Source organism: Clostridium estertheticum (assembly GCF_011065935.2).
Lineage (GTDB): Bacteria > Bacillota > Clostridia > Clostridiales > Clostridiaceae > Clostridium_AD > Clostridium_AD estertheticum_A.
In genome coordinates, this window is record NZ_JAAMNH020000001.1 from 2682541 (window position 1) to 2740211 (window position 57671).

The 57671-nt window shown below is 31.6% G+C and carries 52 protein-coding genes, 1 rRNA gene, 2 riboswitches and 2 other annotated features (1 of these 57 running past the window's edge); of the genes, 43 read left to right on the forward strand and 10 right to left on the reverse strand.

Annotated features, from left to right (window positions below):
- Nucleotides 1-102: the 3' end of a mechanosensitive ion channel domain-containing protein gene (locus tag G9F72_RS12600; RefSeq protein ID WP_224676110.1), read on the forward strand. 759 nt of this gene lie to the left of the window's left edge; the window shows 102 of its 861 coding nt (coding positions 760-861); its start codon lies off the left edge, out of view; its stop codon occupies nucleotides 100-102.
- Nucleotides 103-215: 113 nt separating this feature from the next.
- On the opposite strand, the gene G9F72_RS12605 is transcribed toward G9F72_RS12600, so the two are convergent.
- From G9F72_RS12605 to G9F72_RS12615, 3 genes are read right to left on the reverse strand one after another with little or no spacing between them, the layout of a single operon-like run.
- Nucleotides 216-2018: an extracellular solute-binding protein gene (locus G9F72_RS12605; RefSeq protein ID WP_164957571.1), complete on the reverse strand. Its 1803-nt coding sequence runs from the start codon at nucleotides 2016-2018 to the stop codon at nucleotides 216-218.
- 35 nt (nucleotides 2019-2053) lie between these two features.
- Entirely contained in the window at nucleotides 2054-2944 is an 891-nt protein-coding gene (locus tag G9F72_RS12610) for an ABC transporter permease (RefSeq protein WP_164957363.1), read from the reverse strand.
- Nucleotides 2945-2958: 14 nt separating this feature from the next.
- Nucleotides 2959-4044, reverse strand: a complete 1086-nt coding sequence (locus G9F72_RS12615; RefSeq protein WP_164957362.1) for an ABC transporter ATP-binding protein — start codon at nucleotides 4042-4044, stop codon at nucleotides 2959-2961.
- Nucleotides 4045-4255: 211 nt separating this feature from the next.
- A riboswitch (cobalamin riboswitch) is annotated at nucleotides 4256-4436 on the forward strand.
- A gap of 161 nt (nucleotides 4437-4597) precedes the next feature.
- Between G9F72_RS12615 and cobU the strand changes: the two genes are divergently transcribed.
- The 20 genes from cobU (at nucleotide 4598) to abc-f (ending at nucleotide 24240) form a co-directional block, all read left to right on the forward strand.
- Nucleotides 4598-5158, forward strand: a complete 561-nt coding sequence (gene cobU / locus G9F72_RS12620; RefSeq protein WP_164957361.1) for a bifunctional adenosylcobinamide kinase/adenosylcobinamide-phosphate guanylyltransferase — start codon at nucleotides 4598-4600, stop codon at nucleotides 5156-5158.
- 34 nt (nucleotides 5159-5192) lie between these two features.
- Nucleotides 5193-6140 (forward strand): ABC transporter substrate-binding protein, encoded by a 948-nt coding sequence (locus G9F72_RS12625; RefSeq protein WP_164957360.1) that lies wholly within the window; start codon nucleotides 5193-5195, stop codon nucleotides 6138-6140.
- A gap of 16 nt (nucleotides 6141-6156) precedes the next feature.
- The gene (locus G9F72_RS12630) at nucleotides 6157-7209 is read left to right on the forward strand and encodes a FecCD family ABC transporter permease (RefSeq protein ID WP_164957359.1); all 1053 of its coding nucleotides are present in this window, start codon (nucleotides 6157-6159) and stop codon (nucleotides 7207-7209) included.
- On the forward strand, nucleotides 7210-7974 hold the full coding sequence (locus G9F72_RS12635) for a heme ABC transporter ATP-binding protein (RefSeq protein ID WP_164957358.1): 765 nt from the start codon (nucleotides 7210-7212) through the stop codon (nucleotides 7972-7974).
- 268 nt (nucleotides 7975-8242) lie between these two features.
- On the forward strand, nucleotides 8243-8635 hold the full coding sequence (locus tag G9F72_RS12640) for a bacteriohemerythrin (RefSeq protein WP_164957357.1): 393 nt from the start codon (nucleotides 8243-8245) through the stop codon (nucleotides 8633-8635).
- A gap of 193 nt (nucleotides 8636-8828) precedes the next feature.
- The gene (locus tag G9F72_RS12645; RefSeq protein ID WP_164957356.1) at nucleotides 8829-9377 is read left to right on the forward strand and encodes a phosphatase PAP2 family protein; all 549 of its coding nucleotides are present in this window, start codon (nucleotides 8829-8831) and stop codon (nucleotides 9375-9377) included.
- A gap of 219 nt (nucleotides 9378-9596) precedes the next feature.
- Entirely contained in the window at nucleotides 9597-10865 is a 1269-nt protein-coding gene (locus tag G9F72_RS12650) for an ATP phosphoribosyltransferase regulatory subunit (RefSeq protein ID WP_164957355.1), read from the forward strand.
- Between the two features lie 2 nt (nucleotides 10866-10867).
- A complete protein-coding gene (gene hisG / locus G9F72_RS12655; RefSeq protein ID WP_164957354.1) occupies nucleotides 10868-11518 on the forward strand; it encodes an ATP phosphoribosyltransferase in 651 nt (216 codons plus the stop codon).
- Nucleotides 11515-12810 carry a histidinol dehydrogenase gene (gene hisD / locus G9F72_RS12660; RefSeq protein ID WP_164957353.1) on the forward strand — a complete coding sequence of 432 codons (1296 nt, stop codon included), beginning with the start codon at nucleotides 11515-11517 and terminating at the stop codon, nucleotides 12808-12810. Before hisG ends, hisD begins: the two co-directional genes overlap by 4 nt.
- Complete coding sequence (gene hisC, locus G9F72_RS12665; protein WP_164957352.1) at nucleotides 12807-13868, forward strand: histidinol-phosphate transaminase; 1062 nt, start codon at nucleotides 12807-12809, stop codon at nucleotides 13866-13868. The genes hisD and hisC overlap by 4 nt, the downstream gene beginning before the upstream one ends.
- Before the next feature lie 47 nt (nucleotides 13869-13915).
- On the forward strand, nucleotides 13916-14503 hold the full coding sequence (hisB, locus tag G9F72_RS12670) for an imidazoleglycerol-phosphate dehydratase HisB (RefSeq protein ID WP_164957570.1): 588 nt from the start codon (nucleotides 13916-13918) through the stop codon (nucleotides 14501-14503).
- 12 nt (nucleotides 14504-14515) lie between these two features.
- Nucleotides 14516-15118 carry an imidazole glycerol phosphate synthase subunit HisH gene (gene hisH, locus G9F72_RS12675; protein ID WP_164957351.1) on the forward strand — a complete coding sequence of 201 codons (603 nt, stop codon included), beginning with the start codon at nucleotides 14516-14518 and terminating at the stop codon, nucleotides 15116-15118.
- Nucleotides 15118-15849, forward strand: coding sequence for a 1-(5-phosphoribosyl)-5-[(5-phosphoribosylamino)methylideneamino]imidazole-4-carboxamide isomerase (hisA, locus tag G9F72_RS12680; protein WP_164957350.1), 732 nt, complete (start codon nucleotides 15118-15120; stop codon nucleotides 15847-15849). The genes hisH and hisA overlap by 1 nt, the downstream gene beginning before the upstream one ends.
- Entirely contained in the window at nucleotides 15839-16600 is a 762-nt protein-coding gene (gene hisF / locus G9F72_RS12685) for an imidazole glycerol phosphate synthase subunit HisF (RefSeq protein ID WP_164957349.1), read from the forward strand. The genes hisA and hisF overlap by 11 nt, the downstream gene beginning before the upstream one ends.
- Before the next feature lie 27 nt (nucleotides 16601-16627).
- Nucleotides 16628-16957, forward strand: coding sequence for a phosphoribosyl-AMP cyclohydrolase (gene hisI, locus G9F72_RS12690; protein WP_164957348.1), 330 nt, complete (start codon nucleotides 16628-16630; stop codon nucleotides 16955-16957).
- A 59-nt stretch (nucleotides 16958-17016) separates the two neighbouring features.
- Nucleotides 17017-17352 carry a phosphoribosyl-ATP diphosphatase gene (gene hisE, locus G9F72_RS12695; RefSeq protein ID WP_164957347.1) on the forward strand — a complete coding sequence of 112 codons (336 nt, stop codon included), beginning with the start codon at nucleotides 17017-17019 and terminating at the stop codon, nucleotides 17350-17352.
- A 462-nt stretch (nucleotides 17353-17814) separates the two neighbouring features.
- A complete protein-coding gene (gene htpG / locus G9F72_RS12700; RefSeq protein WP_164957346.1) occupies nucleotides 17815-19695 on the forward strand; it encodes a molecular chaperone HtpG in 1881 nt (626 codons plus the stop codon).
- Nucleotides 19696-19898: 203 nt separating this feature from the next.
- Nucleotides 19899-20657 (forward strand): GGDEF domain-containing protein, encoded by a 759-nt coding sequence (locus G9F72_RS12705; RefSeq protein ID WP_164957345.1) that lies wholly within the window; start codon nucleotides 19899-19901, stop codon nucleotides 20655-20657.
- Nucleotides 20658-20820: 163 nt separating this feature from the next.
- Nucleotides 20821-21618, forward strand: coding sequence for an HAD family hydrolase (locus tag G9F72_RS12710; RefSeq protein WP_164957344.1), 798 nt, complete (start codon nucleotides 20821-20823; stop codon nucleotides 21616-21618).
- Between the two features lie 729 nt (nucleotides 21619-22347).
- Nucleotides 22348-24240 carry a ribosomal protection-like ABC-F family protein gene (gene abc-f, locus G9F72_RS12715; protein ID WP_164957343.1) on the forward strand — a complete coding sequence of 631 codons (1893 nt, stop codon included), beginning with the start codon at nucleotides 22348-22350 and terminating at the stop codon, nucleotides 24238-24240.
- 35 nt (nucleotides 24241-24275) lie between these two features.
- Here abc-f and G9F72_RS12720 read toward each other — a convergent pair whose 3' ends face one another.
- Nucleotides 24276-24620, reverse strand: coding sequence for a winged helix-turn-helix transcriptional regulator (locus tag G9F72_RS12720; RefSeq protein WP_164957342.1), 345 nt, complete (start codon nucleotides 24618-24620; stop codon nucleotides 24276-24278).
- A 248-nt stretch (nucleotides 24621-24868) separates the two neighbouring features.
- On the opposite strand from G9F72_RS12720, the gene G9F72_RS12725 reads away from it, so the two are divergent.
- Nucleotides 24869-25153, forward strand: coding sequence for a putative quinol monooxygenase (locus G9F72_RS12725; RefSeq protein ID WP_164957341.1), 285 nt, complete (start codon nucleotides 24869-24871; stop codon nucleotides 25151-25153).
- A gap of 67 nt (nucleotides 25154-25220) precedes the next feature.
- On the forward strand, nucleotides 25221-25856 hold the full coding sequence (locus G9F72_RS12730; RefSeq protein ID WP_164957340.1) for a flavodoxin family protein: 636 nt from the start codon (nucleotides 25221-25223) through the stop codon (nucleotides 25854-25856).
- A gap of 111 nt (nucleotides 25857-25967) precedes the next feature.
- On the opposite strand, the gene G9F72_RS12735 is transcribed toward G9F72_RS12730, so the two are convergent.
- Entirely contained in the window at nucleotides 25968-27116 is a 1149-nt protein-coding gene (locus G9F72_RS12735; RefSeq protein WP_164957339.1) for a double-cubane-cluster-containing anaerobic reductase, read from the reverse strand.
- 261 nt (nucleotides 27117-27377) lie between these two features.
- On the opposite strand from G9F72_RS12735, the gene G9F72_RS12740 reads away from it, so the two are divergent.
- The 3 genes from G9F72_RS12740 (at nucleotide 27378) to G9F72_RS27095 (ending at nucleotide 30012) form a co-directional block, all read left to right on the forward strand.
- The gene (locus tag G9F72_RS12740; RefSeq protein ID WP_164957338.1) at nucleotides 27378-27716 is read left to right on the forward strand and encodes a chemotaxis protein CheX; all 339 of its coding nucleotides are present in this window, start codon (nucleotides 27378-27380) and stop codon (nucleotides 27714-27716) included.
- Between the two features lie 304 nt (nucleotides 27717-28020).
- On the forward strand, nucleotides 28021-29796 hold the full coding sequence (locus G9F72_RS12745) for a methyl-accepting chemotaxis protein (RefSeq protein WP_164957337.1): 1776 nt from the start codon (nucleotides 28021-28023) through the stop codon (nucleotides 29794-29796).
- A gap of 81 nt (nucleotides 29797-29877) precedes the next feature.
- Nucleotides 29878-30012 (forward strand): hypothetical protein, encoded by a 135-nt coding sequence (locus tag G9F72_RS27095; protein WP_263486896.1) that lies wholly within the window; start codon nucleotides 29878-29880, stop codon nucleotides 30010-30012.
- Nucleotides 30013-30047: 35 nt separating this feature from the next.
- On the opposite strand, the gene hydE is transcribed toward G9F72_RS27095, so the two are convergent.
- Nucleotides 30048-31103, reverse strand: coding sequence for a [FeFe] hydrogenase H-cluster radical SAM maturase HydE (gene hydE / locus G9F72_RS12750; protein ID WP_164957336.1), 1056 nt, complete (start codon nucleotides 31101-31103; stop codon nucleotides 30048-30050).
- Nucleotides 31104-31424: 321 nt separating this feature from the next.
- Between hydE and G9F72_RS12755 the strand changes: the two genes are divergently transcribed.
- The 5 genes from G9F72_RS12755 (at nucleotide 31425) to G9F72_RS12775 (ending at nucleotide 35450) form a co-directional block, all read left to right on the forward strand.
- Nucleotides 31425-31655: a glutaredoxin family protein gene (locus G9F72_RS12755; RefSeq protein WP_164957335.1), complete on the forward strand. Its 231-nt coding sequence runs from the start codon at nucleotides 31425-31427 to the stop codon at nucleotides 31653-31655.
- Between the two features lie 462 nt (nucleotides 31656-32117).
- A 16S ribosomal RNA gene (locus G9F72_RS12760) occupies nucleotides 32118-33633 on the forward strand.
- A gap of 305 nt (nucleotides 33634-33938) precedes the next feature.
- Nucleotides 33939-34066, reverse strand: a riboswitch (cyclic di-AMP (ydaO/yuaA leader).
- Nucleotides 34067-34240: 174 nt separating this feature from the next.
- Nucleotides 34241-34690 (forward strand): MarR family winged helix-turn-helix transcriptional regulator, encoded by a 450-nt coding sequence (locus G9F72_RS12765; protein WP_164958756.1) that lies wholly within the window; start codon nucleotides 34241-34243, stop codon nucleotides 34688-34690.
- Nucleotides 34691-34748: 58 nt separating this feature from the next.
- Nucleotides 34749-35195 carry a DUF1499 domain-containing protein gene (locus G9F72_RS12770; RefSeq protein ID WP_164958755.1) on the forward strand — a complete coding sequence of 149 codons (447 nt, stop codon included), beginning with the start codon at nucleotides 34749-34751 and terminating at the stop codon, nucleotides 35193-35195.
- Between the two features lie 114 nt (nucleotides 35196-35309).
- Entirely contained in the window at nucleotides 35310-35450 is a 141-nt protein-coding gene (locus G9F72_RS12775) for a hypothetical protein (protein ID WP_164958754.1), read from the forward strand.
- Between the two features lie 156 nt (nucleotides 35451-35606).
- Here the strand turns inward: G9F72_RS12775 and G9F72_RS12780 are convergent, their stop codons facing one another.
- Entirely contained in the window at nucleotides 35607-36119 is a 513-nt protein-coding gene (locus tag G9F72_RS12780) for a tryptophan transporter (protein WP_164958753.1), read from the reverse strand.
- A 134-nt stretch (nucleotides 36120-36253) separates the two neighbouring features.
- Nucleotides 36254-36503, reverse strand: a binding site (T-box leader).
- Between the two features lie 50 nt (nucleotides 36504-36553).
- Nucleotides 36554-37324: a hypothetical protein gene (locus G9F72_RS12785; protein WP_164958752.1), complete on the reverse strand. Its 771-nt coding sequence runs from the start codon at nucleotides 37322-37324 to the stop codon at nucleotides 36554-36556.
- A 315-nt stretch (nucleotides 37325-37639) separates the two neighbouring features.
- Between G9F72_RS12785 and G9F72_RS12790 the strand changes: the two genes are divergently transcribed.
- Both G9F72_RS12790 and G9F72_RS12795 read left to right on the forward strand, forming a co-directional pair.
- A complete protein-coding gene (locus tag G9F72_RS12790; RefSeq protein WP_224676287.1) occupies nucleotides 37640-38782 on the forward strand; it encodes an alanine dehydrogenase in 1143 nt (380 codons plus the stop codon).
- A gap of 132 nt (nucleotides 38783-38914) precedes the next feature.
- Complete coding sequence (locus G9F72_RS12795; RefSeq protein ID WP_164958750.1) at nucleotides 38915-39601, forward strand: DUF554 domain-containing protein; 687 nt, start codon at nucleotides 38915-38917, stop codon at nucleotides 39599-39601.
- 184 nt (nucleotides 39602-39785) lie between these two features.
- On the opposite strand, the gene G9F72_RS12800 is transcribed toward G9F72_RS12795, so the two are convergent.
- The gene (locus tag G9F72_RS12800) at nucleotides 39786-41042 is read right to left on the reverse strand and encodes an ammonium transporter (RefSeq protein WP_164958749.1); all 1257 of its coding nucleotides are present in this window, start codon (nucleotides 41040-41042) and stop codon (nucleotides 39786-39788) included.
- Nucleotides 41043-41385: 343 nt separating this feature from the next.
- Nucleotides 41386-41664 (forward strand) — a binding site (T-box leader).
- Between the two features lie 60 nt (nucleotides 41665-41724).
- Here G9F72_RS12800 and tyrS point away from each other — a divergent pair.
- From tyrS to G9F72_RS12845, 9 genes are all read left to right on the forward strand, one after another.
- Complete coding sequence (gene tyrS / locus G9F72_RS12805) at nucleotides 41725-42948, forward strand: tyrosine--tRNA ligase (RefSeq protein ID WP_164958748.1); 1224 nt, start codon at nucleotides 41725-41727, stop codon at nucleotides 42946-42948.
- 184 nt (nucleotides 42949-43132) lie between these two features.
- Nucleotides 43133-45754, forward strand: coding sequence for a DUF5050 domain-containing protein (locus G9F72_RS12810; RefSeq protein WP_164958747.1), 2622 nt, complete (start codon nucleotides 43133-43135; stop codon nucleotides 45752-45754).
- A 213-nt stretch (nucleotides 45755-45967) separates the two neighbouring features.
- Nucleotides 45968-47770: a histidine kinase gene (locus tag G9F72_RS12815; protein WP_164958746.1), complete on the forward strand. Its 1803-nt coding sequence runs from the start codon at nucleotides 45968-45970 to the stop codon at nucleotides 47768-47770.
- Complete coding sequence (locus G9F72_RS12820) at nucleotides 47757-48557, forward strand: response regulator (protein WP_164958745.1); 801 nt, start codon at nucleotides 47757-47759, stop codon at nucleotides 48555-48557. Before G9F72_RS12815 ends, G9F72_RS12820 begins: the two co-directional genes overlap by 14 nt.
- A gap of 146 nt (nucleotides 48558-48703) precedes the next feature.
- Nucleotides 48704-50011, forward strand: coding sequence for an extracellular solute-binding protein (locus G9F72_RS12825; protein ID WP_164958744.1), 1308 nt, complete (start codon nucleotides 48704-48706; stop codon nucleotides 50009-50011).
- Between the two features lie 116 nt (nucleotides 50012-50127).
- A complete protein-coding gene (locus G9F72_RS12830; protein WP_224676111.1) occupies nucleotides 50128-51009 on the forward strand; it encodes a carbohydrate ABC transporter permease in 882 nt (293 codons plus the stop codon).
- A gap of 16 nt (nucleotides 51010-51025) precedes the next feature.
- Nucleotides 51026-51865: a carbohydrate ABC transporter permease gene (locus tag G9F72_RS12835; RefSeq protein ID WP_164958742.1), complete on the forward strand. Its 840-nt coding sequence runs from the start codon at nucleotides 51026-51028 to the stop codon at nucleotides 51863-51865.
- Nucleotides 51866-51910: 45 nt separating this feature from the next.
- Complete coding sequence (locus tag G9F72_RS12840; RefSeq protein ID WP_164958741.1) at nucleotides 51911-54649, forward strand: GH36-type glycosyl hydrolase domain-containing protein; 2739 nt, start codon at nucleotides 51911-51913, stop codon at nucleotides 54647-54649.
- Between the two features lie 120 nt (nucleotides 54650-54769).
- Nucleotides 54770-55195 carry a hypothetical protein gene (locus tag G9F72_RS12845; protein ID WP_224676112.1) on the forward strand — a complete coding sequence of 142 codons (426 nt, stop codon included), beginning with the start codon at nucleotides 54770-54772 and terminating at the stop codon, nucleotides 55193-55195.
- Between the two features lie 145 nt (nucleotides 55196-55340).
- Here the strand turns inward: G9F72_RS12845 and uvsE are convergent, their stop codons facing one another.
- Entirely contained in the window at nucleotides 55341-56303 is a 963-nt protein-coding gene (gene uvsE, locus G9F72_RS12850) for a UV DNA damage repair endonuclease UvsE (RefSeq protein WP_164958740.1), read from the reverse strand.
- Nucleotides 56304-57012: 709 nt separating this feature from the next.
- Here uvsE and G9F72_RS12855 point away from each other — a divergent pair.
- Nucleotides 57013-57234: a YdbC family protein gene (locus G9F72_RS12855; RefSeq protein WP_164958739.1), complete on the forward strand. Its 222-nt coding sequence runs from the start codon at nucleotides 57013-57015 to the stop codon at nucleotides 57232-57234.
- The last annotated feature ends 437 nt before the right edge of the window (nucleotides 57235-57671 follow it).

Below are 57671 nucleotides of genomic sequence, written 5' to 3' on the forward strand. Positions count from 1 at the left end.
AGGTTTATATGCAAGGCACGAAATTTTAGAAATTTAGAACATGTTCTAGTGGAGGATATTTTAGAAGAGTTTTCTAAACAAGAGGATATAGAATTATTATAATTAAAGGTCAGTGGCACTATTTTGCTACAGACCTTTCTACTGTTTTGGGGTTTATCATAAAATCCTTATACAAAAATAAATTGGCTAGGATTTTAAAATCCTAACCACTTTATTTATTTAACTTCAGTCCATATCTTATCTAGATCTGTTACGGAGTTTCCTATATCCTTTAGGTACTCGCCTTTTTTTACAGCTTTTTCTGGTGGATAAACTGCCTTATCATCTAGTATTGCTTTATCTATATATTGATAGGCGGAGGTATTAGGATTTCCATAAGGGAAATTTCGAGAAATTTCTGCACTTATTTCTGGTTCCATTATAAAATTAATAAAAAGTTCTGCTGCTTTAATATTCTTCGCAGCTTTCGGAATTACAAGGTTGTCTTGCTGAAGGAATAGACCTTCCTGCGGTATTACATACTTTATGTTTGGATTTTCACGACTAGCCAAGTTTCCTTCTGCTCCCCAAGCAAATATTGCTTTTGATTCTCCGTTTATAAGACTTGTTTTCGGACTATCGCTATCATAAGACTTAATATTAGCCTGAAGCTTTTTTAGCTCGATTTTTGCTTTTTGAAGAGCTTCTGGACTAGTTTCATTTAGAGAATATCCTAGCTTCTTTAGGGTTATTCCAATTATAACTCTTTCATCATCAAGTACGGTTAAAGAGTTTTTAAACTCTGGCTTCCAAAGGTCTTTGTATCCCTTTATGCTACCTTCAGGAATTTTTGAACTATCGTAGGCTATTATTCCTGCAAGCCACATGTAGGGAACACTATATTTATTACCTTTATCAAAGGGTAGATTCAAAAACTGTGCTCCAATATTGTTTAGGTTTGGTAGGCTATCTTTATGAATTTGCTGAATGAGGCCTTGTTTACTTAATATTTCAACCATAAAATCACTAGCAACTGTTACATCATAATTTCCACCACCGGCCATGAGTTTCGCTAGCATCTCTTCGTTGGAAGAAAAGGTACTATAATTTACTTTAATATTGTAGGTTTGTTCAAATTTATCAATAACCGATTGTGGTAAATATTCAGACCAGTTAAAAACATTTAGTACCTCCTTAGGTCCTGCATTGTTTTTGGAATAAGCAAATATTCCCCCTCCAATACTTGAGAAAACAAGGAAAATTGCTGTTAGTATAACTGCAACCTTTTTCATATTAATATTTACATTTCTAATCAAAAGCGCAAATCCAAGTACAATAACCGTTAAAAATATTAATAAAGTTGAAAGAGCATTAATTTCAGGTGTAACACCGAATTTTACCATAGAGAAAACTTTAAGTGGTAAAGTTACACTTCCAGGTCCAGCTACAAAAAAACTAATTATTACATCATCAAGGGATAAGGTAAAGGCTAGTAGCCCACCTGCAATAACCCCTGGCATGATAATCGGCAGCGTCACATAAAAAAAGGTTTTTAAAGGGGTAGCTCCAAGATCCATTGCTACTTCCTCAACTGATTTATCAAAGCCGTCAAGTCTTGTCTTAACCACTGCAATTACATAAGCTATGCTGAAGGTTACGTGAGCAATAATTAAAGATATCTTTCCGAGTGGAACCTTTACAATGGAAAAGAAGGCAAGGAGTGATATCCCCATAACTATTTCAGGTATGACTAATGGCACATATAGTATAGAGTCAACTATTCTTTTTCCTTTAAATTTATACCTATACATCCCAATAGCTGCTAATGTACCTATAATTACCGAAAGTACTGTACTTATTATAGCTATAACAAAAGAGTTTTTAACAGCCTCTAAGATTCCTGCATTATGGAGAAGGCTTTGATACCATTTAAAGGTGAAACCAGTCCAAACTACATTTAGCTTTGATTGGTTAAAAGAAAATGCTATAAGTACCATAATGGGTATATATAAAAACATAAATATCAAAAGTAAATACATAAATTTTATTAAACTTATTTTTCTGTTTTTCACCCTTATAAAACCTCCTTAGTGCTTTTAGTTCCAGATACCCTTGTGTTGTAGATAATAACTGAAAGCATAACAATTATTAAAATAACTGATATAGCAGAACCAAAGGGCCAATCTCTTGCAGTAAGGAACTGATTTTTAATAAGATTACTTATAAGGATTACTTTACTTCCTCCCATAAGGTCAGTTACGAAGAAAAGCCCCAGGGTAGGAATAAATACTAAAATAGAACCTGATACAATTCCACCCTTTGTAAGTGGAAGTGTAACCTTTAAGAATTTATAAATTGGTGTTGCACCAAGGTCTGAAGCGGCATCTAGTACTCTCTTATCAAGTTTTTCTATTGAACTATAAAGAGGAAGTACCATAAAGGGAAACATCATATATAGCATACCAAGCATAACCGCTGCATTATTATACATTAAATTAAGCGGTATATTTATTATATGCAAGTGCAGAAGTACAGTGTTTATTATTCCTTCTGTTCGGAGTAATATAATCATTGCATAGGTTCTAACTAAAGAGTTAGTCCAAAATGGAAGTATTATAAGTAAAAGTAATAGAGGTTTAAACCTTTTGTGCATATTTGCTATTATAAATGCAAATGGATACCCAAGCAGCAGACATAACACCGTGGTATAAATAGCAATTAAAATAGATTTGAAAAAGATATTAATATAAAGTGGATTTAAAAGTTTTGTATAGTTGGATAATGTAAACTTATATACTATATTTCCAACTTCTCCTCTAGTAGAAAAACTTACTACAACTATAAATAAAAGAGGTATAACGAAAAAAACAATCATCCATAGCAGAGCGGGTAAAATTGTTGGCAAATATTTTAAAACTGAAGATAAGTATTTTGTAATGGGATTTTTACATCTATTAGTTTTCATTTATGACCTCCTCTTTATGCTTTGATAACTATAGTATGCTTTGGCTTCCAGGTTATGAAATAATCTTTGGCTTCATCTGAAAATATAAAATTTTGTCCTATGGGCTCATTAACTATAATTTCTTTGTCGTTTTTAACAATCATAATAACTTTAATGTTCGAACCTACATAAACTTTCTCTTTAAATTTACATTGAAGCCATACATCACCATCTTCAACTATTTCTTTTACTGTAATCCTCTCAGGCCTAACAGAAACTATAAATTTTTCTCCGAGCTTATAATTTTGGTTAGGTATTCTAATTATATCTTCTTCTTGTTCAAGCTTAAGTAGAACTTCATCTTCTTTCAACTTAAAGACTTCTCCTTCTAAGATGTTTGTCTCTCCTAAAAAGTCAGCTACAAATTTAGTTTTAGGGTGCTCATAAAGCTCTTCCGGTGTACCAATTTGCTCAATAATTCCATTGTTCATAACCACAATTCTATCAGACATGGTTAGTGCTTCTTCTTGATCATGGGTTACGAAAACAAATGTTATACCAAGGATTTTCTGGAGATGTTTAAGCTCTAATTGCATTTGTTTACGAAGCTTTAAATCAAGAGCGCCTAGTGGTTCATCCAAAAGAAGAACCTTTGGGCTGTTTACTACCGCTCTTGCAATAGCAACACGCTGCATTTGACCACCACTTAGCTGAGAGGGCATTCTATTTTCATAACCTTCAAGTTGAACCATTTTTAACATCTCATTTATCTTATCCTTGATTTTAGCTTTTGGAAATTTTCTCATTTTAAGTCCAAAGGCTATATTATCGTAGATATTCATATGAGGAAATAAGGCATAGTTTTGAAATACTGTGTTAACACACCGCTTATAAGGTGGCTTGTCTGTAATGTTTTCTCCATCAATTATGATTTCACCACTTGTAGGTAATTCAAAACCTGCGATCATTCTTAAGGTAGTGGTTTTTCCACAACCACTTGGTCCAAGTAGAGTTAAAAACTCCCCTTGTCTGATATCAAGATCTAGGTTTTTAATGACGGCCTTATCTTGATCAAAACTTTTACAAATATTTAACAATTGAACGAAAACATTTTTTGTCACACCGTAACAGCTCCTTTTTTATTATATATTTATAGTATACAATCCATATTAGAATTGTTAAAAGTTATAATTATACATTAGATTGAATAATTATAACTTAAAAATAATAGCACAATATTTTTTAAATATCAATAAAGTTTATATATATATTATTACTTATATTGCTTTAATATTTTTTTGATGTTACAATAATTATTGTGAATTTAATAAAAATTGAATATTAGCACTAGGTGCCCTGAAGCAAGGGTTAAAAGGGAAAGTGGTTAAAGACCACTGCAGCCCGCCGCTACTGTATTAGAGGATGAAATCCGAAAAACCATTGGGAAACTGAGAAGGTTGGAGAGTAAGATGATGCTAAAGCCAGTAAACCTGCCTAAATGCAAATGATTTTAGTCTTCGGAGGGAGGATGAAAAATGCATAATTTAGAAATAATATTGGGTAATCCAATAAGTGAAAAAATTAACTGCATAACCACATCCATGAGGTGTGTTTTTTTTATTTCATGCATTTTTTTACTTAGGGATTTATCACTAAATTAATAAGGAGTATACTATGAAAAACATTGTACTTATAACAGGTGGTGCAAGGAGTGGAAAGAGTACTTATGCTGAGAAGTTAGCTAAAGAAGAAAAGGGTGAGGTACTTTATATTGCGACTTCCATTCCATTTGATGATGAAATGAAGGATAGGGTTAAAAAGCATAAACAAAGAAGACCAGCTAATTGGCGTACTTTTGAAGGCTATAAGAATTTAAAACAAGTATTTTATAATGAAGATATGCACTTTGATACGATTTTATTAGATTGCATAACAATAATGGTTACAAATCTTATGTTTGATAGCGCAGGGGATAACTTTGATGATCTTAATAATGAGGAGATAGATACTATGGAAAGTGAAATTTTACTAGAGGTATCTGACTTTATCTCCGAAGTTGAAAAAAGCGCAAAAACAACAATTATTGTAACTAACGAAATTGGCTCTGGAATTGTACCAGAATACAAGATGGCAAGGGTTTTTAGAGATATTGCAGGTAGAGTTAATCAGTATATTGCATCCAGGGCACAGGAAGTTCACTTGGTGGTTTGTGGCATACCAATTAAAATTAAATAATTAATGATAAAATCAAAATTTATGGAGGTAATTTATGTTTAAGAAAAAGAGTATAATAAGTATAGTGCTTGCAATTTTTGTATGTATTGTGTTTACTGCATGTGGTAATAAAGCCACAAGCAACAAGGATCTTAATACTACTAAAAAGGAAACACCGGCTGTAGTTTATCCTTTAAAAGTGGTGGATTCATATAATAGAACCGTTACAATTGAAAGTGAACCTAAAAGGATTATTACAATTGCACCAAATATAACAGAGGGAATATATGCCCTTGGTAAAGGTGGAAGTTTAGTTGGTAGAAGTGATTATGATGACTATCCAACAGAGGCCCTTAAGGTAGCATCAGTTGGTAGTTTATTACAACCAAATATAGAAAAAATTGTTGAGTTAAAACCTGATGTAGTTATTGCATCAACTCATTTTGATAAGGCTGTTATTAAAAAATTAGAAGCTCTTAATATAAAAGTTATAGTACTTTATGGCGAAGAAAATTTTGCCGGTGTATATGATACAATGGCAAAGCTTGGCCAAATTGTAAATGCGAGTGAAAAATCACAGTCAATAATATCAGACATGAAAAAGAAGGTCGCAGATATAACTAAGAAGGTAGCAAATGCTAAAAAGCCAACAGTATATTACGTAGCAGGTTTCGGTAAAAGCGGCGATTTCACTGCAGGAAAAGATACATTTATAGGAAATATGATAGAAATGGCTGGTGGGAAAAATGCCGCTGATGATGCAATTGGTTGGAAATATAGTATAGAAAAGCTTGTAGAAAAGGATCCAGATGTGCTAATATGCTCTAAGTTCTTTGATACGAAAAAAGGTATAGAAGCTACCACAGGTTACAAAGACTTGAAAGCAGTTAAAAACGGAAAATTATTAGAAGTTGATGATAATACTATTGTTAGGCAGGGACCAAGACTTGCAGATGGGCTAGAAGCAATGGCTAAACTAATTCATCCTGAACTTTTCAAATAAAAGGGGATTTACTACCATGACATTTATAGAAAATAAGAGTTATTATAAAAAAGTTTTTGCAATAGGGGTATTTCTACTTATAATTGTGATAATTGCTGCGGCAAATTTTGGGGTGGCAGATATATCATTCAAACAGACAGCTTTAATTGTAATAAGTAAAATTCCAATAATAAATAACCTTGTATCCACTGGTGGAATTAAGTCTACATCAATAATCATATTATTAAATTTAAGACTGCCTAGAATACTTTTAGCCTGTTTAGTAGGGGCAGCACTTTCAGTGGTTGGCACTTCTTTTCAGGGCATTTTTAAGAATCCAATGGCAGACCCTTTTGTTCTAGGAGTTTCATCTGGGGCAGCACTTGGAGCAACTATAACCATGGTGTTTCTAAAGGAAATTCATTTTTTTGGAATGAGTATGGTAGCGTTCACTGCTTTTATAGGGGCTATAATAACTACTTTTTTAGTTTATAATATTGCTAGAGTTGGTACAAAAGTTCCAGTTGCCACACTTCTGCTTGCAGGAATCGCTATAAATTATTTGCTGTCTTCTATTATTTCACTAATGATGACCTTTAATAGAGATAATATTGAAAAAATAGTTATGTGGACTATGGGTAGTTTTTCAACAGCTGGTTGGGATGAGGTTATTCTACTGTTTATAATAGTAGTTCCCTCAATTATATTCATATCTACCTTTTCAAGAGAGTTGAATATAATGCTGCTTGGGGAAGATAGTGCAAGAAGTCTTGGTATAGATGTAAATGGATTTAAGAAGCATATATTTGTAATAAGTACACTAATGGTGGCAGCAGTTGTATCTGTAAGTGGAATAATTGGATTTGTAGGCCTTATAATACCTCATGCCATTAGAATGATTTTTGGGTCTGATAATAGAGTGGTTATACCATTTTCAGCACTCGGAGGAGCTATATTTTTAGTGATTTGTGATACACTTGCAAGAGTAGTGGTGCCTCCATCAGAAATACCAGTTGGAATTATAACTTCGATTTTTGGAGTTCCATTTTTTATATATTTATTATACAGAACAAAAAAGAAGGCGATATAATTGATAGAAATAAGTAATGTGAGTTTTTCTTTTGAACAGGAAGTATTAAAGAACATTAATATAAATATAGAAAGAGGAAAGTTCTATACCATTTTAGGACCAAATGGATCAGGCAAAACCACTCTTTTAAGGATACTGTCAAAATCTCTGAATATGGAAAAAGGAGAGATTTCTATTGATGGAGTGGATTTAACCCAAATAAAAGCAAACACCCTTGCAAAGGAAATGGCTGTGGTTCCACAAAGCACAGAGATTGAATTTGATTTTTCAGTACAAGATATAGTTCTTATGGGGAGGACCCCACATATCTCTAGATTTTGCTCAGAAAGTGAAAAAGACATAGAAATAGCTATGAATGCTATGAAATGCACAAACACTTGGGAACTTAGGAATAAAAGCATAAATGCATTAAGTGGTGGAGAAAAACAACGAGTGGTAGTAGCAAGAGCAATTGCCCAGGAGACAGGAATAATTCTTTTAGATGAGCCTATTTCTCACCTGGATATTCATCACCAAATTGAAATAATGAATCAACTAAAAGAACTAAATCAAAATAAAAACATAACAATTATTGCGGTACTTCATGACTTGAACTTAGCAGCTGCATATGGTGATCGTATGATACTAATGCATGATTGCGTAGTCTACAAAAATGGAATTCCTGAGGAAGTATTAACAGAAGATATAATTAAAAAGGTTTATGGATTAGAGGTCTATATAACTAAAAACCCAAAAACTGGAAAGACTTTTATTATGCCTTTTTAGTATAAAAAGATAGCACAAAGAATTCTTATATAATTGAGAATTCTTTTTTTATAGCCAAATTTGAATTTATATTTGCAAAGTATATAATTATCGATTTAATTGGGGGTACCACCCTTTGTGGATCAGTATCATGGATAACTTATACTATATTAACAAAGATAAAGTGGATTATATAAATAATATAAGATAATATGGAAATTTTTGTTGTAAAACAGAATAAAACAAAGTAATATAAAAGAATAAGAGTAAATTTAAGGGGGATTAAAAAATGTTTGAGATGAAAGAAAAATTTAAAACAGGTATTCTACTTATTGATAGGGAGCATGAAAAACTTTTTGAAATAGGTGAAAGAGCTTATCAATTATTAAAAAGTCCATATGATACGGATAAATATGATAAAATAGTTGAGGTAATTGAAGAACTAAAAGAGTATACGATTTATCACTTTAAAGACGAAGAAAACTATATGGAGAGTATAAATTATAAAAGGTTATTCACACAAAAGATGGATCATGCAGCCTTTATTGAAAAACTTGAAGGAATTAATTTAAATAAAGTTGATGAAAATCAGGATGAGGCTATAATGGAAATACTAATTTTTTTAAATGATTGGTTGATTAATCATATATTAGAGAAAGATTTACTTATACCTAGAAAATAAATTTTATTAAGAAAATCAATAAAAAAAATGTATTAAGATAACAATAATAAAGCTTAGGATTGGGAAAAACAATCTTAGGCTTTATTAATTCTTAAGCCAAAAATAAGAACTTTTTAATCTGATCTTAATCTTATAAATATATAATATTGTAAAGAGAATTTAACGATAGGAAGAAAATGGGGGGAATAATATAATGATATCATTTATACAGAAATTTGATAGTTCCATATTATTGTTTATAAAAGATAATATGCATGGACCTATTATGGATAAAGTCATGATTATATCAACGTATTTAGGTAATGGGGGGATCATTTGGATTATAATAGCTTTGGCATTAATAATTAGCAAAAAATATAGAAAAATAGGTTTTATGGCAATAGCAGCTTTAATATTAAGCACAATTTTAGGTGAAGGAATATTAAAGCATATGGTTAAGCGTATGCGGCCAATTTCGAATATACCAGCATTTGATCTTTTAATACAAAGACCTTTATCCTATTCATTCCCATCAGGCCACACAACTTCTTCCTTTGCAGTGGCAGGAGTGTTAGCAAAATATTTAAAAAATTATGCATTAGGATTTTTCGGGTTAGCTTTTTTAATAGCTTTTTCAAGATTATATTTATATATACATTATCCTACAGATGTTTTAGCAGGTATGGTCTTAGGGCTTTTATGTAGCGAAATAATAATTTATGTATTTAATAGGGGAGATAGCAATAGCAAGGCTCAAATATAATATAAAAATATATATTAATCACTATAGTAGCTTAAATATAAGTTACTATAGTGATTTTTTTTGATTTCCCATTTAAGTTCATCCGTTTTGGGTTACAAATCAAGATTAAAATCAAAGAGAAAAACAAGGGTTGACTTCCAAATAGAAAGATGGTATTATTTTATTAATTTAGCAAGGTAACGTAATGCAGTAGTAAAGCGGAGTGAAAGGAGCAAGATTTTGAATAATTGGAAAAGACATATACCAGAAGGTTCAAGAGATATACTTTTTGAGGATTGTAATAATAAAATTAAAATTATAAATGTACTTAGAAAATTATATGTAAACTCTGGTTTCTTAGAAGTGATATCTCCTACATTAGAATTTTACGATGTATTTCAGGGAGATAATATATCTATTGAACAAGAAAAAATGTATAAGCTTTTTGATAATGTAGGAAGGATATTAGTGTTAAGACCAGATATGACAATGCCAATAGCAAGAATTGTTGCAACAAAGCTTAAAGATTCATTATATCCACTGCGAATATGTTACAGCGGAAATATATTTAGAATCAATGAAAATTGGGAGGGAAAGGTAAGTGAAACCACTCAATCTGGAATCGAAATAATAGGAAGTGAAAGCTCAAAGGCAGACGCGGAAGTAATTATAACGGCCATTAACGCGCTTATTGCTATAGGAGTAAAAAAATTTGAACTTGAAATAGGACAAGCTGAGTTTTTCAAAGGTCTCATTGAGGACATCGATCTTGGGTCAGTTGAAATGGAAAGATTAAGAAGATTTGTTGAAAATAAAAATTTTGGAGCACTGCGAGAGTTTATAGAAGAAAAGGAAGCAACACTTGGTACAAAAAATGTGGCAGCACTAAAAAAATTGCCAGAACTATTTGGTGGCATTGAAATACTTGCAAAGGCAAGAATCCTAACCCAAAATAAAAGAGCACACGCTGCATTAGATACTATAGAAAAAATATATGAACGACTAGAAAATGTAGGCCTGGGGGGTTATATTTCTATAGATTTAGGAATGGTACAGCATATCGATTATTACACAGGCATTACTTTCAGAGGATATAGTAGTGAGGTTGGAACTACAATTATAAGTGGAGGCAGATATGATAATCTAATCGCAAAGTTTGGAGAAGCTATGCCAGCAGTTGGGTTTGCAATAGATGTGGATAATATTTTGTCTGTTCTTGATAAACAAGGGAATAATAATGAAAAAAGCAGAACAAAATTTCTTATTCATTATGAAAATTCACTAATAGGAGATGCATGGAGATTGGCAACGCAAATTAGAGAAAAAGGATTTGATTGTGAACTAAGCTTATTTGAAGAAAAAGAAAAAACTTTAAGTTATGGTGAGCAAAAAAAACTAGATAAAATGATTTTCATATTTAAAGATGATAGATTTGAAATAACAGATATTAAAAGTGAAAAGAGTTGGAATGTAGATTTACAGGAACTTATTGAGAGTTTGGAGGAGTAATTATGAAAGCAATAAGAATAGCATTAACAAAAGGAAGACTAGAAAAGTGTGCTATTAAAATGTTTGAAGACCTGGGAATAGATTGTACACAACTTAAAAATAAAGGAAGAAAATTAATCCTTAAGGATGAGAAAAACAATATAGAATTTGTCCTTGTAAAATCTACAGATGTTTTAACCTATGTAGAACATGGCGCGGCGGATATTGGAATTGTTGGTAAGGATACTTTAATGGAACAGAATAAAGAATTTTATGAAGTAGTGGATTTGAAGGTTGGCAAATGTATGTTTGCTGTAGCATCCTTACCAAACTTTCTAAGTTATGATGGATATAATCGTAAAAAAATAGCTACCAAATATCCCACAGTAGCAAAAGAATATTTTAAAAGAAATAACGAAGATGTTGAAATTATTAAACTTGATGGGTCAGTGGAACTTGCTCCTATATTAGGGTTATCAGATGCAATTGTAGATTTAGTTGAAACCGGGGACACTTTAAAAGAAAACGGACTAATTATTATAGAAAAAATTTGTGATATTAGTGCAAGAATGATAGTAAACAAAGCCAGTATGAAGATGAAAAAGGAAAAAATCGGTAATTTAATAGACAAGGTTCAACAATACGTAGATCGGAATGAGGTGACGGTATCATGATGAAAATTACAGAGGCAAATAGCAATGAGGGAAAAAAATACATAGAGTTTCTAAAAAAAAGAGCAGAAGACGTTCAAAAGGACGTAAATATTGTAGTTGATAAAATTTTAGAAGATGTAAAAACTAGAGGCGATGATGCCATAATAGAGTACACACAAAAATTTGATAGTAAATTTGTTACGTTAGCGAATGTTATTGTAACTGCCGAAGAAATTAAAAATGCATATAAAATGGTAGACGGAGATTTTTTAGATGCAATAACCCTAGCAAAGCAAAATGTTAGGGAATTCCATGAAAAACAAGTGAAAAACCCTTGGATGATGACAAAAGAAAAGGGCGTTATTTTAGGTCAAACAGTAAGAGGTCTTGAAAGCGTAGGGATATATGTACCTGGCGGTACAGCATCTTATCCGTCGTCAGTTATTATGAATGCAATTCCAGCAAAGGTGGCAGGTGTTAAAAATCTAGTGATGGTAACACCACCTCTGGCAGATGGAAGTGTGAATCCTCATATTTTAGTGGCTGCAGACATAGCGGGAGTAGACAAAATTTATAAAGTAGGCGGTGCTCAGGCAATCGCCGGACTTGCATTTGGGACGAAATGTATTTCTAAAGTGGATAAAATAGTAGGTCCAGGAAACATTTACGTGGCTATGGCGAAAAAAAACGTGTTTGGATATGTAGATATAGATATGATTGCAGGGCCTAGTGAAATATTAATTATTGCAGATGAAAATGCGGATGAAAAGTTTATTGCAGCAGATTTAATGTCTCAAGCTGAGCATGATGTGCTTGCTTCTGCAATGCTCATAACCACTTCAAGAGAACTAGCAGAAAAGGTGGTGCGCGAGCTAGCAGTTCAGATAAAAGCAATGAGTAGGAAAGACATTATAAGTGAATCCTTGGAAAAATACGGAGTTATCTTAATTGTCCAAAATGTAAAAGAGGCCATAGATTTGGCCAATAAAATTGCACCAGAACATATTGAAGTGCTTCTAAACAATCCATTTGGTTTTTTAGGGGATATAAAAAATGCAGGTTCTATATTCTTGGGACAATATTCGCCAGAACCTCTAGGTGACTATATTGCAGGTCCCAACCATGTTCTTCCAACCAGTGGCAGCGCAAGATTCTTTTCCCCATTATCTGTAGATGATTTTATAAAGAAATCAAGTTATATATACTATACAAAGGATGCATTGTGTGAGGTGGCTGATAAGGTAATAAAACTTACAGAGGTTGAAGGCTTAACCGCACATGGAAATTCTATAAAAGTGAGGTTTGAATCATGATACAGGATTATTTTAGAAGGGATTTAAGTGATTTTAAGGCATATAAGCCTTCCAAAACTGATTATAAAGTGAGGCTGGATGCAAATGAGTGCTTTAGTAACCTTCCTCAAGAGATAAGGACGAAAATAAGCTGGGCAATTGAGGATTCTATTTTTAATAGATATCCTGATGCAGGCGCGTCTATGGTATGTGACCTCTATGCACAATATGCAAAGGTGAAAAGTACAAATGTAATGGCGGGAAATGGTTCAGATGAATGTATACAAATCATTGCAAATACATTTCTAAATACAGGGGATAAGGTAGCAGTTCAAAGCCCTGATTTTTCAATGTATGGATTATATACTAAAGTTGCAGGAGGAATTCCCATTGAATTTCCACTAGATGAAGATTTTAAATTGGATGTAGATGGTTTTATTTCAATGGTTAAGGGCGAAAATGTTAAAATTGTATTTTTATCAAATCCCAATAATCCTACAGGTGGAATTATTAAAAGAACGGACATTATAAAAATAATAGAAGGATGCAGCTGCATTGTAGTTATAGATGAGGCTTACTTTGAATTTTATGGTGAAACCATAGTAGATAAAATCTACGCATATGAAAACTTAATTGTACTAAGAACTTGTTCTAAGATTGGACTTGCTGCAATCAGACTGGGATTTTTGATTACGAGTCCTATTCTAATGACAGAACTTAAAAAAGTAAAACCACCCTATAATGTTAATGCAATTACTCAGAGTATTGCTTGTGTTATTTTAAAAGATTCGGAAATAATACATAATAATGTGGAGGGTATACTCAAAGAAAGAGTGTACTTATGGGAAAAATTGAAAAAAATTAATGGGATAAAACTCTATAATGCACAAGCTAATTTTATATTAATTGGAGTTGAAAATGCACAAATAATGAAACAACAACTTTTAGATAATGGCATAAATGTACGAAGTTTTACGTCCTATACATTACAAAATTGTTTAAGAATAACCATAGGAAGTAGAGAAGAAAATGAATACCTGTTAAACAATATTTCCCAGGAAAATAAAGTCATTTTATAAGCTTTGAATATATTGAACTTTCAAGAATTTAAGGGGTGAGGTATGTGATTTCAAGACAAGCAAAAATTGTTAGAGAAAGTAGTGAAACAAAAATTGATATCAGTATAAACTTAGATGGGTCTGGAAAATATGAAGGCGATACAGGCATAGGTTTCTTTGATCATATGTTATGTCTTTTTGCAAAACATGGACTTCTGGATTTATATGTAGCGGTAGAAGGGGATTTAAATGTGGATTCCCATCATACAATTGAAGATGTAGGTATAGTAATTGGTAGTGTCATAAAAGAAGCAATGATGGGTAAAGAGGGAATAAAAAGATATGGAACCAGTTTTGTACCTATGGATGAGACTTTGGCTACAGTGTCGCTAGATTTGAGTGGCAGACCATACCTTGTATTTGAAGGTAATTTTACAGTAGATAGACTTGGAAGTTTTGATACAGAGATGGTGGAGGAGTTTTTTAGGGCAGTTGCAGTTAATGGTGGAATTACACTTCATGCAAAAGTGCTTTATGGTAAAAATAATCATCATATGGTGGAAGCACTATTTAAAGCCTTTGGAAGTGCACTAAGTGAAGCATTAACCTATGACCAGCGAATAAAAGGCGTACTTTCTACAAAAGGATGTCTATAAGGAGGCTATAATGTGATAGTAATAGTGGATTATGGTGTGGGAAATTTGAAAAGTGTTCAAAATGCGCTTAATGCTTTGAATATTAAGTCTATAATATCTTCAGACAAGGAAGAAATCACAAATAGTAGAAGTATTATTGTTCCAGGGGTAGGTGCCTTTCCTGATGCAATGAAAAATCTAAGGGATATGGGACTAGATGTGGTAATAAAAAAGGCAGCGAAGGAAGGCAAACCAATACTTGGTATATGTCTTGGTATGCAACTTTTCTTTGAACAAGGTGAAGAAATTGAAAAATGCGAAGGCTTGGGACTTTTAAAAGGAACCATTGTGAAACTAGAAGGTTCTATAAAAATACCTCATATGGGTTGGAATGATTTGTTTTTTGAAACTAATTCACCGCTTCTAGAGGGTGTAGTGGAAAATAATTATGTATATTTTGTTCATTCTTATTATGCTCAAGTTGGCGAGAAACACATTGTAAATGCCTATAGTATGTATGAAAAAAAGATACCTGCAATTGTAAGCAAGGGTAATATATTTGGTTTGCAGTTCCATCCAGAGAAAAGTGGAGAGGCTGGAATGAAATTACTTGAAAACTTTGGAGGGATAGTATAATGAAGATATTTCCAGCTATAGATGTGAAGAATGGAAAATGTGTTAGGCTTTATCAAGGCGAGTTTTCCTCATCGGAGGTGGTAGGGGAAGATCCAATGGAAACAGCCCTAAGCTTTGAAGCCCAGGGATCAGAATATATACATATGGTAGATTTGGATGGAGCGCTAAGTGGAACTATTGGAAATGCAAATATTATAAATAAAGTTATAGTGAATATAAATATCCCTATACAGTTAGGTGGCGGTATAAGAAGTATAGAAGTCATTGAAATGTTACTAAAAAAGGGTTTAAATAGGGTAATATTGGGTACCGCAGCTTTGAACAATCCTTCACTAGTAAAAGAAGCCATAAAAAAATTTGGAGATAAAATTGCCATTGGCATCGATGCAAGGAATGGCTATGTAGCAGTGGATGGATGGAAAACCAGTAGTAAAATAGAATATATAGAATTTGCAAAACAAATGGAAGATATAGGAGCGAAAACTATTATTTTTACTGATATAAGTAGGGATGGTACTTTGGCTGGACCTAATTTTGAAGCAACACGGAAGATAAATGACCAGGTTTCCTGTGATATTATTGCATCTGGTGGTATGAAAAATATTGAAGATATAAAAAAGCTTGTGAAGATGAATATGTATGGAGCCATTATAGGGAAAGCACTTTACAGTGGGAATATATCTCTTGTAGAAGCAATTACAGCAGGAAGAGGTGTTGTCGATGCTTACTAAGAGAATCATTCCCTGTTTAGATGTAACTATGGGTAGGGTAATGAAAGGAATTAATTTTATAAATTTAACAGATGTAGGAGATCCTGTAGAAATTGCTGAATTTTATAATAGTGAAGGCGCAGATGAAATTGTTTTTTTGGATATAACAGCTACTCATGAGGGAAGAAAAAACATGCTGGATGTAGTGAGACGAACTGCTGAAAAGGTATTTATTCCCCTGACAGTAGGTGGAGGAATTAAGAGTATAGAGGATTTTAAAGAAACCCTTAGAGCGGGAGCAGATAAAATATCTATAAACTCTGCTGCAATTCGAGATCCGGAGCTTATAGAAGAGGCAGCAGCGAAATTTGGAAGTCAATGTGTTGTGGTTGCTATTGATGGGAAAAAGAATGAGGACAGTTTAGGTTGGCATGTAGTTATAAATGGTGGAAGAATAAATACGGGCCTTGATGCAGTAACGTGGGCAAAAAAGGTAGAAGAGCTAGGAGCAGGAGAAATACTCTTAACAAGTATGGATGCAGACGGAACAAAAGGAGGATATGATATAGAGTTCATAAATGCAATTACCAGCAGTGTAAATATTCCTGTGATTGCATCTGGCGGATGTGGAAAAATAGAGGACTTTTGTGAGGTTTTTGAGAAAAGTGGTGCGGATGCGGCCCTTGCAGCTTCACTGTTTCATTACAAAGAACTATCTATAAAAGAAGTAAAAGTGTATCTTAAAAATAGTGGTGTAGAAATTAGAATCTAATAAAAAATAAAGAAATGTGGTGAGGCTGTGGATGACATAGTGGAGATTCAATATAATAATGGGTTAGTCCCTGCAATAGTTCAGGAACATAGTAGTGGAAAAGTTTTGATGCTGGCATACATGAATGAAGAATCATTAAAAAAAACTAGGGAAACTGGAACAACTTGGTTTTGGAGCAGATCTAGAAATAAGTTGTGGAATAAAGGAGAAACCTCAGGACATTTTCAATATGTAAAAAACATTAGCATTGATTGCGATGGAGATACAATTCTTATAATGGTAGATCAAGTGGGAGTAGCTTGCCATACTGGAAGTAAAAGCTGTTTTTATAGGGAAATTTGGAAGGTTGAACCATAGATAAAAATAATATTGTAGGAAAAAAGTTGTTAAAATAAATAGAGAAGGGGAATAAAAAAATGAGTGATAATAACGTAATACAGGAACTTTATAAAATAATCGAAGAAAGAAAAGAAAGTCCAATCGAAGGCTCATACACTAGCTATCTATTTGAAGAAGGCTTGGACAAAATTTTAAAAAAAATTGGAGAAGAAAGTGCAGAAGTTATAATTAGTAGCAAGAACAATGACTCAAAAGACGTAGTTTCAGAAATATCAGATTTAGCATATCACATCCTAGTACTTATGGTAGCGCAAGGTGTAAAAGTAGAAGATATTGTTACTGAACTTGAAACTAGACGAAAAAAGATATGCAATAAAAAACAAAAGAGAGAAGATATTGTAGGCATACACTAAGATTGGCAAGGAGATTAGCTCGAATTATGCCCTGGACTTGTAAATGATATCCCAAAAAATAAAGGCCCCATGGGGTCTTTATTTATTTGGACGCCTAAACTCTAAATTTAGATAATATACTTAAAAGTTTATCTGAATTTTCTTTAGCAATTTTTGTTTCGTCTATTAGTTGATTTGATTTTTGAACAACATCTGTAAGTTTTTCTGTAATATTTACAGTGCCCTGAGCACCCTCATTTGTTGCACCGGTTATTCCATCTATTGTTCTAACGATAACATCAATTGAATCTGCTAATTACTATTCTTGTGTTTTTGTAGTTTGAAAAACAGATGCAAATGGTAAATAGTATATTGACAAATCATATGAAATGGTGTAATTTATAAGTATATTTAGCACTCAATCATACAGAGTGCTAACAAATAAAAAAACAATAGGATTTGTTACGAAAGGGGATTTTTTAATTGGAAAAGAAACAGTTTAAAACAGAGTCTAAAAGAATTCTGGATATGATGGTAAATTCAATATATACTCATAGAGATATTTTTTTAAGAGAACTTATTTCTAATGCTAGTGATGCTATTGATAAAATTTATTATAAGACATTAACAGATGAAACGCTAACTTTTGATAAAGAGAACTACTACATTACAATAGCAAGTGATAAGGAAAACAGGATATTAAAAATTTCTGATACAGGTATTGGAATGTCAGAAGAGGAACTTAGTGATAACCTTGGAGTAATAGCTAAGAGTGGATCTTTGGCATTTAAAAAAGAAAATGAAATAAAAGATGGGTATGACATAATTGGACAGTTTGGAGTAGGATTCTATTCTGCGTTTATGGTAGCGGATAATATTACTGTTATAAGTAAAGTTTTAGGTAGTGATGAGGCACACAAGTGGGAATCTAATGGTGCAGAGGGTTATACTATAGAGCCTTGCGTAAAAGATTCTATTGGTACAGAGATTATACTTAAGATAAAAGAAAATACAGAAGACGAAAACTTTGATGAATACCTTGAGGAATATGGAATAAAATCCATTATAAAGAAATATTCTGATTTTATTAGATATCCAATTAAAATGGAAGTAAGTGAATCAAGATTAAAAGAAGGTAGTGAAACAGAACATGAGGACTTTACGGTAGAAAAGACTGTAAATAGCATGGTTCCTATATGGAGAAAAAATAAAAGTGAACTTACAGATGAAGATTACAATAACTTCTATGCTGAGAAGCATTATGGATTTGACAAACCAACAAAGCATATTCATATCAGTGTTGACGGAGCTATAAGTTATAATGCAATTTTGTATATACCAGAAAAAATGCCTTATGATTTCTATACAAAAGAATATGAAAAGGGCCTAGAATTATATTCAAGCGGCGTCCTAATTATGAATAAGTGTGCAGATTTATTGCCTGACTATTTTAGTTTTGTAAAAGGAATAGTGGATTCAGAAGACTTGTCACTTAATATATCAAGAGAGGTATTACAACATGATAGACAGTTAAAACTTATAGCTAAAAACATCAAAACCAAGATTAAGAATGAGTTAGACGGTTTATTGAAAAATGAAAGAGAAAAATATGATGAATTCTACAAATCCTTTGGAAGACAATTAAAATATGGTATTTATAGCGATTTTGGAAGTAATAAAGAAGTATTACAAGACTTATTACTATTTTATTCATCAAAAGAGAAGAAAATGGTCACTTTAGATGAATATGTTTCTAGAATGCCAGAAGATCAAAAATATATCTATTATGCAGCAGGAGAGTCCAACGAGCGAATAGAAAAATTACCACAAATTGAAATGGTATCAGATAAAGGATTTGAAATTCTATACTTCACGGATGATGTAGATGAATTTGCAATAAGAATGATAATGGCATATAAAGAAAAAGAGTTTAAATCTGTATCAAGTGGTGACTTAGGTATAGAAGTAGAAGAAAAAGAAGACGCTACTAAAACGGATGATAAAGAAAGTAAAGAATTATTTGAAAACATGAAAAAACTTTTATCAGATAAGGTTAAAGATGTTAGGGCATCAAAGAGACTTAAGAACTATCCAGTTTGTTTATCAAATGATGGTGACCTTACAATAGAAATGGAGAAAGTATTAAATGCTATGCCTAATAGCGAAAATATAAAAGCAGACAAGGTTTTAGAAATAAATATAAACCATGATATGTTTAAAGCCCTTAAAGAGTCTTTTGAAAATGATAAAGATAAGTTTAATTTATATACTAATATATTATATAATCAAGCATTGCTTATCGAGGGGCTTCCAATTAATGACCCAGTAGAATTTACAAACAATATATGTAAAATAATGATATAACCTAGATACACTTTTAATGAAGATTAAAACATATTATGAGCTATAAATGGACATTCATTTATAGCTCATTTTTGTTATTTGGCAAATGTCCACTAATAAAGAATGAATTGAACATTTCATATATTTGTAATAGAATAAAACTATTGAAGATAAGATTAACTTTGAGTGATTTTTTTTACAAATGAAGGTGATGGAGGCAATTTATGATACAATTTCGTAAAATAATTGTTTTTTTATTTGTTTTAGTACTTCTTTTTTATATGATAAAATTATTGATTCTCACAAAACGAAGTTGGAAATTTGGAACATATACATTTGCTGTATTAATTGGAGGTCTTAGCTTACTTACTATTGGAACTTTTTTAGATATGATTGTTTATATCAAAAATTATGAATTTATTTACATATTAATAAAAATTTTCTTTACTCTAGGAGCGATTATTTACGTATTAGGTGTAATATTATGGAGTAATTACACTCAGAAAATGATTAATCAATTCGAAAAAACTGCATTAACTGACTCTATGACAGGGCTATTAAATAGAAATGGTATAGAGAAAATTTTCAATATGCGAGTTAAAGCAAGGATTTCTTTTTATGTTATTGTTTGTGATCTTGATGGAACAAAGAAAATTAACGATAGCTTGGGTCATTTAGTTGGGGACAAGTATATTAAGAGCACTACTAAAATAATGACTGATATAATAGGGTCAAAAGGTAACATTGCTAGAATTGGTGGGGATGAGTTTGTTATATTTCTAGAATATATAGATATTCAAGAGTTACAACTAATCATTTTAAATATGAAACAAGCAATTTATGGAATATTACCTGAAAAAAATACTGGAATAAGCGTTGGTTATTCGTTATTTCTTAAAGATGGAGTTACTTTCGAAGAATTAATAAAAATTGCAGACGAAAAAATGTATAAGGATAAACAAAGTAGAAAGCAATGTGGTTAGCTATAGCTTTATAAATTTTGTTTATGCGTAGTTCAGATGATATAATAAAATAAAACAAGCTACACTAATTTCAAAACTAAATCTAAAATAATTACATTTTAGATGGATATTAGGGCGAAAATGCTATCTTTAACCGCCCTATTACACAAAGGAGGAAACACTTATGATAAAACTCATTGCAACTGATATGGATGGCACCTTATTAAATGATAATGGAAATATAAGCGAAAAAATATTTGATTTAATACATGCTCTTAATGAGAAGGACATAAAATTTGCAGCAGCCAGTGGTAGGTTTTATTCTCAACTTAAAAAAAACTTTGAAAAGGTCAATACGGATATAATATTCATTGCTCATAATGGAGCTCTAGTTAAAAACAACAAGGGGAAGACGCTATATGAAAACAGTATTGATAAAGAACAAATAGATTATGTAATAAATTTAAACCCACAACTAGGGGAGGAACTATTCTTAGCTGGAGAAAATGAGGCATATATAGTAAATCCATCAGAAGATATGTTGAATACATTTGCACTTTTTGAAGTGCCTGCAGTAATAGTAAAATCTTTTAGTGAGATAAAAACTCCCATATACAAGATTACTTATTATATGGCTCATGGTGTAAATCCATCTATAGTCGATTATCTAAAGGGAAATTTGAATGATAAGCTTGAATTTGTTGTATCTGGAGGCAAGTGGGTAGATATAATGAATAAAGGTATATGTAAGGGGAATGCTATAAAAATACTTCAAGAAAAATTTAAGATAAATCAAAAGAACACAATGGTTTTTGGAGATTATTATAATGATTTGACTATGTTTAAAGCAGCACACTATAGTTATGCCATGGAGAATGCTCCAGAAGATGTTAAAAAACGTGCTAACTTTATTACAGAAAGCAATAATGAAGATGGAGTCTATAATGTAATAGCTTCATCACTGAAGTTAGAGTGTAGTTAACTTAAATAAATTTTAGTATGTAAATTATGCAATACTATTTACAAAATGTAAAAAATAATATAAAATAATATTATAATAAAAAAATTGTATAAAATAGCCAGTGCAGGAGGTACTATTATGAATATATGTTTACCTATCGTGCCGGCATTAGTTAGTGGTACTTGCTCCGTACAAGGATAGCTTAAGTAATAAAAATCTTAAGTGAATATCGGTTATACTTTGTCCGGAGCTGATTACCAGAAATAGCCGATGCCGGAATATAATAAATTAAAGTGAATTTTAAAATTAGTATATATTTTCACTGGATAGTTACGTCCATTTTAGAGTCTATTATTCTGGATGTATATCTTTATTTTGTTATGTTTAATTTAAGGCATCTTATCTGGTAATTAAGTGCGCTTTTGTGTTTGATGTTTTTTGTCATACTCAATTTTATTAGCGTGTGATTTTAGCTGCGGATGGCATAGCCATACCGCGGCTTTTTAATTTTATTTTATACAATTTTATGTTGTTAAAATTTAATTAATATTGAGTTATAGTTTTGTATTTCTTATTGAGAATTACAAAGTTATAAAGGGGAATGAGTTTTCTTGAATTTGTTCCTTTTCAATAGATATGCAAGTTGAATTTTCATTTTCAGCTTGTATACCTATAAAAGACCGCAGGTGTTTTTACTTTGCGGTCTTTTTGTTTTACAAAAAAATATTATAAAAAATGGAGGAGAAAAATATGAGCTTATTAGTATTTGAAAACATTATGAAAGAGTATAAGAATCAAGTTGTGTTAAAGGAGGTTAATTTAAGAATTGAAAGAGGAGAAAGAGTAGCACTTATAGGAGCAAATGGATCAGGAAAAACAACGCTACTTCGGATAGCAACTGGGCAAGAAAACTGTGATAGTGGAAAGGTATTTGTAGCGAAAAATATAAGAATGGCATATTTGTCACAAGACATGTTTGAAATAAGAGATGAAGAGCAAGGAAACACAGCATTACATTATGAAAAAGTTATACAACTTGAAAATAAAATGCGGATAATTGAAAAAGATATGGAGTCAGTAATTTATAACAGCGAAAAATATAACCGGCTAATGAATAGTTATTCTAATGTTTTATCAGAATATGATGCCATAGATGGATATATCATTGAGAAGAAGATTACCAAGATTTTAATGGGACTTGGATTAAGAAAAGAGGTTTTATCAATTCCTATAATTAATTTAAGCGGAGGAGAAAAGATGAGAGTGCTTATTGCAAGAATGCTATTAAAGGAACCAGATTTAATTATATTAGATGAACCAACTAATCATCTTGATATTAATGCATTAGAGTGGTTAGAAGAGTTTCTTGAAAAATTTGAAGGAGGAGTACTTTTTGTGTCCCATGACAGATATTTTTTAGAGGGTGTTTCAACAAGAATTGCTGAACTTCAAGAAGGAACTATAATAGAAAAAAGTTGCAGTTACTCGAATTTTATTGAGCAAAAAAATATTCTTAGAGCATATGCGTTGAAGGAACAAAAAGCTTTAAATTGGAAAATGAAAAATATAAATAGAGTAAATGATGAACTCAAAAAGAAGGGGAAAATCAGAGCTGCCAAAAGTAGGAACAAGACAGTTGTTCGTATCAATGAAGAACTTAAGAAAGATATACAAATTTTAAAAGAACGGGAACATCTTAAGAGAGATGATGGAATAAAACTAAAGTTTAAGGAATTAAAGAAGGTTAGTAAAGATATAGTGTGGGCAGAAGGATTAGTAAAATCATTTGGAGATGTTTCTTTATTTAATGGAGCTAACTTTCATATAAGAGGTGGAGAACGTATAGGAATAATTGGTGCCAATGGATGTGGTAAAACTACCTTGATTAGAATTATTTTAGGCGAAGATAATGATTATAAGGGTATTGTGAAAATTGGAGAATGGGTTAAATATTCATATTTAAGTCAGGATATTAATTTTCAGGATGAAGAGAGAACTATAGTGGAAGAAATATTGTTTAGGAAAGAAATGAATATGAATTTAATAAGAGAGCATCTAAGCCCTTTTAAATTTTATGGAGAGGACCTATATAAGAAAATAAAAGTTTTAAGTGGCGGAGAAAAGCTAAGGCTATATTTGTCTTGCATAATATTAGAAAATTCTGACTGTCTGATATTAGATGAACCAACTAATCATTTAGATATTCAGGCAAGAGAAGCTGTAGAAAATGCTATTTTGGAATTTAAAGGGACAGTTATTGCTATATCTCATGATAGGTATTATCTAAATAACTGTGTCAACAGAATATTAGAAGTTACATCAGAAGGTAAGATTATTTCTTATGACGGAAATTATGAATTTTATAAAAATAGTAAAAAGTTAAAGTTAGAAATTGAATTAAGGGATACTAAATCAGTGGGATCAAATAGTAAAAAACAAGGAAACATCAAAGCCCCCCCAAATTGTGTGGTAAAAAATAAGGATAATGCTACTAATACAGGGAATGTAGAAAATAAAATAATACAACTAGAAGAAAAAATCATTGAATTTGAGGAATCCTTTGATAAATCTACTCCTAGTGAAAAGTATAGTGAATATTCTATAATGCTTGAAGAGGTTAGTAAGTTATATAGTAATTTATAAAATAGATAGGAACTGCTTAAACTGAGCAGTTCTTTTTAATTTTGGGATGAGGTGAGATTATTAGGGAAATGTTTAATTGACCAATTTTGTATCATTTCTAATGCTGGGAAAAGGTCTTTGCCAATTTCTGTTAGTAGGAACTCTACTTTAGGTGGAACTTCTGGGTAAACTATTTTTAAAATTAAACCATCTCTTTGAAGTTCTTGTAATTTCTCATTAAGAACTTTCTGACTAACACCACAGGTTATTCTTTGAAGTTCTAAAAATCTCTTTGGACCATCACTTAGGTGGCATAAGATAACTGCTTTCCATTTGCCACGAATTAATTCCATTCCAAGATCTATATTACAAACGTATTTTTTACCATTATGTATGATCATTTATACACCTACCTATGAAAAATTTATGAAATAAAAGCATCATAAATAAGTATTATTATATACCATTGAATCTATAGTATCAATTTACTTAGAAATAAATTTGACGGAAATCATTGGAAATACAACAATTCATACCTTTAGGTAAGTTACCTTACCTAAAAGTGCATACTTGTTCTATATTTTTTTAGAGCGTATACTTTAAAATAGAAATGTGGTTAATTCAACAAAATAAGAAGGAGTGAATTTAAATGATAACTATAGTTGCAAAAAATTTAATAAAACAAGGTAAAGCAGAGGAATTTAAAGTTTTAGCGGAAAGACTTATAAATGAAAGCAGAAAAGAAAGTGGATGTATATCTTACAACTTATATGAGGATTCTAATAATTGTAATATATTGACTTTTATAGAAGAATGGGAAAATAAAGAAGCAATTAATCTTCATAATAACTCAGAACATTTTACTAGTATTGTTCCGAAATTTGGAGTGTTCAAGGAAAGCCAGTCAGAGGTTAACTTATATAAAAGGGTATAACATAATATTTGTGAACTTGTTCATAGATATGATTGCTTTAAATATAATTAGAAGGTAGGTAAAACTAATGAAAGTTGTAGCATTTAACGGAAGTCCAAATAAAGAAGGAAACACTTATCATGCAATAAAAATGGTTTTAAGTGAACTTGAAAAAGAAGGAATAGAAACGGAAATCATTCATGTAGGTAATAAGTCAATTAGAGGATGTATTGCTTGTAATCAATGTGCAAAAAATAAAAATGAGAAATGTGTGCTTCCTGGTGATGAGGTTAATGAGTGGATTCAAAAGTTGAAGAGCGCAGATGGGATAATTTTAGGCTCTCCTGTTCATTATTCATCCATGGGAGGAACAATGAAATCATTTTTAGATAGAGCTTTTTATGTGGCAGGTAATAATAATGGAATGTTAAGACATAAGGTTGGTGCATCCGTTGTTGCTGTAAGGCGAGCAGGTGGGATTCCAACTTTTAATCAGCTGAATAATTTTATTAATTATTCGGAAATGCTAATGCCAACTTCAAATTATTGGAATGTCGTTAATGGCACAAGCCCAGGAGAGGTATTGCAAGATGAAGAGGGTGTACAAATCATGAGAGTGCTCGGGAAGAATATGGCATGGCTTATGAAATTAGTTGAAAATGGAAAAGAAAATGTTAAAGCACCAGAAAGAGAAGATAAAATATTCATGAACTTTATTCGTTAATATTCTCTATAATTATTGAATATATTAACCAGTTATATAGTATTTTAAAAATGGAAAAGAACTGCCGAGGCTCAGCAGTTCTTTTCCATTTTGTTTAAGTAAGTTTCTAAATTATAGCATCTCGATAAAGGCAGCAATTCTTGTTTTAAGTTGACCTACATCATTTTGAGAATAATCTGTCTCTAAACTCATATATGGAGTATGCTTTTCTTCTTTCATAAATTTATTGATTGAGTAACTTTCCACACTATAAGTATGACAGGCCTGTAAAATTACATCTATTACACCATCTACTTTGTACTCATCTACTAAAGTCGAAAGAGAAGTTATTCTTCCATCATTAGGGCTCATACATGAACAAGGTATATTTAAATACTTTTTAGTAAGAGCGTCTATTGGATCTATATTTTCATCTACTAATTCTTGAGTTGCTTTTATTCCTGTGCAGTTTTCATAACAAACAACTACACCCTCATTTTCTTCTATGATTTTAATGATTTTATCTGTAGCTCCACCTAAAGGACACCCAGTAATTAATATCCTTTTTCTACTTTCACTTACTTTTTTATTGCCTTTTTCATAGTCTTCTTTTATATCTTGAGTAAACTTTGTAAGGGTTTTTATGTGGGCTTCTTTATCTGTTTTAAAGGTAGCACCATATAATACTTGAAGCATTTCAGTTCCAGTAATAGGGGGAGGGCACATTTTCCCTAGTTCATAAAAATCTATTAGTGCTTTTCTTTCTCTGTTTCTAAGATTAATGGCTTCCTTAAGTTTTTCCTGTGTGATTTCTACGTCAAATTCACTTTCTAATCTCTCTTTAAATAAAATCATTTCATTTTTCCAAGCATTAAAGGCAGCCTCACCCTTGTTAGTTTGGGGCAATTGCATTACGTGCATTGGTTTAATTTGTCCAAGATATTCATACATTTTTTTCTTTCCATCACAAGTAGTTTCTCCAACTATCATATCTGAGAAATAAAAATATGGACATTTATCTGTTAAACCAAAACCGTAGCTTGATTTAATAAGTGGACATAAATTTTTGGGAAGATGTTTTTCAGCTTCAGAAATAGGTTCATCACTCATACTACAAAGTGAAATAGGAATAGCACCTGCAGCCATAATAAGCTCCCAGGGACTGTATGTACAATAAGTTCCTACTATTTTTTTTCCGTCATCTTTTAAATTTTTTACATCAACAAACCCCTTTTGTCTTGCTTCATTGAATTCATTAAATATTTTAGGTAAATCATTCATAGTATGTAGACCTCCTTAAAACTCTAAAAATTATTCCATAACACTCTAATTATAGAATTTCCATATTATGAAGTCTAATAGGTTTTTCATATTGATTAGCTGTTGTCTATTTAAAATATCAATAAGTGGAATCTTATTGGCTTATATATGCGAATCGTACATTAATTTATAACATTAGAGATATCTATGGTGCACATTTTCAACAATTAATGTATAATGTAATTAAAATAATGATTAACAATACATAAAAGCTTGGGTGTAATGATGATTTTAGGAATAGTAGGTGATATTAAAGGAAATATTATATATTCACTTAAGGTTGAAAGTGCAAAACAAATTGCCTCAGTGATGATGATGGGAGATCCTGTTACGGAACTAGATGATATGGCACAAAGCGCTTTATCGGAGCTTTCAAATATGCTCACTGCAAATGCAAGCACTAATTTTGCGGAAAATGGAACAAATATCAATATTTCAACCCCAACATTAATGCATGGAAATGATTTTGAAGCAAAGATGAACACTGATCAAGTTTTATGTATTAGCATTGTTGTTGACAATATTCCAATTGAAATTAATATTGCATTTAATAAGTTTTAATAATAGATAAACCCTTCTTGAAATGGAAACGAATATATATATGTACTTAATATTATGTCCGATTATTAATAAAACCACCCTTTAGATAAAGATAGGCTAACCCTATCTTTTTTTTGCTTATAAGAAGATTTATGCTTATGATTACTAGCTATAGCAAATGATTTAAATAAATTACCATATATTATGCAGAAAAGAAATATATATCAAGTTTTTTTAAAATATTACGATAATTAAATAGTGGAAATAGTTAAAAAATATGAATATAAATGAGAAAAAAGACACTAAAGAGAAGGAGTGGTTTTAGGTGAAAAAAATAAGCACTAAAATAATAGCTTTAAATATTTTAGTTGTACTCCTAACCGCAATATTAATTGGGGGAGTGGCAGCCTATAGAATGTCAGTTCTAAGTAATAATACTATTACAACAATTGATACTACTGTTAGAAATGATTATGATGAAAAAATCAAAAGTGGAGTAGAAAATGTTATAACCATGCTAGAGGGTATTAATAAAAAATATAAAGCTGGAGAAATGACTTTAGAACAGGCTAAGAAACTTGGAGCAGATTTAACACGTGAAATGAAATATGGTGAAGGTGGGTATTTTTGGATAGATACCGTTGAAGGAGTAAATGTAGTTCTTCTTGGGGGTGTGTCCGAAGGAACAAACAGACTTGAGTTAAAGGATGTAAAAGGGAAATATCTAGTCAAAGAAATTATAGAAAATGGTTTAAAAGAAAAAGGCGGATATACAGATTATTGGTTTCCTAAAAAAGGGGAACAAACACCATTACCCAAAAGAGGATACAGTAAAGCCTTTAAAGACTTTAATTGGGTTATTGGTACAGGTAATTATGTGGACGATATAGATAAATTTATTTTAAGTGAAAAGACTGTTTTGAGCAAATCATTTGTTGAAAGTGTAATTTATTTTTCCATTTTAGTAATATTAGTTATAGGATTATCCGTAATCATTGCATTTTATTTTAGTAAAAAAATATCTAATCCTATTTTAATTATAAGTAAGCTAGTGGATAAGACCGCAAAACTGGATTTAGTTTATGATAAAAGTTATGAAAAGGTTTTAGACTATAAAGATGAAACAGGCATAATTGGAAAAGCGGTTGTTAATTTAAGAAGTGCACTTAGAGACATCACCATTAATTTACAAAACAATTCTCAAGAGGTTCTTCAATATTCAAAAGATATGACAATTGCTACAGATGAAACAGTACAATCTATAGAGGCGGTATCTGTAGCAATCGAGGAGCTAGCCAAGGGGGCGACAAATCAAGTGCAAGATGCTCAAAGTGGTGCAAGGGAACTTGCAGATCTTGCGGAAGAAATTAATACTGCTGTAAATAGTTCAGAGCTATTAAAAGATTATTCTAATGAGACCAAATTAGTAAATGCAGAGGGACTACAATCTATGAAGCTTCTTACTGAAAGATTTAAGGAAAGTAACAAATATAATGAAGAAGTAGTAGAAAATATATCTATGCTTGCAAATAAATCAAATTCTATCGGAGAGGTTATAAGCACTATACAGGCTGTAGCAGAGCAAACCAATCTTTTAGCTTTAAATGCTGCTATAGAAGCCGCTAGAGCTGGAGAAGCTGGAAGGGGATTTGCAGTAGTAGCTGAAGAAGTAAGGAAGCTTGCTGAAAAAACTGCAGAAGCCACTAATGAAATTACAGATATGATTGTGGAAATTCAAGGAGAGATTAGCAAAGTTACATTGAATATAAATAAGGGAGCAACTATAAATAAAGAAGCAAACCTATCTATGGAGCTATCACAAAAATCTTTTAATGTTATAGAAAAAGCTATTGCTAACATGATTTCTCAAATAGATACCTTGGGTTCTAATATCAATAATGTAGATAAAAATAAAGAGAGGGTATTACAAGCTATAGAAGGAATGTCAGCAATATCAGAACAATCTGCGGCTTCAACCCAGGAAATATCTGCATCTATGGAAGAACAGACTAGTACTATGGAAGAAATATCAAATACTTCAGAAAATCTTGAGAAGATTGTAGCTAAATTGGATGAGATAGTACAGAAGTTCAAACTTTAATATATAAAATTTCAAATATAAAAAGTTTAGAATAAAAATTGTCCTTGGTGGTTAATATAATCCTAGAAAGGGGAGTTTTTAATGCCAAATAAAGCTACAAAAATGAATATACAACATGATTTAAATAAGAGACATAATAAACCCGGAATTGTGGATGCTGAAGATGAACCAGTTAATAATAAGCCAATAAAAGATGCTAAAAAAACATTCCGTTAAAAAAAAGAGCCTAGGGCTCTTTTTTTATTGTAAAATCATTTATTTTCATATTCGTTAGTAATCTTATTTCCTCTAAAACCATAATTAGTAGAGACTCTTCGTCCAATGCTAGTGATTTTACCTGTTATGCAACCCCTACAATGGGCAGGAGTATCACCGGTACATATTTTCCCAGGATATAGTGCATACTGTTTTCTATATTCACCTTCTGTAACATTGGGCATAACAACATTGGCACCACTTTGCAAGGCCATAAGTCTTCCGTTTTTATTTAAGGACTCCATAGCCGTTGTTGCAGGTATATTAATGTCTGGTAGGAGCAAACGGGTTATAGCCATAACCTTAAGTGCCATAGTCAACTCCTTACCCTTAGCATTTGAAAGAGGTGTGTCTTCATTTGGAATAAAAGGTCCTATGCCTAACATGTCAGCATCAATTTCTTTGAAAAATAATATGTCATCCGCATAGGATTCTATAGTTTGGTTTGGAAGTCCAACCATAACACCTGTTCCAACTTCAAAACCTAATTCTCTTAACATTTTCAAGCAATTCAGTCTGGTTTGGTGGCTCATGCCTGGATCTAGTTCTTCATATAGGTCTTTGTCTGTTGTTTCAATTCTAAGAAGATATCTATCAGCACCAGCATCCCTAAAAGCTTTATATTCATCATAAGTTTTTTCGCCTATACTTAAAGTTAGGGCTAAATCTAAATCTTTTATTCCTTTTATTATTCTAACAATTCTATCACTTGTGTAATAATCATCTTCTCCACCTTGAAGCACTATGGTTTTATAACCAAAGGACTTAGCCTTAGTAGCAAAGTCTAAAATTTGTTCTTCTGTTAATCTGTACCTAATTATCTTTTTATTATCACGGCGAAGTCCACAGTAAAGACAATTCCTTTTGCATATATTAGTAAATTCAATAAGACCTCTAAGATGGACTTCATCACCTAAATATTTGTTTCTAACTTCATCCGCCGCGTTAAATAGTTCTTGGTCGACATCATTGCTTATTAAAAGAGAGATGATTTCTTCTTTGTTTAATATATGTTCTGTTTTTGCCTTATTTATGATTTCTAATAATTTCATTATTATGGTACCCCCTAGTATTTCTCTGAGGGAAATAAAAGTTATGAACTCTTATTTCCTTTCTGTTATCCGGAGTAAAAAACAATTAACAATTGTTTTTCCTCTAAGGTATAGTGTTAAGACTATCATAATATTATTAAAAATATATGTAAAGATAAATAAAAAAAATTTATAATATATTAGTGAATTTAAGTATATACTAATAAAGTACATTAGTGAATAATTATTATTGACTTATGTGAGGAAAAATGTTATTATCAAGGTATAGATTAATTGCATACGATTCAAGTTATAGGAATAAGAATAAAGGAGAGATCATTTATGAATAAAGTTGAAATTTATACAAGTAATAGTTGTGGATATTGTCATATGGCTAAGGAGTTTTTTAACGAAAACAATATTGATTTTATAGAGCATAATATTTCTGAAGATCCTGAAGCAAAAAAAGCACTTATAAAAAAGGGATACAGAGGAGTGCCAGTAATAGATATAAACGGAGAAGAAATGGTTGGCTTTGATAAGGAAAAAGTGGTTGCGCTATTAAAATTATAAAAAAAATAAAAATAGATTTTTTAAAAAGAAAGCAATGGATAGTTTTAACTATTAGCTTTCTTTTTATTTTATAGTAAATTATATAACGATTATAGATAGATTTCATGAATAAAATTAGTGGGGTGTTGTTGTGAAATGTCATCAAACATTAATAAACCAATAAAAAAAACATTAATAAACCAATAAAAAACATTAATAAACCAATAAAAACGTTGACATGTACAATGTTAACTGATAGAATACAAAGAGTAGTCACTTGGTGACGAATAAACATTTTAAATTGGTCTTTGAAAATTAAACAGAGAAATAGGTAAAATAGCGAAATAATATTTCGTTAGACCAGTTAATTACTTTAGATAAAAAAGTAATTTTAGTCGTAAGACTAAAAAGTATGTAATGAGCTTGCTAACCAGCTTAACAGTTGGCGCAGATTATTCATTTCAAATAAAAAGTGTAAACTTTTAAATTGAGAGTTTGATCCTGGCTCAGGACGAACGCTGGCGGCGTGCCTAACACATGCAAGTCGAGCGATGAAACCCTTCGGGGTGGATTAGCGGCGGACGGGTGAGTAACACGTGGGTAACCTGCCTCAAAGAGGGGAATAGCCTCCCGAAAGGGAGATTAATACCGCATAATATGTTTTGGTCGCATGATTGAGACATCAAAGGATTCTCTTTAGAGTTTCCACTTTGAGATGGACCCGCGGCGCATTAGCTAGTTGGTGAGGTAACGGCCCACCAAGGCAACGATGCGTAGCCGACCTGAGAGGGTGATCGGCCACATTGGAACTGAGACACGGTCCAGACTCCTACGGGAGGCAGCAGTGGGGAATATTGCGCAATGGGGGAAACCCTGACGCAGCAACGCCGCGTGAATGATGAAGGCCTTCGGGTTGTAAAGTTCTGTCTTCTGGGACGATAATGACGGTACCAGAGGAGGAAGCCACGGCTAACTACGTGCCAGCAGCCGCGGTAATACGTAGGTGGCAAGCGTTGTCCGGATTTACTGGGCGTAAAGGATGCGTAGGCGGACATTTAAGTCAGATGTGAAATACCCGAGCTTAACTTGGGTGCTGCATTTGAAACTGGGTGTCTAGAGTGCAGGAGAGGTAAGTGGAATTCCTAGTGTAGCGGTGAAATGCGTAGAGATTAGGAAGAACACCAGTGGCGAAGGCGACTTACTGGACTGTAACTGACGCTGAGGCATGAAAGCGTGGGGAGCAAACAGGATTAGATACCCTGGTAGTCCACGCCGTAAACGATGAATACTAGGTGTCGGGGGTCGAACCTCGGTGCCGCAGTTAACACAATAAGTATTCCGCCTGGGGAGTACGATCGCAAGATTAAAACTCAAAGGAATTGACGGGGGCCCGCACAAGCAGCGGAGCATGTGGTTTAATTCGAAGCAACGCGAAGAACCTTACCTAGACTTGACATCCCCTGCATAACCCAGAGATGGGCGAAGTCCTTCGGGACAGGGTGACAGGTGGTGCATGGTTGTCGTCAGCTCGTGTCGTGAGATGTTGGGTTAAGTCCCGCAACGAGCGCAACCCTTATCATTAGTTGCTACCATTAAGTTGAGCACTCTAGTGAGACTGCCCGGGTTAACCGGGAGGAAGGTGGGGATGACGTCAAATCATCATGCCCCTTATGTCTAGGGCTACACACGTGCTACAATGGTGAGTACAAAGAGATGCAAGACCGCAAGGTGGAGCCAAACTCAAAAACTCATCCCAGTTCGGATTGTAGGCTGCAACTCGCCTACATGAAGCCGGAGTTGCTAGTAATCGCGAATCAGCATGTCGCGGTGAATACGTTCCCGGGCCTTGTACACACCGCCCGTCACACCATGAGAGTTGGTAACACCCGAAGTCCGTGAGGTAACCGTAAGGAGCCAGCGGCCGAAGGTGGGATTGATGATTGGGGTGAAGTCGTAACAAGGTAGCCGTAGGAGAACCTGCGGCTGGATCACCTCCTTTCTAGGGAGTAGATGCAAAGACCTCGGTCAATGCAAAACATCTACTGTAATTACTCGTAACCTATTCTCTGTTTAATTTTGAGAGACTAATAGTCTGAAAAATAAAATGACCAATTAATAACACTGAGCAGTGTTATTAATTGGTCATTTTATTTTTTTTGATTATCTTATTAATATTTTGTTATAATTTTTATAGAATGTGTCACCTGATTTAACTTTATATGAAGCAGCATATAAAGAGCTGCTACTAACTAAAGCTAAGGATAAAGCTAACAGAGTAGTTTTAAAATTTAATTTAATAAGAACGAGTCCTCATTCATAAGCCTGCGAGGTGAGTTGACGGATTCGGGTTAAAGGCACCCTGCTATAAATAAGAGATTCACCCCATAAGAAATCCCCCGTTCTCTATTTAGGAGATTCGGCAATGTAATATCTAAATTATAACATAAAACGACAAATTAATCTATGCTAAGAAATGGTTATATTGGGAACATATGAATAATTGGTTTTTATGTAAAATATGTGCTATAATATGTTATTTTATAAGATTAATCGAATACGATTTTGATTTCAAATATATAAATTTAAATTTGGTAAGGATGGTGTTTATGCAGTACGATGATTTAAAATTAAGTAATCATCTTTGTTTTAAAATTTACTCAGTATCTAAGGCTATGACTAGATTATATAAACCAATACTCCATAGTTTAAATTTAACTTATCCACAATATCTGGTTATGTTAATTCTATGGGAACATGAAAAGATATCATTTAAGAGTATGAGTAATAATTTAAAGATGAAAACAGGAACTTTAACTCCAATACTGAACAAATTAGAAAGTCAGGGACAGTTATGCAGAATAAAGGATGAAAAGGATGATAGAAAGGTTTATATTCACATTACTACAAAAGGTAAAGAACTTAAGGAGGAAGCTTCTAATGTTCCAAATGAAATAACTCGCACTACACAAGTTACAATGGAGGAGTATTTGGAGTATATGAAGGAATTTGATGCCTTATTGAAAAAAATAGATAAAATTGAGAACTATAGGTACTAATAAAGAAGTCAAAGGGTTACAAATAATTAAATTTAAATATGATAAAGGAGATGTAAACATGAAAATTCTAACTGGAGTAATAGGTGTAATGGGAGCTATTGTGATTTATATGGTGGTAAAAAACAATTTAACTCCAAATAATTTAGGGGTAACTAACGGAAAGTTAGCCCAAATGCCCAATAAACCAAATGCAGTCTCATCACAAACAGAAGAAAAAGATAAGAAAGTTGAACCACTTGAGTTTAAAGGAAATTTAAATGATTCAAAGCAGCAGATGATTAAAGTTATTGAAAACTATGGAAATGCTAAGATAGTTAAAAATGATACAAATTATATATATGTAGTTTTTACAACTGGAATAATGAAATATCATGACGATGTAGAATTTTACTTTGATGAAAGCAAAAAACTTATCCAAATTAGATCAGCTTCAAGGATTGGATATTCTGATATGGGGCTAAATAGAGAGAGGTATAACAAGTTAAGAGAATTATATTATAAATAAAATTTCAAGGAAGGATATATATATTTTTTCTAATGTTGGTAATACTATAAGAGTAACAAGTTAAAGCATATAATAGTTCCTTTCTGCCAAGAGTAATTAAGTGGAGGCGTTATTTTGGATAATGAAAATAATAGAGAAGTAAGAAAAGAAAAGCAAAAGGTTAGCAAAAAAACTTTTATAAGTGAGGTTCAGGAATTTAAAAAACCAGAAGATTATGAAGATGCTTTTAAAAAATATTATCCTAAGCAAAAATAAAATCCTTAAAAAATATATATAAGATTTTATGAAATATTGCCCTCACATAAAAAGTGAGGGTTTTATTATTTTAAAAAATAAATTAATTAAATTAAACTAAGTGAACAAATTTGAAAAATACGAAAGAGTTATTTGACATTAGCTGTAATTTTTTTATTAATAATTAATAAATTTACTCTTAAGAGCTGGGTTAGTTAGGATAAGTTTATGCAGGAAGAATCCCAAAAATGAATTAAGTGCTGAAGTAGGAAGAACTATAGATACAAATAGTATTAAAAATGGCGCTGGCAAACCAAATAGAATAAGGGCTGAACCTAGAAAAATGCTTCCACTTATTATAGTTCCAAGAAAATAAATACCTGTTAACTTAAGAGGAGAATCTGCTTTTGAGTTTTTATATATGACATATACAACCATTGAGGTTATTATCTTATCTATAATATTAGGTAATTGCCCACCAGGAAATGAGGTTGATAAGGCACATAAAACACCTGCTACGATTCCTGTAATAAAGGCGATTTTAAAATCTTTGGTTAAAATTATGGATAAGATCATAAATACTAATAAAAAATCTGGTTTTATTCCGAGGAATATACCTGGTGTAATTTGATGCAATATAAGACCTATTGCAAGGAATAGAGAAGTCATTACTATTTTATTTGTTTTCATAAAAATTAGCTCCTTTTCAAAATAATTTAGATGTATTGGTTTTGTTATTTTTCTAAGTGCAAGTATCTTTCAGTACATCAAATTAACCACCACCTTTCAGTTTATTTTTTAAAATAAAAAAAACCCCCGCCCTGTATTAGGGCGAAGGATATTCGCTGTACCACCTAAATTATGCTACAAAAAAAACGTGCATATTTAATCTTCAAGCACTAAAATGCTCTAGCCCTTTTAACAGTGGGCGTCCGGTAACTACTACTCTCAAAATCTGATTTCGGGTTACTTCTAGCAGGTCCATTCACTAAAGTTATCAATACTGAGATCACACTGTCCTCAGCTCTCTGAAATTGCATGGCTTTAACTACTCTTCCTGTTCAACGAATTTATAATATAAGAATGATTGTAGCATTAAAATAATTAAATGTAAATAGTATTTTTTATCTATTATTATTAATAATGTCAATTAAAATATTCATTCGCTCATGAATGTCTAGCTTTATGTTATCACGCTTATAATGAAAATCATTTGAATCTAATAAATAACTATGAGTTATACCAAAAAGTTTTTTGTTTTCCAAGATTCCTTTTGTAAGCATTTCTGACAGCTTTTCAATACTAAAGTACTCCAATCTTAACTCCTCATTTTCATTTTCTGCGTAAACTGGTAAAGAGGTTAAAACATTTTCGGTTACTTTGTACTCAGGTCTGTAAATATTATGAGATTCATACTTTATGGGGGATATTTCAAATAATATTTTTTCAGTATTATCATCTATTGAAAAATATCCTCCTCTGAAAGCTTCAATTGGCTCAATTCCTAATTTCAAAATATATTCGTAGCATTGTTTTATTATTAGCTTTTGTTCATCATAAGAGTACTTAGCTATTAAATCTTCATCCTTTTTTATGAAGGGGAAAAGCTTTTCTATAGAGTCCGGTAAATTATTCGGATGAATATGAAGGCCAAATATAACTTTGTAATTTTTCTTTATCTTTTCTATTAAATCTAACTCATTCATCATTTTAGCAAAAAATGGAGTTATAAATAAAAGGGTATATATGTTGTTGTCAGAATTCAATTTTAATAGTTTTTCTAAGTTTAGTACATTATTTTTTAAATTCTTATCAAAATTATATCCTTCACAATCAATAGTTAAAATAAAATCAAAATTAGTTTTTTTAATATAATTATCTAAAAAATATTTCATAAATCGAACAACTCCTAATATAACATTGCTAATTTACAATTTGCATTGTATAATCAAACTGTAGCAAGTAACAACTTAATTATACAATGCAAATTGTTACTTGTCAAAAGTTAGCAATAATCAGGGTTACACTATTCCTAATAGAATTTAAAGAAAAACAATCTCAAGTTCTATTCACTTCAAAAAAATCTTTTATTTTTACATCTAATTTTCAAAGATAGAAAAAGTTTAAAATTAAATAACTTATTGAAGCTATCAATTGATAGCTATTTTATTCACGAAACAAATAGGGGGAGGATGATATTATTGAAAACTATGGGTTTTCCAAGAATGCATAAAGAAATAAACGAGAAAAGAGATTTTTTGCCATCTTTTTTTGATACACTTAAAACTGAAAGAGTACAAATATTTCTTGAACAAGGATATGGTTCTGCTTTAGGTTATACACAAGAAGATTATTCAAATAATAACAAAAAAATACAATTTGTAACTAAAAAAGAATGTTATGAAAAAGATATAGTTGTTGTTTTAAGGTCACCAGAGTTTGAAGAAATTGAGTATATGAAAGAAGGAAGTACACTACTTAGTATGCTTCATTATGCAACTAGAGCAACTAGAGTTGAAAAGCTTAAAGAAAAGAGCATATTTGCAGTTTCTATGGATTCTATTAGAAATGATTTTCTTGAAAGAATGGTTGTAAATTATGAAGGAACTTCTGAAAATGGAATTAATTTGGCATTTACTGAGCTGGTCAAAAATTATGAAAATATCTGTATTGAAGAAAGAAAACCTATAATTGTTAGTATCATGGGAATGGGCAGAGTTGGTTTAACCGCTGCAAGAATGGCAGGAAAATATGGGAATAACAAACTTAATGAAGCTATACTTCAAGAGAAAACTAGAGGAGTAATTGTTAAGATGCTACCTAGAAATATAACCCATGATAAAAAACAGATGATAAAAATCCTGAAAAAGACAGACATTTTAGTAGATGCAACTACCAGAGGTGATGCAACAAAATATGTTGTCAGTAATGAATTATTAGGATATTTAAAAGAGCATTCTATAATCTTAGATTTAACAGCAGATCCATATTTAATTACGGCTAGTTATGTTCAGATAAAGGCAGTAGAAGGTATACCCCATGGAACATTAGATAAAAATGTTATTTACCCTAGTGATGAGGAGTATAGCACGGTGCCAAAGTGTTTACAAACACAAAATCGTAGAACAGTAGTAAGCTGTAATGCTTGGCCGGGGGTTACACCAGAGGCTTGCATGGATTTATATGGAAAACAGCTTATATATATTGTACAAAATCTTATAGGGTATTCTGTTGAAGATTTTGATTTAAGTAATAGTGATTATTTTAATAGGGCAATATACCGAGGGACAATTGAATGTTTTGAAAAAATCACAGATGACTATGGCAATGAAATGGTAAATATAGTAATATAAGATATTAGAAAATGTAAAATTCTATGCATCAGGCTATTAGAAAAAATTCTAATAAACTGGTGTTTTTTAGTGGAAAAGAATAATTTTTACGTTTATAATTAATTTAAAGTTATGGAATTAGGGGGGATGTTTATGTTGGGTACAATTGTAAACTCGTTATCAATATTAGTTGGGGGACTAGTAGGGTCACTATTTAAGAATAAAATTTCCAATGCATACAATGAGACGATTATGAAAGCGTTAGGACTATCTGTAATTCTTATTGGTTTAAAGAGTGCACTTCAGGTGAATAACATACTTCTATTAATTATTTGCCTTACATTAGGAACATTAATTGGTGAAATAATGAAAATTGAAAAGGGTATAGAAAATATCGGAGCCTTTCTAGAGCGAAGATTCTCAAAGCAAAAGGGCTTATCCAATGGATTTGTAACAGCTAGTCTGGTATATTGTGTAGGCGCAATGGCCATAATGGGCTCTTTAGAAAGTGGTCTTACTAATAATCATAGTATACTTTACGCTAAATCACTACTAGATGGTATATCTGCAATTATTTTTTCATCTTCTTTAGGAATAGGAGTATGTTTTTCGGCTATTTCAGTTTTTATATATCAAGGTATCATAACTTTAACCGCTTCACTTATGAAACAATTTTTGATAGCTTCTGTAGTAAATGAAATGTCTGCTATTGGGGGACTACTTATTGTAGCAATTGGCGCAAACATGCTGGATATTAAAAGAATAAAAGTTGGCAACATGCTTCCGGCTATTTTTATGCCTCTTTTATATTACATAATAAAAACCATTATTGGGTTTTAAATCAAGGAGTTTTTGATTCTTATGTGTATTTAAATGATAGATTAGAAGATGTTCTAGGGTAAGTTTGGACAAATCAGTTAAAAAATCTTATTATATGTATAAATGAAGTAGGAGCTAAATAATTAATTATTTAGCTCCTACTTCATTTATAGTAGATACATACGAAAAACACCATCAGAATATACTATCCCTCTACGAAAAACTCATCTTCATCACTATAGGGCATCTCTTTTTTACCAAGCAAACTGATAACCGCACCAGTAAGTTGTCCACATATGAAAGCTACACCTACAGTAACAAATATTCCGAGTAGCTGAATTTCAGCATTTCCAGTTATAAATATTGCCACTACGCCGCCAAGGATTCCAGGCATTCCATGTAAATTGTTAATTCCACAGGTATCAGTTCCCTTTATAAGCTTTTGAAGTTTAGGGGCAATGATACTGTAGCCAACTACACTAAGCGCTCCTGCAGCGATGCCTATAAGCATAGCATATCCAGGTGTTGTCATATCACAAGTAGAACCAATTGCCACTCCACCAGCAAGGGCAGCATTTGCTATATCTTCTATTTCTAGTTTTCCTCTGATTATCTTTGAGAATATGTATGTTGCGAGTGTTGCACCACATAGTGCAAAAATAGTGTTTATTGCAGTTAATACAACTCTTTCTGGAGCTACTATTGCACTTGTAAAGGATGGCCAGAAAAGCCATAATATCATACTTCCAAGTAGACAAAGCTGATTAGAACTTTTATTATTTTCACAAATAACATCATCTTTAAATTTAGAAAAGGTATTTGCTACAACCCCAAGTCCAAAGTAGGCACCAAAAGCATGTATAACAATTGAACCACCAGTATCAAGAAAGCCTTTAAATATACCGCTTTCAAGTACAAGCCATTCATTAAATATGTAAGCTGGTACAAATAATAATCCCATTATAATATATTGATCCATTTTTAAACGTCCAAGAGGAGCACCAATTGCTATAAGCAAACTTGCAGCAGCAAATTCTGCAAAAATAAGAGTATCAATGCTTATAGTTGACATAGAAAAACCTTCTCCACCAAAACTCTTTATGATCATATACATTGGGATAGCTATACTTACTACAAGAAATGTTGCAGTAATTGAAGTATAGCCGTGATTTCTTATGAAAACCATAAGGAAACCAAAACCAACAAGTAGCATTGCTAAAATATGAATAGAACGCTCATATTTTAACGTATCAAAAATGGTACTATTTTGCAGGGTTGTTTGATGAACTGTGCTACTTTCAGCATTAATTGCTGACATACTAGTTGACACGTTGTGATTTATGCTGGGTATTAAAATGAGTGCAGCACCTATAAAAAACAACAATAAAAATATTAATAAACCTTTGTTTACATTGGTTTTAGGAGCGATCTTAACCCCTTCTTTTGTAGATAATTGAGCCATTATTTTCCCCCTATTAATATGTTTTTATGAAGTTATAAATGTTTTTATTTTAAAGAATAATTTATATGCATATAAATTAGAAAAATTGAGACAAAAATGTCACTACTGTGACACGTTTGTCTCACCGAGGTATAATAACATTTTTCTTCTTATAAGAAAAGTATGATTTAAGCCCTTAAGGCGATGAAAACGTTTAAATATTGTCGAATTAGGAGATAAGCATTTGTTTTCTTAGAATTGTTAAATTTACATATTTTCCAGTTGTTTTTTCTTGAAATTAGGATTATAATATTTATTAACATTAAAATAATGGTTTCATATTCTAAACTAAACAATTAAAATAATAAAAGCTGTGATGAGAACCAGTAGTAAAACAGTTTCTTTTACAGAGAGCTCCCCTAGCTGAGAAGGAGCAAAGAATAGTATTATGAATACATCTCTGAGCTGCACACCAAATCCACTGAAGATTTATCTTTATGTGGTAGTAGGCTGTTGCCGGAATCCTTGCATCCGTTAAAGTGCTATAGTATAAGCGCATATTTGTGCCGTACTTTAAGAGGTTAATGTGGTAACATATTAATAAATTGGGGTGGTAACACGGGATTTTACTCTCGTCCTCTAGATTTTCTAGAGGATGGGAGTTTTTTGTTTTTTGAAATTATAAAAAATAGGAGGAATTAAAATGATTAATATTAATGAACAAATCAAAATTATATCCAAAGGCACAACTGAGATAATAGACCAAGAGGAGTTAAGGCAAAAACTTATTAAAGCAGGCGAGAGTAATAAGCAGCTTATAGTGAAGCTTGGACTAGACCCCACCGCACCAGATATTCATTTAGGACATACGGTAGTATTAAGAAAGGCGAGGCAAATACAGGATTTAGGCCATAAGGTTATTATAATTATTGGAGATTTCACTGGGATGATAGGGGATCCCTCAGGAAGATCAAAAACTCGAAAGGAGCTAACTCAAGATGAAGTATTGTTAAATGCTGAAACTTATAAAAAACAAATGTTTAAAATACTAGATCCAGATAAAACAGAGGTTAAATTTAATAGTGAGTGGTTATCAAAATTGAATTTTAAAGATGTTATTACATTAGCTTCAAAATACACAGTAACCAGGATGCTGGAAAGAGAGGACTTTAAAAATAGGTACAAAGCACAGCAATCAATTGCAATTCATGAATTTATGTACCCTTTAATGCAGGGATATGATTCCATAGCAATAAAAGCGGATATTGAACTTGGTGGAACAGACCAACGGTTTAATATTTTAATGGGAAGAACCCTTCAAAAGGAATATGGCGAAGATAAACAAATTTCAATATTCATGCCTCTTTTAGAGGGAACAGATGGAGCCTTAAAGATGAGCAAAAGTCTTGGAAACTATATTGGAATAGATGAGAACTGTAATGATATGTATAGTAAAGTTATGTCCATTCCAGATGAATTAATTATAAAATACTACGATTTGGCTACTGATATTCATCCAGATGAAATACAAGAAATTGCAAGACAATTAGAAAGTGGTAAAATTAATCCAAGGGATATAAAGATGAAACTTTCTAAGGAAATTGTTAAATTATATCATGGGAGGGTAGCGTCTGAGGGGGCCCAGGAGTACTTTAAAACAGTATTTCAAAATAAAGATATCCCAGATGATATTAAAGAAATAGTGATTATAAAGAACTCTACCATAAATGAACAAAGTACTATTTTAAAAATAATTACTGACATGGGGTTCGCTAAAAGCAATAGGGAAGCAAGACGTCTTGTTGAGCAAGGAGCAGTGAAAATAAATGGAGAAAAAATCTCCATAGATAACGTACTTGATTTAAGTGACGGAGATGTAATACAATGTGGTAAAAGAAATTTTGTGAAAATTATTATGGTTAATTAAGGACCGCCATTGAGGGTGGTCCTTACCTTTTTAAAAGCTAAATCATTTAAAAAAGTGGGTACGCAGGAAATATATACCTCTAGACTAAATAATAGGACATATGCTACAATACATGTACAATACGTGTACAAAGTATGTACAAAATATGTTTACAAAAGCTAAAAAAATTATCAGGGGGTAACTAATGAGGAAAAAAATTAATATTAAAAAACTTCTATTAACGTTTATAGGGTTTTTGATTGTAGGTGGAATTACAATTGAAAATCCTATTTTTTTGGTGGCTTCAGCTGCAGAGCTAATACCACAGGTTTCAATTGTTTCGCTAGACCATGTTCCATTTGTTGAGGGAGACAATAATGAGTTTTATATAGCTTCCAAGGATTATACTGGTAAGGTTCAGTATCAACTATTCTATACTTGTGAAACAACTATGGGGAGCAAATGGCAATTAATCAATAACATTGATATGTCAAATGGGTGGACAAGACCTGTAGATGCTTTTCAACCTCAAAAGGTAGATATTAGTAATTTAAAGTTGAGTGCAGATTATTATAGATTTGCCATAAGAGTTAAAAGAGTTGGAGTAAAAGGTGCATATAGTAATTCCTATGGAGATTACGATAGCGCTTATCCATTCACCATGGATGTTCTAAAAACTTCGGAAATTAATTTAAATGGGAACATGATAATTAATAAAAATAACTTGACCAACAGTGATAGCTTAGTGATTCAAGGGACAAGTACAGATACATCAAATATACAATATAAGCTCCATTTATATGATGTTAAAAATAATAAATGGATGACTAATCTAACAGAGTATAGTGATACTATAAAATACAATCTAAGTAAGATTCCAGCTGGAACATACATAGTGGATGTCTGGGGAAAAAATGTTGGTTCAACTAATAAATATGATGGTTGGAAACTAAGTGTTATCAATGTTATAAATGAGACTATACCTAAAGTTGACATAGTGTCTTTAGAGCATTATCCCTTTGTAGAAAAAGATAATAATGAATTTTTTATAAGTTCTAAGGAGTACAGCGGACTGGTTCAGTATCAATTATTTTATACTTGCGACGCAACTATGAACGGTAAGTGGGAATTAATTAACAATGAGGACATGGTAAGTGGCTGGACAAAAGCTACAAATGCCAAGGAGCCTGTTAAAGTAGATATTAGCAATCTGAATTTGAAACCCCAGTCTTATCGCTTTGCAATTAGGGTAAGAAGATCCGGAGTACCGGGTAAATATAAGAATCAATATGGTGATTATGATGATGCGTATCCTTTCAATGTAACAGTAGCTGCTAATTCTGCTTTAAATCTTGCAGGTAATTTATTGCCGGTTAAATCTGATTATGCTAAAAATGATCAGCTTAAAATAGATAGTGTAGAGGGAACTACTGAAAGTACACAATATAAGCTTCACCTATATGATACAGTAAATAACAAATGGCTTACAAATCTAACAGAATATAGTGACAAAATAGATTATGACTTAAGTAATATTCCAGAAGGAACATATATCTTAGATGTATGGGGAAAAAATCAAAATTCAATTAATAAGTATGACGGGTGGAAATTAAAAGTTATACATATTACATCTGATTTAATGAAAATTACTCAGGTAGAAGATATACAAGCCTCAGTCAAGAGAAGTACTAGATATTATTTGCCAAGGATTGTAACTGCTACCTTAGAGGATGGAAGCAAGGTACTCAAAGCTGTAGTATGGAATGCAGAAGCAGATACTAGAAAAGCAGGCTTATGTGAGCTTTATGGCACAGTATTAGGTTATGATAAGCAAGTAAAGCTTACACTAAACATTGAAGAAACTAGAGGAAATACCTCTGGAAATATTATAAATCTAGGAATGGTAGCACAAAAGGATGGATGGGTTTATTATAATGAAAATAAGGATGCAGACAAACTTTATAAGGTAACTGTAGGTAATGATAAGGCAACAAAGATATGCGATGATACTGCTATATATATAAATATATTAGGTGATTGGATTTATTATAGTAATTTTTCAGATGAAGGTAAGCTTTATAAGATAAAGTTTGATGGAACAGAGCGGACAAAATTAAGTGATGACCTTGTAGATCAGATTACAGTTGAAAATGAGTGGATTTATTATATTAATAATGAGGATGGATTTATATATAAAATAAAAACTGATGGTAGTTCTAAAACTAAGTTAAATAATGATACATCTTATGATATTAATATAGAAGAGGACTTTATTTATTATACAAATTTTGATGATGATTCTAAAATTTATAAAATCACAAAAGACGGGAAAGGAAGAGCTAAAATAAATGATGATAGTTCTGAATATATAAATGTTGAGGATGGATGGATATATTATGCAAATGTAGCTGAAGAATATAAGATTTATAAAATTAAAACTAATGGTACTTCTAGAGAAAAAGTAGGGGATAAAGCGGGGGTATTTCTTAATGTATCAGGTGGATATATTTATTACTCAGATTATGACAATGGAGATTTAAGTAATCTTAAAATAGATGGGGAATCTAATACAATTTTAAGAAGTGGAGTGACTTATTTTCCTAATATTATAGGGGATAACAAATATTATGTGGTGGATGAGACGGAGTTTTTATATAGACTTATAGACAATGGTTACGGTGAAAAGGTTGGTATTGCAGTATCAGACGTAAAACAAGCCAGTTTAAAGTCAATTATGGGACAAAATATTGAATCACCTAAGCAAGCAGAAGCAAAGGTGATAGACGGCTACTACAGACATTTGCCTGTAAAATGGGATGTAAGATAAATTGCACATTTCAAACACAATAAATTAGAGAAAGCCAGCAGAAATGCTGGTTTTTTTTTTGAGAATAAAGTCTCAAAAGAGTAATTTAATTTTAAAAAAAGAATAGATTTTAAATATTATTTACTCTATTAATAAATATAAATTTGACGGAATGTTATTTTATTATATACTAAAACTAGGAGATTATTTCACTAATGAAAGGCGGTATTCATTTTGAATATAATTAAAAAACTAGTATCTAGATTATATAAACGTTTTCTCAAGTTTAAAATAAGAACAAAAATAAATACGATATATCTAGTAATTCTGCTGTTTTCTCTTTCAATAAGCTATGTGGTGTACAATGCAATAAATAATAGAATTGTAGAAAATAATATTAGCAGGACTTCACTTCAGACCTTGAATGCACTAGTTAAGAATCTAGAATATATTTTGGGAAATGTTTCTGAATTTTCTAATCTAATATTTTTTGATAAAGGTGTTCAAGATGCATTAAGGCGTTCAAAATCTGAGGGCATCGAGTATAATATCCAAAGCGTTTTAAATAAATATCTTGCAAATATGCTGCTGTCTGGAGAGTATATATCATCTGTATATGTTTTTGATAATTACGACAATAAGTATTCCATGGGAAAATATGTGCTAAAGCCTATGGTTGTTGACAAAATTGAACATGCACCTTGGTACAATGAGATCATAAATTTACAAGGAGATATGAGGTGGATTGTAAATGCTGGGGGAGCAATAGCAAGGGACCCTAATCATAATTATATATCTTTAGTTAGGGTGATAAATGACATTAACACTATGAAAAAAGTAGCTACTTTGATAGTTAATGTAGATGAGGATACTATTCAAAAGGGTTTTGAGGACATAGGCAATAAATATAAGTCTCAATTTTTTATAATGGATGAAAAGGGACAGTATATTACTAACCCACTTATTAAGGATAAATCTTTTGAGAAAGAGCTAATTCCGAAGCTTGTGGAAAAACAAGGATATACTGTTAAAAACATAGGAAATACTAAAAATATAATATGCTTTACTACTTCAAAAAATTCTAATTGGAAAATTGTTGGTATTATGCCTATAAGCGAATTATCTAAGGATATTAGTACTATGAGAATTATTTCTATAATTATACTTATTATTAATAGTTTGTTTATTTCACTAGGCGCTGTATATGTTACAAAGCTTGTTACAAAGCCACTTATAAAAATGCAACATTATATGGGGAAGGCTGAGAGAGGTGATTTTACAACTATGGCAATAGATATAGATAGAGAGGATGAAATAGTTCAATTAAAAAGGGGCTATAATTCCATGATTATTGAGATAGAGGAATTAATAAATAAAGTTAAAGTGGAACAGATGGTTATAAGAAGAAATGAATTGAATTTAATTAGAGCTCAAGTTAATCCTCACTTTCTATATAATACCCTAGATGCAATTAGTGCTCTATCCTTATTAAAAGATAACGAGAGTGCTTTCAAAATAACCCAATCCTTAGGCGAATTCTACAGGATTAGTTTAAGTAGTGGTAAAGAGATTATAAGGGTGGAAGAAGAAATAAATTGTATTAAAAATTACCTTACAATACTTGATATAAGGTATAAAGGGGAATTTTCTGTCACCTATGAAATAGAAGAAGAAATTTACAATATTGAAATACTAAAGCTTATTTTACAACCCTTTGTAGAGAATGCAATACACCATGGATTAAGAAATAAACATGGAAAGGGAAACCTAGAAATTAAAGCGTACATAAAAGAGGAAATGCTAGTTTTTATAGTGAAAGATGATGGTATTGGTATGAGTTCTGATAAGATAGTGGAAATATTAAGTAGAAAATCTCAAGTGAATAAAAACGGATTTGGTATTTACAGTTCTGTTCAGAGAATTTCGATTTTTTATAATATAGAAAACCCTTTAAGTATAACTAGCGTAATAAATGAAGGTACAGAGATAACCATAAAAGTTCCTATGGTAAAGGGGGAAGCAAATGGAGACAACTAAAGTGTTAATAGTAGATGATGAATATTTAGAGAGAGCTTTAATAAAACTTAGTGTAGATTGGGTAACACATGGCTTTGAAATAATTGGAGAAGCTGAATCAGGCGAATTAGCCTTAAGACTTATGGAAAAGAATCCACCGGATATTTTAATTACAGATATATGTATGCCCTTTATGGATGGTCTTGCGCTATGTAAAAAAGTACGTGAAAAATATGAGCATATAAAAATTATCATTATTACAGGGCATAGGGAATTTGAATATGCAAAAACAGCTATAAAGCTAGGTGTAACGGAGTTCCTTTTAAAACCAATTAATAGTGAGGAAGTTATTAAAATCGCATTGAAACTAAAAGGTGAAATTAAAGATAAGCGAAAATATTTCAATGAATATAATGCAATGAAAAAGCAATTAAGTGGAGGTTTACCTTTTATTAAACTAAATAATAACAAAAAAGTTAGTGAAACAGTGGAAAAAATCATAGCATATATTGAAGAAAATCTTACTAACAGTGATTTATCCTTAAGTACAATATCTTATAGTTTATTTATGAATTATAGTTATCTAAGTAGAGTATTTAAACAGGAAATGGAAGAAAGTATAACGGAGTATATTACAAAACTTAGGATAAATAAAAGCATTTTGTATATTAATAATACAAATTTAAAGGTTTATGAAATAGCAGAAAAAGTAGGTATTAATGATGCCCATTATTTTAGTATTTGTTTTAAAAAGCATACAGGAAAATCAATCAATGAATATAGAAATATGAAATATTTAGTAGAATAATTAACTATTTATATAGAAATTTTGAATTTAACAGAAGATTAATATATTATATAATTTCATTAAGGAGTCCTATAAGATGCTTTTATAAGTTAAATGAAAACGTTTTAAGGGTACCAATTTGTGAATGAATTAAAGGGGGACTATTAATGAATAAGCTTCTAAAAAGAACTTTTACAGGATTATTAACAGCTTCATTACTTGTGACTTTAGTAGGATGTGGGAAATCAAATTCAAACGCAACTAAGGATGCCACTGTGGTAAAGGATACACAGATAACGCTAAATGTATGGCACCAATGGAGCAATGATTCAAATGACTTAAAGAAAATATACGATGCAGCAGTTTTGAAATATCAGACGGAACATAAAAATGTAACTATAAAAACAGATACTTTAGATACAGAAGCATATAAAACAAAGATAAACACAGCCTTTGCAGGCAATACTTCAGCAGTAGACGTTTTTTACTACTTGGGTGGAGGAAAAGCAAGGAAATTAGCAGAATCAGGTAAATTACTACCACTAGATGAATATGTAAAGGATGGCACATTAGATAAAATTATCCCAGGTTCAACAACAGCATTTCAATATAATCAAAAGACTTATTCATTACCAATGTTTTCATGGAACATGGTTTTATATTGTAACAAAGAATTGTTTGATAAAAATGGGGTAAAAATTCCTACAACTTACGATGAGCTATTAGATGCAAGTAAGAAATTATCAGCAAAGGGAGTGCTTCCACTCGTGGTGGGCGCTAAAGATGGATGGAATGCTGCGTTTGTTTACGAAGCGTTAGCATTAAGAGAAGTAGGAGCTGAAAAGATAAATGCAGTTTTAAGTGGCAGTGCAGCTTTCGATGATCCAGGTTTTGCAGAAGCAGCTAGAAAATTAAGTGAATTAAGTGCAGCTGGAGCTTTTGGAAAAAGCCCACTCGCTACATCACACGATGAAGCAGATGCTACCTTTATTGCAGGTAAAGCAGCTATGAGACTCATGGGAAGTTGGCTTGCAGGTAACGTGTATACAAACAAAGATACTGCAGTTAAAGATAAGATTGTTGCAGCTAAAATTCCTATGTCATCAGGAAAAGGTAATACAGATGAATTTGCAGGTGGATTTATAGAATCCTTCTGGGTAAATGCAAACACAAAATATAAAGATGAGTCAGTCCAGTTTACAAAATATATAAATGAAGCTATGGGTAAAGGTGCTGCAGAAAATAGTCTTGGTTTCTCAGGATGGAAAGGTGAAATAGACAACAGTAAATTAAATCCTCTAACAATCCAAATAGCTGAGCAAGTTAAAACTTCAAAAGCAAGTGTTCTAGCTTGGGATACTTCACTTGATGAAGCACCAACTACTGCTCACTTAGAAGCAGTTCAAGCTCTATTTAATAGTAAAATCACCCCTAAAGAATTCATGAAAATTCATCAAGAGGCATTACAGAAATAAAATAATATATTAATCACACAATTTTAATCTAGGCTGTCACCCTAAAATACATAGAATAGGGGACAGCCTATATTAATAAAAATTTTATGGGTTGAGGTGATATTTTGAATAAGCTAATGTATAATAAAAAAGCTATTGCTGTGTTTTTAGTTCCAACATTTATCATATATTTTTTAGTAGTGTTATTACCTATAGTTATAACTGCCTATTATGGTTTGTTTAAATATAATGGTATGGGTAGCATGGAATTTATAGGACTTCAAAATTATAGCAAATTAATTTTATCTGATCCAGTATTTCAAAAATCCATTATTAATTCATTAAAACTTGTGGCTGCATCACTATTTATTCAGCTACCAATTGCCTTGGTACTGGCAATGATACTTGCAAGGGGAGTAAAATTTGAAGAATTTTTTAGAACGATTTATTTTATTCCTGTGGTTATTTCAAGTATGGTTATTGGACAATTATGGATGAAAATTTTCAATGGGGACCATGGTTTATTAAATGAATTTCTTAAGTCAATTGGTCTTGGTAAGTATGCTTTACCTTGGCTAGGAAGAGAGGATACTGCATTTTTAGCAACCGTGATTCCCGGAGTATGGCAATATATAGGCTATCACATGCTAATATTATATGCAGGAATAAAATCCATTTCAGAGGATGTTTATGAGGCTGCGAGGATTGATGGAGCAAATGCAATTCAGACTGCCTTCAAAATAACCCTGCCATTGCTTATGCCTATATTAAAAGTGTGTGTAACATTTTCAGCCATAGGTTCACTTAAAGCTTTTGATTTAGTATATATTATGACTGGTGGCGGACCATTCCATTCGAGTGAGGTGCCAAGCACCGTTATGTACGCAAACTTATTTAAAAAAGGTGCATATGGATATGGTAGTGCACAAGCGTTTTTTATTATACTTGAGTGTTTGATTATGAGTCTTGTAGTGCAAGCAATGTTTAAAAAGTCAGAAGATTCAGCGTCAGCACTATAAGTTAGGAGGTTTGAAAATGAAGAAGAAAATAAAGTGGAAATTATCTTCAATTATTTTGATGATTATATTATTTGGGATTGCTATTATTCAACTATATCCACTATTATGGATGATAATGTTTTCGCTAAAGGATAATACTGAAATTTTTTATACTAACATAGCGGGGATTCCAAAGATATTTAGATGGGAAAATTATAGCGGTGCCCTTATCAATGGGGGACTATTAAAATACTTTTCAAATAGTGTGTTCTATACTGTAGTTACAGTAGTGGTTTCAGGGCTTTTAAGTTCCATGGCGGCCTATGCTATAGCTAGAATGAAGTGGAAATATAATAATATAGTAATGTCCCTTTTCCTTTTAGGAATTATGGTGCCTATTCATGCAGCTTTACTACCACTATTTATAGTGCTTACCAAGTTAAAGCTTCTAGACTCTTATTCAGCATTGCTAATTCCATATATTGCCTTTGCACTACCAATGAGTATTTTAATATTGGTAAGCTTTTATAAATCCATACCAAAGGAGCTAGAAGAGGCAGCATATATTGATGGGTGCAATGTTTATATGGCTTTCTTTAGGGTTATTTTCCCTGTAGTAAAACCTGCTCTCGCTACTATTTCAATATTTACATTTTTAGGTACTTGGAATGAATTAATGTTCGCAAATACCTTTGTTAACAGTGGTAAATATAGAACTTTAACAGTAGGAATAATGTCACTAGCCGGTCAATATGCCACAGACTGGGGAATGATTGGTGCAGGTATGGTAATTGCAACGCTTCCAACAGTAATAATATATATACTTTTAAGCAGACAAGTTCAGGAAAGTCTTATTTCTGGTGCTATTAAAGGTTAATATTACAGCACCTGAGGGAATTATCTAAGGAAGGAGCGGATAGATATGTGCAATAGCAATAGAAGTGGTTTGCAATTTACTTCAGCACAGGGAGAATTTAAATTAGTGAACGCAGATAATACAAGTTATTTGTATTTTCCATTAACTAATGAGGGTGGAATGATGTCCTCAATTACTCCGCTATTGCAGGGAGATATTAAAACAAATCAAAACACTTTTTTAATGGCTCCAGTTTCATCGGAGGACCTACATAATTCAAGATCCGGTAGAAACTTTTGGCTATTTATAGAGGGCTATGGACCTTGGTCATTAATGGGCAGTTCACCAACTCAGATATCAAAGCACTTCCAGGCTGAAAGTGAAGAAACTGTTATTGTAGAAGCCGGCTTTCTATGGCATAGAGTTATAAGAGAAAATTTAAAAATTGGTATAAAAGCAGACATAACTAGCTTTGTACCACAAGGGCTAGATAATGTAGAGCTAATGAAAGTCACAGTTACAAATGTTCAAGATAAAGCTATAGAGTTTACGCCTACAGCGGCTATGCCTATATTTGGACGTTCAGCAGATAATATAAGGGATCATAGACATGTAACTTCTCTATTACAGAGAACTTATACTAGCGATTATGGCGTTATGGTAAAGCCAACTTTATCCTTTGATGAAAGAGGTCACAAAATAAACAATATTGTGTATTCCGTACAAGGAGTAGAGGATAATGGAAATGCTCCTATAGGTTATTTCCCGGAAGTTGAAGGATATATTGGTGAGGGTGGCAACTTAGAATGGCCTGAGGCTATTGTGAGGAATAGTGAGAATTATTACAAGGCTAATGAAATCCTAGAGGGATACGAGGCTTTAGGTGGTCTGCGATTTAAAAATATAAAACTTCAAAAAGGTCAGTCAAAGACATATATTATATCAATGTCTATTAGTGGAGATGAAGTTGAGGCACTAAATTACAGAAAGAAATATTGTGCATTATCTACTTTTGATTTGGCTTTTGATGAAAATAAGAAACATTGGCAAGAAAAAATAAATAAACTTTCCTTCAAATCTGGAGATGAAATTTTTGACAACTGGATGAAATGGGTTGCTCTTCAACCTATCCTACGACGGATATATGGATGCTCATATTTACCTCACCATGACTATGGAAGAGGGGGAAGAGGATGGCGAGATCTATGGCAGGATTGTCTTGCACTATTAATTATAGAACCAGAAGGAGTAAGGACTGTTTTACTTAACAACTATGCAGGGGTAAGAATAGATGGTAGTAATGCTACTATTATTGGGGCTAAACCTGGAGAATTTATTGCTGATAGAAATAATATTGCAAGAATCTGGATGGATCATGGAGCGTGGCCTTTCCTAACTACAAAGCTGTATATAGAGCAAAGTGGTGATATAGAATTTTTACTTCAGGAGCAAGTGTATTTTAAGGATAAACAAATTAAAAGATGCACTGATATTGATAAAAATTGGAAGGATGAATATGGAAATAAACTTAAGAATATTAAGGGTGATATTTATAGAGGTACAATTTTAGAACATATATTAATTGAAAATTTAACCCCGTTTTTTAATGTAGGAATGCATAACAATATTAAGTTAGAGGGAGCAGACTGGAATGACGGATTAGATATGGCATCTGATAAAGGAGAAAGTGTTGCTTTTACTGCTTTTTATGGAAGTAATTTAATTGAGATTAGCAATTTACTACAAGCATTGAAAAATAAAGCCTCCGTTAATTATATAGAGATAGCTTCTGAAATTGTAGAGCTTTTTGATTCACTAGGTGAAGAAATTGATTATGGGGACGTTTCACAAAAACTCCAGTTGTTAAACAAATATTATAATAAATGCATTAATAATATTTCAGGAGAAAAAATGAAAATCCATATAGATAATATTATAAGTGACCTTAGAAGAAAGGGGAATTGGACAATAAACCATGTGAGAAAAAATGAAATAATAAAAAATAGAGAGGGTTATGAATGGTTTAATGGATACTATGACAATGATGGTAATAGAGTAGAGGGCGACAATGACCTAGGAGTAAGGATGATTTTAACTGGTCAAGTGTTTACTATTATGGGTAATGTGGCTACAGATGAGCAGATAGATAAGATTATTGAAGCAAGCAACAGATATTTAAGAGATGAAGAGGTTGGAGGATATAGACTTAATACTAATTTTAATGAGGTTAAGTTAAATATGGGAAGACTTTTTGGATTCGCCTATGGACATAAAGAAAATGGTGCAATGTTTAGTCATATGTCAATTATGTACGGCAATGCCCTTTATAAAAGGGGATATGTCAAGAGTGGATTTGAGGTTATAAATTCTATATACAAGCATTGTGTAGATTTTGATAAAAGTAGGATATATCCTGGAGTACCTGAATATATTAACCAAAAGGGAAGAGGTATGTACAATTATTTAACGGGCTCAGCTAGTTGGTTGCTTTTAACATTGCTTACTGAGGTATATGGAGTGAAGGGTAGCATGGGAGACTTAGTAATTCAGCCTAAAATATTGAGAGAGCAGTTTGACAAATCAGGTGAAGTAGATGTTTCAACGATTTTTGCTGGAAAAACTTTAAATATTTGTTATAAGAACATTAATAATGTGGAATTTGGTGAATATAAAGTTGGTAAGGTAAAAATTAATGGTGAAAACATAGAATATATAAATGAAGAGAGTAAGGCTATAATAAGTAGAACTTTAATAGAAGCCTTACAAAGTGATAAAGCGCATCAGCTAAAAGTTGAGTTATTATAGCAATTACTGCACAGAGTTAAAAGTGATATCTATATAATAATATTTAATAAGTGATTTTGTTACTTCTTTATAAGAGGCAACATTTCTTTTATATAAGAATAATAAGTTGGAGGTGCTACCTTGGAGATAAACGAAAGCCTTTTAGAAATAAAAGAGTATGGGGGTGATGGTTATATGCCTATGATTGACTATGGTAATTGGAGAGTTGCCATCTTAAAATATTGTGATGAATTGCTTCCAGAAAACATTATTAAGATGCAAAAGCATAATGATACAGATGAGGTATTTGTGCTTTTAAAAGGTAAATTCATACTTTATATAGGGGATGGTGACGATATGGTAGAAAATGTATACGCCAAGGAACTACAGCCTTTAAAAATGTATAATGTAAAAAAAGCTACTTGGCACACTCATAGCTTAAGTGAGGATGCAGTGGTATTAATTATAGAAAACCAAAATACAGAACTTAGTAATTCACCAGAAACCCAGTTAACATTAGGACAAAGGGGGAAAATAATAGAACTAAGTAATGTGAAAGCAAAATAGAAATATTGTTACAATAAAGAGTTAAATGAACCTTTAAAAATAGAGCAAGCGTTAATTAATTAAATACTGAGGTATTAAAATTTTAACATAAAGAAAGACTCCAAGAATAGTTATATCCTTGGAGTCTTTTCTTTATTTTAAAATTTTATTTAAATTCTAAAGTACTAGTATCAAGCCAGGTCCATTCAGGTTTAAAAACTTTTATATCATCTACAAGTTGGAATAATGCCAAATCAGCTTGTTTTGCCTCTAGCATTATATCTAAATCAACTCCTAGTGGAATACACTTTTCAATAAACTCGATGAAAGTTGCTGGATCAATGTTATCGGCATGCTTTTTATCTTTTTCTCCAGTTTTAGGGGTAGAAAAATGTATTTTAACTGGTAGAAGTTCGTTTTCCCAAGTGGAAAATATGTCTTTTAACATAGGTTCTAGTTCATCGCCACCGTTGTTGCAGTTATGATGATGTACATCAAGTACCATTGGCACATTTATTTCTTTGCATATGTTTAATACTTCTTTTGTAGTAAAGCTTTTATCATCATTTTCAAATACTAATAATTTTGTTATTTCTTTTGGTAAGTTATTATAATTCTTAAAGAATCTTTCTGTAGCAGCTAGTTTCCCGCCTTCTTTACCTCCGATGTGCAATATCATTTTTCCTAAGGGATAATTAATGTCCTGGAAAAAATTTGCATGGAACATAAGATTTTTTTCAGTAGCCTTTATTACTTCTTCCTTAGAACTATTTATAACATTAGATTCATCAGGGTGCATATCAACTCTTAAATTATTATTGTTTATATAATTTCCAAGCCAATCAAAATCCATTTTTAAAATTCTTCTGAACTCCCAATCCGTAACTTCAGGATGAGTAGCTAGAGGTATTAGTGCAGAAGTTATTCTATAAAAGTGAACATTGTTTTTTACAGTGTATTCTAAAATTTTATATAAATCATTGACGTTTGATACCGCTACCTTTTGAAGTTTTTCGAGTTTATCTCTATCCGTGGATTGTTTAGTATATGTAGAAAAAGTTACTGTGCTAGCAGAAGTTATTTTTGCTGCTTTTAAAGCAGTAGCTACGTAGCCTAATCTTATTTGCATAATATCACTCCTCATATAATTTAGTTATACCAATGAATATAAATTAAATAATTACTTGCGCAGCTGTTTTCATTTTCTAAGCTGCAATATTAACGACTTCAGAAGGAGAGATATACTCCAACTGAAGTTCTATCTTTGTTGAGTATATCTCTCACTCGTGGAATATAGGGGGATGTCCTTCTGAAATGTCGTTAAAACATTTCTACTAACGGATATTCTTTAATATATTTTAATTATTGCTCAATCGTATGAAAATTATAATATCCTAGAATAAGTATATTTTTTGCAATTCTACCCATGATGAAGATAACTTTAAAATATTGTACAAAATATTTTAAGTCAGGGTATAAAATATACTAATAAAAGTGTTACATATAAAGCTCCATATCATCAAAGCCATAACAATATTTAAAATGTTTGTTAAAAACATCTTATTAAATAAATATAATATTTGAATAGATGTTAGAATAAACCCTATGTTTAATCATATCACATAACTATAGTGTGTGTAAAATAATATACAAATAATCAAATAAATATTTGCATATTTTGATGAGATTCACTAAAAAAACATGAAAAATATAAATATCAAAGGCATTATTGCTATAAAACATTTAAATTATAGATTTTTCTGTTAAAATCATATAGTATTAATGAGGACAGTTAAAATTATTAGAATGTTGGTAAAATTATTAATGGAGGTAAAGACATGGCAGATATTAAATATGAAATAAAAGAAACACTAGGAGAATTGTCAGAAGATGGTAAAATATGGAGAAAAGAATTAAATCTTATAAGTTGGAATGATAAGGAAGCTAAGTACGATATTAGAGATTGGTCCCCAGAACATGAGAAAATGGGAAAAGGGATTACACTATCTAAAGAAGAACTTATAAAGCTTAAAGGATTGCTTAATGAGATGAACCTGTAACAAATATAAGGTATATGAAAACAAGGTGTGGTAATTTTACCATCCCTTGTTTTTTTATATAGAAAATCGCAGGGCCTCATTTGTTAATTATATATGTGAAAAACTATATTGTTTAAAAAATAACATACTTTTACACTTCTCATATTTTAATAATGATAAAATGCGAATTAAAAAATACCACGAATAAACCTGTAATTGACTATATGTAAAGGTTTGCAAGCATCTAGTAATTGTGAATGAATAATAAGATATGTTGAAAATTATAAAAAAAGTGTTTACAAAGATGAAAACATTGTGATATAATTAACACACAACAAGGAACTAATATATAAAATAAAAACTACTCTGAAATATTAAATAAAAAATTACTTCAAATCAATAAACAAATAAATTATTATTATAAAAGTTGACCATTAATGTAATCTATTATTATGAAA

Bases quoted from the DNA above. Each gene is read 5' to 3' on its own strand.
- G9F72_RS12705 (WP_164957345.1), top strand. From the start codon at position 19,899: ATGATACAATTTCGTAAAATAATTGTTTTTTTATTTGTTTTAGTACTT.
- G9F72_RS12710 (WP_164957344.1), top strand. From the start codon at position 20,821: ATGATAAAACTCATTGCAACTGATATGGATGGCACCTTATTAAATGAT.
- G9F72_RS12730 (WP_164957340.1), top strand. From the start codon at position 25,221: ATGAAAGTTGTAGCATTTAACGGAAGTCCAAATAAAGAAGGAAACACT.
- hisF (WP_164957349.1), top strand. From the start codon at position 15,839: ATGCTTACTAAGAGAATCATTCCCTGTTTAGATGTAACTATGGGTAGG.
- G9F72_RS12785 (WP_164958752.1), bottom strand. From the start codon at position 37,324: ATGAAATATTTTTTAGATAATTATATTAAAAAAACTAATTTTGATTTT.
- hisG (WP_164957354.1), top strand. From the start codon at position 10,868: ATGAAAGCAATAAGAATAGCATTAACAAAAGGAAGACTAGAAAAGTGT.
- G9F72_RS12830 (WP_224676111.1), top strand. From the start codon at position 50,128: ATGTATAATAAAAAAGCTATTGCTGTGTTTTTAGTTCCAACATTTATC.
- G9F72_RS12605 (WP_164957571.1), bottom strand. From the start codon at position 2,018: ATGTATTTACTTTTGATATTTATGTTTTTATATATACCCATTATGGTA.
- G9F72_RS12640 (WP_164957357.1), top strand. From the start codon at position 8,243: ATGTTTGAGATGAAAGAAAAATTTAAAACAGGTATTCTACTTATTGAT.
- G9F72_RS12720 (WP_164957342.1), bottom strand. From the start codon at position 24,620: ATGATCATACATAATGGTAAAAAATACGTTTGTAATATAGATCTTGGA.
- G9F72_RS12790 (WP_224676287.1), top strand. From the start codon at position 37,640: ATGGGTTTTCCAAGAATGCATAAAGAAATAAACGAGAAAAGAGATTTT.
- G9F72_RS12735 (WP_164957339.1), bottom strand. From the start codon at position 27,116: ATGAATGATTTACCTAAAATATTTAATGAATTCAATGAAGCAAGACAA.
- tyrS (WP_164958748.1), top strand. From the start codon at position 41,725: ATGATTAATATTAATGAACAAATCAAAATTATATCCAAAGGCACAACT.
- G9F72_RS12645 (WP_164957356.1), top strand. From the start codon at position 8,829: ATGATATCATTTATACAGAAATTTGATAGTTCCATATTATTGTTTATA.
- hisC (WP_164957352.1), top strand. From the start codon at position 12,807: ATGATACAGGATTATTTTAGAAGGGATTTAAGTGATTTTAAGGCATAT.
- abc-f (WP_164957343.1), top strand. From the start codon at position 22,348: ATGAGCTTATTAGTATTTGAAAACATTATGAAAGAGTATAAGAATCAA.
- hisD (WP_164957353.1), top strand. From the start codon at position 11,515: ATGATGAAAATTACAGAGGCAAATAGCAATGAGGGAAAAAAATACATA.
- G9F72_RS12780 (WP_164958753.1), bottom strand. From the start codon at position 36,119: ATGAAAACAAATAAAATAGTAATGACTTCTCTATTCCTTGCAATAGGT.
- uvsE (WP_164958740.1), bottom strand. From the start codon at position 56,303: ATGCAAATAAGATTAGGCTACGTAGCTACTGCTTTAAAAGCAGCAAAA.
- hisE (WP_164957347.1), top strand. From the start codon at position 17,017: ATGAGTGATAATAACGTAATACAGGAACTTTATAAAATAATCGAAGAA.
- G9F72_RS12820 (WP_164958745.1), top strand. From the start codon at position 47,757: ATGGAGACAACTAAAGTGTTAATAGTAGATGATGAATATTTAGAGAGA.
- G9F72_RS12840 (WP_164958741.1), top strand. From the start codon at position 51,911: ATGTGCAATAGCAATAGAAGTGGTTTGCAATTTACTTCAGCACAGGGA.
- G9F72_RS12795 (WP_164958750.1), top strand. From the start codon at position 38,915: ATGTTGGGTACAATTGTAAACTCGTTATCAATATTAGTTGGGGGACTA.
- hydE (WP_164957336.1), bottom strand. From the start codon at position 31,103: ATGAAATTATTAGAAATCATAAATAAGGCAAAAACAGAACATATATTA.
- G9F72_RS12770 (WP_164958755.1), top strand. From the start codon at position 34,749: ATGAAAATTCTAACTGGAGTAATAGGTGTAATGGGAGCTATTGTGATT.
- G9F72_RS12800 (WP_164958749.1), bottom strand. From the start codon at position 41,042: ATGGCTCAATTATCTACAAAAGAAGGGGTTAAGATCGCTCCTAAAACC.
- G9F72_RS12825 (WP_164958744.1), top strand. From the start codon at position 48,704: ATGAATAAGCTTCTAAAAAGAACTTTTACAGGATTATTAACAGCTTCA.
- G9F72_RS12725 (WP_164957341.1), top strand. From the start codon at position 24,869: ATGATAACTATAGTTGCAAAAAATTTAATAAAACAAGGTAAAGCAGAG.
- G9F72_RS12855 (WP_164958739.1), top strand. From the start codon at position 57,013: ATGGCAGATATTAAATATGAAATAAAAGAAACACTAGGAGAATTGTCA.
- G9F72_RS12765 (WP_164958756.1), top strand. From the start codon at position 34,241: ATGCAGTACGATGATTTAAAATTAAGTAATCATCTTTGTTTTAAAATT.
- G9F72_RS12610 (WP_164957363.1), bottom strand. From the start codon at position 2,944: ATGAAAACTAATAGATGTAAAAATCCCATTACAAAATACTTATCTTCA.
- G9F72_RS12625 (WP_164957360.1), top strand. From the start codon at position 5,193: ATGTTTAAGAAAAAGAGTATAATAAGTATAGTGCTTGCAATTTTTGTA.
- G9F72_RS12740 (WP_164957338.1), top strand. From the start codon at position 27,378: ATGATGATTTTAGGAATAGTAGGTGATATTAAAGGAAATATTATATAT.
- cobU (WP_164957361.1), top strand. From the start codon at position 4,598: ATGAAAAACATTGTACTTATAACAGGTGGTGCAAGGAGTGGAAAGAGT.
- hisA (WP_164957350.1), top strand. From the start codon at position 15,118: ATGAAGATATTTCCAGCTATAGATGTGAAGAATGGAAAATGTGTTAGG.
- G9F72_RS12810 (WP_164958747.1), top strand. From the start codon at position 43,133: ATGAGGAAAAAAATTAATATTAAAAAACTTCTATTAACGTTTATAGGG.
- G9F72_RS27095 (WP_263486896.1), top strand. From the start codon at position 29,878: ATGCCAAATAAAGCTACAAAAATGAATATACAACATGATTTAAATAAG.
- G9F72_RS12755 (WP_164957335.1), top strand. From the start codon at position 31,425: ATGAATAAAGTTGAAATTTATACAAGTAATAGTTGTGGATATTGTCAT.
- G9F72_RS12835 (WP_164958742.1), top strand. From the start codon at position 51,026: ATGAAGAAGAAAATAAAGTGGAAATTATCTTCAATTATTTTGATGATT.
- G9F72_RS12630 (WP_164957359.1), top strand. From the start codon at position 6,157: ATGACATTTATAGAAAATAAGAGTTATTATAAAAAAGTTTTTGCAATA.